This is a genomic window from Mesorhizobium sp. B2-8-9 (genome assembly GCF_006439475.1).
Taxonomy (GTDB): Bacteria; Pseudomonadota; Alphaproteobacteria; order Rhizobiales; family Rhizobiaceae; genus Mesorhizobium.
The window spans coordinates 56,444-97,808 of the sequence record NZ_VFTQ01000025.1 but is presented as its reverse complement, the minus strand read 5'-3'; the positions used below and the strand labels follow the sequence as shown (position 1 = coordinate 97,808).

Below are 41,365 nucleotides of genomic sequence, written 5' to 3'. Positions count from 1 at the left end.
GCATATGACGACGGTCGTGCTCGGCCTCATCGCGGTGCTCGCCTACGCCTATTTCGGCTTCAGGACGCGGCGCAAGCGCGAGCGTCACGGCTATGAGGCGGAGCCCTTCCCGCTGTTCGTCGTCAAGACGCTGGTCGGCAGCGCGCTGGCGCTGTTCCTGGTCTTCCAGTTCGCCAGCTACAGGGGCCTGCCGGTCGTGCTGCTGGTGATGGGCGTGCTGATCTCGCTGTTCGTCTTCGTCACCAAGCGCATGACCATCGGCCGCCGGATCTACGCCATGGGCGGCAACGCCAAGGCCGCGCAGCTTTCGGGCATCAACACCGAAAGGCTGACCCTGCTGGTCTTCATCAATATGGGCGTGCTGTCGGCACTGGGCGGCCTGATCATCGCGGCGCGCCTCGGCCAGGCCGTGCCGGCTGCCGGTCTCGGCAGCGAGCTCGACGTCATCGCGGCCGTCTTCATCGGCGGCGCCTCGGCAATGGGCGGCGTCGGACAGGTGATCGGCGCGGTCGTCGGCGGCTTCATCATGGGCGTGATGAACAACGGCATGTCGATCATGGGCGTCAATGTCGACTGGCAGCAGGTGGTGAAAGGCCTGGTGCTGCTCGGCGCCGTCATCTTCGACGTCTACAACAAGAACAAGGCCTGAAGACCTGAAGCGGACTTAAGGAGGCATACGGGTTTCAGATCGCGAAGCTGCCGGCAACCCGTCGGCGCCAAGAAGGCAAGGACCGGGCTCGCGAGCGCAATCCGGACGAAGAATTTCAACCGTGGCACGGATTTCTCCGCGCCGCGCCGGTCAAGGTTTGCCCGCGGGCAGCCAGGCAAGATGAGAGAGGGTTCAAACATGCTGATCTCCCAGATCCTCGACGACGCCGAGACGATCCGCGTCGTCGCCCGCAATGGCGGCGGCAAGACCAGAGTCATCAACGGCGCGCGCAGCGTCTATTCGCTGGCGATGGAGGCCGCGCGCACCGGCACAGGGCTCGAAGCGCTGATCGAGCGCAAGGGCTATGGCGAGACGGTCGATCTCGACGCCGCCTACAAGAGGGGCAGGCTGGTCTCGCCGATCAACCATCCGGACCCGGCGCATCTGCACCTCACCGGCACGGGGCTGACGCATCTCGGTTCCGCGGCGACGCGCGATTCCATGCACAAGAAGCTCAATGACGGCGAAGAACAGCTCACCGATTCCATGAAGATGTTCCGCATGGGCCTCGAAGGCGGCAAGCCGGCCAAAGGCCAGGTCGGCGTGCAGCCGGAATGGTTCTACAAGGGCAACGGCACGATGGCGGTGGCCCCCGGCGCGCCGCTGATGTCGCCGGCCTTCGCGCAGGATGGCGGCGAGGAGCCGGAGATCGCCGGCATCTATGTCATCGGCGATGACGGCGCGCCGTTCCGCGTCGGCTTCACGCTGTCGAACGAGTTCTCCGATCACGTCACCGAGCGGGTGAACTATCTGTTCCTCGCCCATTCCAAGCTGCGCAACGCCTCGTTTGGCCCTGAAATCCTGATCGGCGAGCTGCCCGCCGATATCCGCGGCGCCTCGCGTATCTGGCGCGACGGCAAGCTGCTCTGGGAAAAGCCGTTCCTGTCGGGCGAAGCGAACATGTCGCACACCATCGCCAATCTCGAGCACCACCATTTCAAATATTCGGCCTTCCGCCAGCCGGGCGACGTGCATGTGCATATGTTCGGCACCGCGACGCTCTCCTTCGCCGATGGCATCAGGACCGAGGCCGGCGATACGTTCGAGATCGAGGCGCCGGATTTCGGCTTGCCGCTGCGCAATCCGCTGGAGATCGAGAAGCCGGTCAAGGTGGCGGTGAAGGCGCTGTAGCGCCGATCTCCCGGTGACTGGCAGGCCAGAGGGGCGCGAAGGAAGCTGCCTCTTCCACCTCGTCATTCTAGGGCGGAGCAAGGAGCGAAGCGACGCGCGCAGACCCTAGAATCCATGCCGTGACATTGGGCGTAGACTGCTGCCGTCCAGAATAACCGTTGGCGCAGCGCCAGCTAAGATCGCAACATGACAGGCTATGTTTACATGACCGCGAGCCAGAAGGTGGCACGCTATTTCGGTGTCGCCAATGACCTTACCCACCGCATGCCCGGGCACAAGACCGGCCAAGGCTCCAGAAGATCATCCTGAATGGTTCGAGTTCTCTCGCGGAATTGGCTGGTGAGCGTTCGGCACCGTGGCGGCGCTCAGGCGTCACGGCATGGATTCTAGGGTCTGCGCGCGTCGCTTCGCTCCTTGCTCCGCCCTAGAATGACGAAGAACAGATGGGACGGCGCGTCCCCTTCCGGACATCTCCCCACTTGGACCTCACCGCGCTGCCCGAAAATGCTTGGAGAGCTTCAGGCCCTGCGCCTGATAGTTCGAGCCGAGTTCGGTGCCGTAAAGCGCCTGCGGGCGTTTCAGCATATGCTCGTAGACGAGACGGCCGACGATCTGGCCGTGGTCGAGGATAAAAGGCACCTCGTGGCTGCGCACTTCGAGCACGGCGCGGCTGCCGCTGCCGCCGGCGGCGGAGTGGCCGAAGCCCGGATCGAAGAACCCGGCATAATGGACGCGGAACTCGCCGACCAGTGGGTCGAAAGGAGTCATCTCGGCGGCATAGAGCGGCGGCACGTGCACGGCTTCTCGGCTGACCAAGATATAGAATTCGTCCGGATCGAGCACCAGTTCGCCGGCGCCGCTCTTGTAGATCGGCTCCCAGAAATCGACGACATCCTGGGCGGCGCGCTTGTCGACGTCGACCAGGCCAGTGTGGTGCTTGCCGCGGTAGCCGACAAGGCCATCCTTGTCGCCGTCGAGGTCGATGGAAAGCGCGATGCCGCCGCCTGAAATATTGGGCGGCTCGGTGGCGACCAGCATCTCGGCGCGGTGAAGGTCGCGCAGCTCTCTCTCCGAGAGCACCGCGTTGCCGGTGCGGAAGCGGATCTGCGACAGCCGCGAGCCGGCACGCACGACGATCGGGAAGGTGCGCGGACTGACCTCGAGATAGAGCGGTCCGCGATAGCCGGCGGCGATCTTGTCGAACTCGTGGCCACGATCGGTCATGACGCGCGTGAATATGTCGAGACGGCCGGTCGAGCTCTTCGGATTGGCCGAGGCGGATACGTTCGCCGGCAGCGCGAGGCTCTCGAGCAGCGGCACGATATAGACGCAGCCGGTTTCCAGCACCGCGCCCTCGGCAAGGCTGATCTCGTGCAGCTTCAGCCGCTCGAGCTTGTCGACGACCCGATGATCCGGACCCGGCAAGAACGAGGCACGCACGCGAAACGCCTTGTCGCCGAGCCTGAGATCGAGACTGGCCGGCTGGATCTGGTCGGCGTCCAGCGCGCGCGGCGACTTCAGCGCCTTCGCCTCGAACAGCGCTGCGATGTCCTGATCCGGAAGAATGCCTGTTTGCCGCAAAAGCTGGCTCCGTTCACAAGGCCGGGCGAGGATCTAAGCAGGCTCTTGCCGCCCGGCTGGTACAAACCTCTTAATGAAGCCGGCAATTGACGCAAGCGCGGCGCGGGTCTAAAGGGTCGTTATCCCGTGGTGATTTGGCCGGTCGGCTTGCAGCCACGTTAAACAAGTCGCTAAAGGACCGTCGAGCCGCAAGGCTATATGGACCGGTTGCGACTTCGCGGCCGGTTTTTTTGTGTCTGAAAGCAGGGCTATGAGCACCAAGAAGCGCAACTGGAAACCTCAGACGGCACTCGTGCATGGCGGAACGTTGCGTTCCGGTTTCGGCGAGACATCCGAGGCGATGTATCTCACCCAAGGCTATGTCTACGAGACGGCGCAAGCGGCGGAAGCCCGCTTCAAGGGCGAAGAGCCGGGCTTCATCTATTCGCGCTACGCCAATCCGACGGTCGACATGTTCGAAAAGCGCATGTGCGCGCTGGAAGGCGCCGAGGATGCCCGAGCCACCGCTTCCGGCATGGCCGCAGTAACCGCCGCGCTGCTCTGCAGCGCCAAGGCCGGAGATCATATCGTGGCGGCGCGCGCCCTGTTCGGCTCCTGCCGCTGGGTGGTCGAGACGCTGGCGCCGCGCTACGGCATCGAGGCGACGCTGGTCGACGGCACCGACATCGCCAATTGGGAAAAGGCGACAAGGCCGAACACCAAGCTGTTCTTCCTGGAAAGCCCGACCAACCCGACGCTGGAGGTGGTCGACATCGCCGCCGTCGCCAGGCTCGCCAATTCGATCGGCGCCAGGCTGATCGTCGACAATGTCTTCGCCACGCCGCTGCAGCAGAAGCCGCTGCAGCTCGGCGCCCATATCGTCGTCTATTCGGCGACCAAGCATATAGACGGCCAGGGCCGCTGCCTGGGCGGCGTCATCCTGTCGGACAAGAAGTGGATCGACGAGAACCTGCACGACTATTTTCGCCACACCGGCCCGAGCCTGTCGCCCTTCAACGCCTGGACGCTGCTCAAAGGCCTGGAGACGCTGCCGCTACGCGTGCGCCAGCAGACGGAGAGCGCCGGCAAGATCGCCGATTTCCTGGCCGAGCGGCCGGAGATCGCCCGTGTCATCTATCCGGGCCGCGCCGATCATCCGCAAGCGGATATCGTCAAGAAGCAAATGTCGGGAGGCTCGACGCTGATCTGCCTCGACGTCAAGGGCGGCAAGCAGGCGGCCTTTGCCTTCCAGAACGCGCTCGACATCGTGCTGATCTCGAACAATCTCGGTGACGCCAAGAGCCTGATCACCCATCCGGCGACGACGACGCACAAGAACCTGAGCGACGAGGCCCGCGCCGAGCTCGGCATCGGGCCAGGCACGCTGAGGCTCTCCGTTGGCCTGGAGGACACCGACGATCTGCTGGAAGACGTGGAACAGGCCCTGAAGGCGGCAAAATAGAAGGCTGAGAACGCCGCGGCCCGAGCCTTCCAGAGCCGCAATTCCGGACGGAAAACCGTTTCACACTTTTCCTGGAATTGCTCTAGGCGAGCTCCTCCAGTTCGGTCATCGCCTTGGTGCGGATGGTCATGGCGTTGCCGCGCCATTCGACGGCGCCGCCGAACCAGGCGCGCGCCCAGATGGCCGGTAGCAGGGCATCGCGCACAATCATCGCGGTGACGCTGCGTGGCGACAGGTACCAGCCCTTCGCAAAGGCCAGCAGCCATTCCGGCAGGTAGGCGATCGCCAGCACGCCCAAGGCCGTCGTGGGCAGGCTGACGCCGGCGCTTGCCGCTGCAATCAGCGCCAGCAGCAGCGGCACCGCAGCGCCAGTCAGGATCTCCGGCGCGAAGAACAGTGGGAAGGTAACCCGGCGCAGCCGCGCCCAGCGCGTCTGGCGCGACCAGATCTCGGCGAGCCTGCGCTGGCCGAGCGGCTGCTCGAATGGCGAGGCGACGAGGTTGACGTTGAACCCCAGGCCGTTGACCAGCTTGGTGGCCGCCGCGTCCTCGGCGATCTCGGCGGCCAAAGCCTGGATGCCGCCATTGGCATCGAGCATCGGCTTGTTCCACAGCATGCTCTTGCCCTGGGCGAAGCCAAGGCCAACCGCCTCGCCGGCATACTGCCAGCGCGCCTGCAGCGTGTTGAGGAAGGTGCATTCGACTTCGGCCCAAAACCCGTCCGGCCGCGAGCCGATCGGCGTCGAGCAGACGAGGCCGGTATCCGGCCGCCATGCCGCCATCAGGTGCTGGACATAGTCTCTCGGCATCAGCACGTTGGAATCGGCGAGGATCACCCAATCGTGTCGCGCCGCCTGCCAGCCCTTGACGCAGTTGTTGAGCTTGGGATTGGCGCTGACGCGATCGTCGCCGATCAGCAGCCGCGCGGGAATTTTGGGGTGGCGTGCGATCGCCGCATCGATCAGCTTGACCACCGGGTCTTCGGCATGCGCGACGCAGAAGATCAGCTCATAGCGCGGCCAATCGAGAGAGAAGGCGCGCTGCAAGGTCTCCGGCGTGAACGGCTCGACGCCACGCGACGGCACGATGATGGAGACCGGCGGTCGCGCGCTGGAGGGCGGCGCGATGACATGCCGCCGCTTCAGCCGCGACGAGGCGAGCAGGATGCTGGCGAGATTGAAGGAAAGAAGCGCTGACGAAGCCAGGCCGGCTGCGATAGTCAGTTCCATCGAGATCTGGTCACTCCCGATAGAGAGTTTCACCGTTTCACGCAAACGGCGACACACTCCATCTCCTTGTTTTCACGCAATTCCGGACGGAAGGCTACGGCGAAGGCGCCGAGCCTAACCGCTCGCGCTTTTCCTGGAATTGCTTTAGGCCGCACGCGGCCGTTTCAACTGTTTTCAGAGCGTCCGAGTCGCCCGGCACGGTTTGTGCACACCAACATTGTCATGTGTCACCTAAATGACATTGTTTTTCGGCACCTGCACTTACAAGGCTGGCAGGATGGTCGGCGCTGCGTTTATCAAGAGCGGAGCGTGACATATTTTCCGCGGCGGCAACCGGAGTGGCCCATGTATCGCGCAGTGACGCGCAACATCGAAGTGCTGGTCAGGCCCTTCTATCTGGAGGACCGCTCCGATCCGTCCGAGAACCGCTATGTCTGGGGCTATCAGGTGACGATCGACAACCGCTCCGACGAGTTCGTGCAGCTTGTGTCGCGCTACTGGCACATCACCGACGGTCAGGGCCGGGTCGAGGAGGTGCGCGGCGCCGGCGTCGTCGGCGACCAGCCGGAACTCAATCCCGGCGACAGTTACCAGTACACCTCGGGCTGCCCGCTCTCGACGCCGTCAGGCATCATGGTCGGCCACTACACGATGCGCAACGGCCGCGGCGAGACGTTCGATATCGCCATTCCGGCTTTCTCGCTCGACATGCCGGGGACAAGGCGCACGGTGAATTAGCCGTCGGCGACAGCCTCTTTCTCCCCGTTTCACGGGGAGAAATGCCCGGCAGGGCAATGAGGGGCGGCGCCGGGCTTCTGAGATTTTCCTGGAGCCGGACGACCGCGTCGCCAGCGTGTCGCTATGATCGCCAACGTTGGCGCCGCCCCTCATCCGCCCTTCGGGCACCTTCTCCCCGTGGAACGGGGAGAAGGAAGAGAGCTCACTTCGCGAATTCAGCTGGGTCGAAGTCGTATTGGGTCGAGCAGAACTCGCAGGCGACATGGATGCCGCCCTCCTCGGTCGATTCCTTGATCTCCTCAGCCGAAAAGCCTTCGAGAATGCCGCGGATCTTGTCGCGCGAGCAGGAGCACTGGTCGGCGACAGGGACGCCGCGGAAAACGCGCACGCCGTGTTCGTGGAACAACCGGTAGAGCAACCGCTCGGCGCCCACCGTCGGGTCGATCAACTCGGTCGGCTCGATCGTGCCGAGCAGCGCCAGCAACTCCTGCCAGGAATTGTCGGCCGGCTGGTCCGCAACGTCACGCGGATCGCCGTCGCCGCCAGAAATATCGGGAACGCGCATGCGTTCCGGCGACTGCGGCAGGAATTGCGCCAGGATACCGCCGGCGCGCCACTGCTCGCGCGCGCCGGCCGGGCCGGGCGTGACCAGCTTGGCGACCGACATCTTGATATCGGTCGGGATCTGCTCCGACTGCCGGAAATAGGTGCGCGCGGCGTCCTCGAGCGAGGTGCCGTCGAGCTGGACGATGCCTTGGTAGCGCTGCGTATGCGCACCCTGGTCGATCGTCAAGGCCAAGACGCCGTCGCCGAGCAGCGTCTGCTGCGAGGTCTCGCCGGCGGCGGTCAGCGCCTGCAGCCGGTCGGCATCGAAGCGCGCATAGGCGCGCAGCGCATGCGGCGTGGTGAAATCGGCCACCAGCATGTCGACCGGACCGTCGGTGCGGGTCTGCAGGATGAACTTGCCTTCGAACTTCAGCGAAGTGCCGAGCAGCACGGTGAGCACGCAGGCTTCCGCCAGCAGGCGGGCGACCGGCTCGGGGTAATCGTGGCGGCTCAGAATAGCGTCGAGCATCGGCCCGAGCTGCACGGTGCGGCCGCGCACATCGAGCGGCGCGACCTCGTAAGGCACGACGTGATCGTCGCCGGCGAAGCCGAATTCACCGAGTTGGGGTTTATGCTCAGCCAAGGTCTGGGTTTCCAACATGACAATACTCCGGGGCGCAGCCATGCCGCCCGGTGAGCCGCATGCGTCGAAGCGCGTTCGATTTACGTGATGGCCCGCAAATAGGCATCACATGTCCCCAGATCAAGTTGAGCCCGATCGGGCCGGAAGCGGTCAGGTCCAGCCCTTCTCACGCGCCCAGACACCAGGCCAGCACCGCCTTCTGGGCGTGCAGCCGGTTCTCGGCCTCGTCGAAGACCACCGAATGCGGGCCGTCGATCACCTCGTCGGTGACCTCCTCACCGCGATGCGCCGGCAGGCAGTGCATGAACAATGCATCGGGCTTGGCTTTCGCCATCAGCGCCGCATTGACCTGATAGGGCAGGAAGACGTTGTGGCCGCGGGCGCGATGCTCCTGGCCCATGGAGACCCAGCTGTCGGTAACGACGCAGTCGGCCTGGTCGACGGCTTCCTCGGCGGACCTGGAAAACCGGACCTTGCCGCCATTGGCTTTCGACCAGTCGACATATTTCTCGAAAGGCTCGCTGCCTTCCGGCACCGCGACATTGAGGTTGAAGCTAAACCGCGCCGAGGCCTCCAGGAGCGAATGCAGCACATTGTTGCCGTCGCCGGTCCAGGCGAAGGTCTTGCCGGACACCGGACCGCGATGCTCCTCAAAGGTCATGATGTCGGCCATGAGCTGGCAGGGATGCGTGTCGTCGGTCAGCCCGTTGATGACCGGAACGGTGGCGTTCTCGGTGAGCTCCAGCAGCCGGTCGTGCGAGGTGGTGCGGATCATGATGGCGTCGACATAGCGCGACAGCACTTTCGCCGTGTCGGCGATGGTCTCCGAACGGCCGAGCTGCATCTCGGTGCCGGTCAACATGATGGTCTCGCCGCCGAGCTGGCGCATGCCGACATCGAAGGACACGCGCGTGCGCGTCGACGGCTTGTCGAAGATCATGGCCAGCACCTTGCCATCGAGCGGTTTTGAACGCTCACCCGCCTTGAGCCTGGTCTTTCGCGCCACCGCGTCGTCAAGCATGATGCGCAGGTCGCCCGCGGAAACGGCGGACAGATCGGTGAAGTGGCGAACACTCATCGGCAGGTTCCAGAAATTATTTGGCGGCTTCGGCGGCAATCGCGTCGGTCAGGCGCTTGGCGCCGCCGCGAATGCGCTCCAGCGCCTCGCCGATCTCCTCGTCGGTGACGGTGAGCGGCGGCAGGAGGCGGATGACGTTGTCGCCCGCCGGCACGGCAAGCAGGTGCTGGTCGCGCAGCGCCATATTCACCTTGGCGTTGGGCATGGCGCATTTCAGGCCGAGCATAAGGCCGGTTCCCCTGATGCCCTCGATGACGTCGGGGAATTCATCGGCCACCGCCGCAAGGCCCTGCTTCAGAAGCAGCGCCTTGCGCTGCACGTCCTCGAGGAAGCCGCCGGCCAGCACCACGTCGAGCACGGCGTTGCCGACGGCCATCGCCAGCGGATTGCCGCCGAAGGTCGTGCCGTGCACGCCGGCCGTCATGCCGGTCGCCGCCTCGTCGGTGGCAAGGCAGGCGCCCATCGGGAAGCCGCCGCCGATGCCCTTGGCGATCGCCATCAGATCGGGCGTGACGCCTGACCATTCATGTGCGAACAGCTTGCCGGTGCGGCCGATGCCGCACTGGACCTCGTCGAAGATCAAAAGCAGGCCGTGCTTGTCGCAGAGTTGCCGCAGCCGCTTCAGCGATTGCGTCGGCACCGGGCGTATGCCGCCCTCGCCTTGCACCGGCTCGATCAGGATCGCCGCGGTCTCCGGCGTGATCGCCTTTTCAGCGGCGTCGATGTCGTCGAAAGCCACCTGGTCGAATCCCTCGACCTTCGGGCCGAAGCCTTCGAGGTATTTGTACTGGCCGCCGGCGGCGATCGTCGCCAGCGTGCGGCCGTGAAAGGCACCCTCGAAGGTGATGATGCGGAAGCGCTCGGGACGGCCCTTGACGAATTGATAGCGCCTGGCCGTCTTGATGGCGCATTCCAGTGCCTCGGCACCGGAATTGGTGAAGAACACCTTGTCTGCAAAGGTCGCCTCAGTCAGCCGCTCGCCCAGCCGGCGCTGTTCCGGGATCTCATAGAGGTTGGAGACGTGCCACAGCTTGGCGGCCTGCCCGGTGAGCGCCGCGACCAGATGCGGATGGCTGTGGCCCAGCGAATTCACCGCGATGCCGCCGGCGAAGTCGAGATATCGCTCGCCCTTGTCGGTGACCAGCCAGGTCCCCTCCCCACGGTCGAACGCCAGGGGTGCGCGGGCAAAGGTCTCGTAAAGCGCCGAACCGCTCATTATATGCGTCTCCGGAACCGGAAATCAAAAAAGCCGCCAATGCGGCGGCCTTTGCGGCTTATCATGTTTTTCGGCCATGAAGTCAACGAAAACGTCACGCAGAAGCGCGTGGCAAGCCCCTGACGCCACGCCGGTTCATAAGTAGGCCGGCAAGTTGGGGAAAACCGAAAAAACCGAATCGTGTTGCCCTGGGGACTCTTGTCACCGAGTCAGCGCATAAGGTATTTGTAGTCGAGAAATAACTAGATTTCGTGCGGCGGACCTAATCACCCGGTATATGTGGTGTTGTTTGCCCGGCGAGAGCCGGGGGCGGGAAAGGATTCTGACTGCCGTACGCCTCAGCAGGAGCGCGGTCTCATGAACTGGACTGACGAGCGGGTCGAACTTCTCAGGAAATTGTGGTCGGAGGGTCTGAGCGCCAGCCAGATCGCCGCACAGCTCGGCGGGGTGAGCCGCAACGCCGTCATCGGCAAGGTGCATCGCCTGAAGCTGTCGGGCCGCGGCCGCGCAACGGCCGCTCCGGCGCGCCAGAAGAAGGCGACGCAAGGCGCCTCGATGCAGAAATCGGTGACCCGCGCCGCGAGTGCCACGCGTCACGTGACCACCACCATCGGCGCCACCGCGCTGCAGGTGCAGTTCGACGCCGAGCCGGTCGCGCGCCACTACATCCGACCGGTCGAGAACGTGGTCGTGCCGATCTCGCGGCATCTGCAGCTCGTCGAGCTGACCGAACGCACCTGCAAATGGCCGAACGGCGATCCGCTGTCGGAAGACTTCAACTTCTGCGGCAACGACGCCGCCGAAACGGGACCCTATTGCAAGTATCATTCCCGGGTGGCGTTCCAGCCGGCAGGGGAGCGGCGCAGGGCGCGTTGAGCGAATAGAGAATAGCGAATAGCGAATAGCGAATAGCGAATAGAGCTGGATGGAGTTTCGCGAAGAGGGCAACTTATTTCCCCTACTCGCTACTCCCTATTCGCTACTCGCCCCCTACTCCCTTACTGCCTTACTCCCCTATTTCACAGCCATCCATTCTTCTTGAACCGCCAGTACAGGAACGCGCAGATGAGCGCGATCGCCACCAGGACGGCCGGATAGCCGTATTCCATCTTCAGTTCCGGCATGTCGGAGAAGTTCATGCCGTAGATGCCGGCGAAGGCCGTGGGCACCGCCAGGATGGCGGCCCATGAGGCGAGCTTCTTGGATATTGCGGTTTCCTGGCTCTGCCCGACCAGCAGACTGGCTTCGAAAGCGAAGGCCAGAACCTCGCGCAGCGAGTCGATCTTTTCCTGCACGGTGCGGATGTGGTCGGTCACGTCGCGAAACAGCGGATGCATGGCGGCATGTATCTGCGGCAGGTCGGCGCTTGTCAGCCGACGGCAGACCTCGACCAGCGGCAGCGCCGCATTGCGCAGCCGCAGCAGATCGCGGCGCAGCATGTAAAGCCGCTCGATATCGGAACCGGTCATCGGCTTCAGAAGCACCTTGTCCTCGATCGCCTCGACCTCGTCCTCGATCTGCTCCAGCACCGGCATGTAGTTGTCGACGATGAAGTCAAGGATAGCGTAGAGGACGAAATCCTCGCCTTTGGCGAGCGAATGCGGGCAGCTCTCCCAGTGCTGGCGCACGGCGGCGTAAGAGGTCGACGGGCCGTGCCGGACGCTGACAATATAGCCGGCGCCGACGAATAGATGCGTCTCGCCGAAAGTGACACGGCCGTCGATCAATTGCGCGGTACGGGCAACGATGAAGAGGGCGTCGCCATATTGCTCGATCTTCGGGCGCGCATGCGGATGCTCGGCATCCTCGATCGCCAAATCATGCAAGTGGAATTGCGCCTGCACCCGGAGCAGCAGGTTGCGATCGGGCTCGAGCAGGCCGATCCAGACGACATGACCGGGTTTTGCCGCCCATTCGCCGGCCTGTTCGATGGCGATGTCGGCGATGCGCTTGCCGCCCGAATAGACGCTGGAGGCAATGATGCCCGACATAGGGGCCGGGGTCAGGTTTCGAACTTGTTCCATCGCAAACCTCCCGAGACTGCGACTGACAAAATCGCTGTCCCTGGAGGAGCTTATCCTAAATCAGGAAGCCATTCGAGAGGCGGCGGTTCACTTAGCCGGCACCGGGCCGGGAAGCACGACCTTGTCGGTCTTGTCGCCTTTCGGCCGGTCGGCTGGCATCTGGTCGCCCGTGACGATGTAATAGATCGTCTCGGCGATATTGGTCGCGTGGTCGCCGATGCGCTCGATGTTCTTGGCGCAGAACAGAAGATGCGTGCAGGGCGTGATGTTGCGCGGATCTTCCATCATGTAGGTCAAGAGCTCGCGGAACAGCGAGGTGTACATGGCGTCGATCTGGTCATCCCGGTCGCGCACGAGACCAATCCTCTCGACCGAGCGCGAGGCGTAGACGTCGAGCACTTCCTTGAGCTGCGTCAGCGCCAGATTGGCAAGCGCCTCGATACCGCGGAAAAGACTATTCGGCTGGCGGCCGTCCACCGAGGCCACCCGCTTGGCGACGTTCTTGCCCAAGTCGCCGACACGCTCGATATCGGCCGAGATACGGATCGCGCCGACGATCTCGCGAAGATCCGTCGCCATCGGCTGGCGCCTGGCGATGATGATGATGGCCTTGTCGTCGATCTCGCGCTGTCCTTCGTCGAGGACGAGATCGTCCTGGATGACCTTTTGCGCGAGGCCATGGTCGACATTCACCAGGGCCGCGACCGCCTGTTCGACCATGCGCTCGGCATGGCCGCCCATCGCGGCGATGCGCTTCGACAGGAATTTCAGCTCTTCATCATAGGCACTGGCGATATGAACGGACTGCATGGATATGCCTTCCCGGCTTGTGCCGGCTGGTGCGTTCCCTCAATCCGTCGCTGATACGTGAACCGCATGACAGAAAGAAGAAAATCCCGGTTGGTAACCGATATACGATCAGCGAGCCGGCAAATGAACCGTGAACGCCGCGCCCTTGCCGACTTCCGACTTGATGGACAATCTTGCGTTATGACGGGTCAATATATGCTTGACGATCGAAAGGCCAAGCCCGGTGCCTTTCTGGGCGCGGCTGTTTTCGACATCGACGCGGTAGAAGCGCTCGGTGATGCGCGGGATGTGCTCTTCGGCAATGCCCGGACCATAATCCCTTATCGTGACGTCGAAGCCCGGCTGCTGGCCATCCTCGCCGCCGGTGACCGATACGGTGACGCGCCCGCCTGACTGGCCGTATTTGCAGGCATTCTCGAGGAGATTCTCGAAGACCTGGAACAGCTCGTCGCGATCGCCGGGGACGACTAGCGGCGCGTTGGCGAACTCCCGCTCGATGACGACGCCGTTCTCACTGGCCAGCGGCCCCAGCGAATCGATGACGCTGTCGATCGTCTGGCGAAGATCGACTTCCGTGCCCGGCCCCAGATAGGGTTTCATCTCCAACCGCGACAGTGAGAGCAGATCGTCGATCAGGCGGGCCATCCGGCCGGTCTGGTTCTGCATGATCTGCAGGAACTGGTCGCGCGCCGCCGGATCGTTGCGGGCCGGCCCGCGCAGCGTCTCGATGAAGCCGGCGATCGAGGCGAGCGGCGTGCGCAGCTCATGGCTGGCATTGGCGATGAAATCGGCCCGCATGCGGTCGATGCGGCGCGTCTCGCTTTGATCCTTGAACACCAGCACGTAAAGGCCTGTGGCATGGCCGACCGTGGACGCGCTGACCCGATATGTGCGTTCCACCGGCAGCTTTTCGGTGTAGTCGACCGCATCGGAAGCGACTTCCCCGGCAAGGATGCCGTCGAGCAGCGCCTGCATCTCCGGGGCGCGGAACTTGAGCGACAGCGACATACCGGGCGCCAGTCCGCCAAAGGCGGCGAAGGCGGCAGCGTTGGCGTGAACGATGGTGGCGGAATGGTCGAAGATGATCAGCGGGTCGGCGACCGCGGCGGCCAGATATTCGGCGGAGAGCCTCTGCAGCCCGCTGGCCTCGATCGCTGCCCCCGCATCGGCCGGCTGGCGTTCGGCATCTGCAGGCAGCATCGCCGCGGCCGCCAGCGCGGCCAGGGCTAGCAGCAGCACATAGGCGGATGCGCCGGCGAAAAAGTAAACGGCAAGGACTGCGAGAACGCCTGCGCCAAGCAGCCAACGGTTGCGCATCAGCCGCCCGGCCAAGGCTTGCCCCTTGTCGTCTTGTCCCGCGCCCGTCTCTGCCATAGGCCCGCGCCACCCCGCATCCCGTTCGACCGGTCAGCCGGCTCGCTGGACCGGCCTGACGCATGGGACCCTGGAAATCAGGATCGATTTTCGCGAAGGTTCATGCGCAAGATCAAAATGCTGCAGCGTCTTTGCGCTGCACAGGCTCCATAGCATGAGTCCGCAAACTGGAAAGGTTCGTCCGGATGAAAAAAGCCAAGGAAACGGCTGAAGCGGTGCCGGCCACGGCGCCGATCAAGATCAAGATCGGCGGCAAGGAGCGCGAGTTCGACATCGACAATCCGGTGCTGCCTGACTGGATCGAGGACAACAAGCTTACCGCCGGCGGCTATCCTTACGACAAGAAGATGAAAAGCGAGGACTACGAAAAGGAGCTCGAGGAGCTGCAGATCGAACTGGTCAAGGCGCAGGCCTGGCTACAGGCCACCGGCAAGCGGGTGATGGCGCTTTTCGAGGGCAGGGACGCGGCCGGCAAGGGCGGTACGATCTTCGTGCTGCGGCAATATATGAACCCGCGCACGGCCCGCAACGTCGCGCTGCCCAAGCCGACGCCGACCGAGGCGGGGCAATGGTATTACCAGCGCTATGTCGACCATTTCCCGGCCTCGGGCGAGTTCGTCACTTTTGACCGCTCCTGGTACAACCGCGCCGGCGTCGAGCCGGTCATGGGGTTCTGCACGCCGGAGCAGCACGAGAAATTCCTGGACGAGACGCCGCATTTCGAGCGGATGATCTGCAACGAAGGCATCCATTTCTTCAAATTCTGGCTGAATATCGGCCGCGAAACGCAGCTCGAACGGTTCCATGACCGCCGCTGGTCGCCGCTGAAGAACTGGAAGTTCTCGCCGATCGACATCGCCGGCGTCGGCAAGTGGGACGACTACACCAGGGCGCGCGACCAGATGATCGAGCGCACACATAAAGAGTTCTCGCCCTGGGTCGTCGTGCGGGCCAATGACAAGCGACGCGCCCGGCTTGCGGTGATCCAGCGTATCCTGCTTTCCCTGCCCTATGACGGAAGGGACCTCGACGCCGTCGGCAAGCCCGACAAGAAGATCATCGGCGAGGGGCCGGAATTCCTTAAAGACTAGTTGTTGTTCTTCGTCTGGAACCGCTGGCCTGCCCTACCCGCGGGGTAACGCGGTTCCGGACGAGTTACAGCGCCGCGCGCCTTTCGGCTCGCGCGGCGCTGAGGTTTCATGCCGGGCGCTCAGGCGGCCAGGCGAGCAATCCGCTGCAGCCGCTTCAGCGTGGTGTCATCCTGAAGCGCCTGCTGGAACAGCGTGATCTCGTGGTCGATGCGGTCGCACAACACGTCCGTATCTCCCTTGAGGAGGCTGCGCGTCTGCAGCAATGCCGCAACAGGCTTCTTGGCCAGCTGTTTCGCCCTCGCCAGCGTTGCTTCCTCGGCGCTGCCTTGCGTCACGATCTCGCCGACCAGGCCAAGCGCCTTGGCGTCTTCGACGCCCAGCGTATCGCCCAAGCAGAAGAAACGGAAGGCGCCGGCATAGCCGAGCTTCTGGGGCGCCAGAATGCTGGTCGCCGCGTCCGGCACCAGGCCAAAATCGACGAACGGCACCCTGAAGGTGCTGCCCCTGGAAGCGATCACCATGTCGCAATGGAACAGGATGGTGCAGCCGACGCCGACGGCATCGCCGTCGACGCAGGCAAGGACCGGCTTGGGGAAGGTCGCCAACATGCGGAACATGTCGGTGACGGCGGCGATCAGCTCTCGGTGCTTGGTGGCGTCGAGGAACTCCGAGAAGTCGCCGCCAAGGCAGAAGCACCCGGCAAGGCCGCGCAGCATGACGACGCGGACCTCGTCGTTGACCGCCGCATCGCGCAAGGTCCTGGCAAGGCTCGCATAGGCGTGCCTGTCGAGCACCGGCCGGCCGTCATGCGAGGACACGGTGACGACCAGCGTATGGCCGCGCAGTTCCGGTTCGGGATGGAAACTCATGACCGCCTCCATCACGAAGCCTGCTTGAGGCCGAGCAGACCGGGATAGCCCCGGTTCAGCACCGGCAGATGGTGGTTGCGGCGGGCCCGCACGACATCGAGCGTATGCTCGGTGAAGGTGAGCAGCGTCGCCACGACCTGCTGGTTGCCATAGGTGCGCTGGTAACCGAGCGGCGTCGCCAGGAAGTGCAGTTGCAGGGCGCGCAGCACCCACATCGGCTCGAACTCGATGATGACCTGGTTGACGTTGCGCTTCAGGCCCCATTCGACGAAGCCGGCGATCAGCTCGGTGCCGACCGTCGAGACGCCGCGTTTGCCGTCGCGAAAACCGGGAGCCACCGCGTAGCGGGTCAGTTCCCACACATTCGGCCCCGAAGGGGACGGTCCTTCGCAGAGATCCGACAGAACATCCGTCAGAAGATGCGGCCGTGTGGTCGGCAGCATGCGCTGGTAACCAGCCAGTTCGCCGTTGCGGATGACGAGGTGGTGTTCGGCCTCGTCATGATCGAACTGGTCGATCTCGAGCTGGTCCGGACGGTCGAGATCGGTCCAACCCATCTCCTCGACGAAGATCTTGTAGCGCAAGCGATGGACCGCCTCCCAAAGGTCGGGGCGTTCCATCAGTTCCTGAGTGGTAAGGGCAAAGAGCATTAGCCGTCTCCTGGGCTTAAGAGGAAGATACGGCCGTGATGTCCCTTAAAATATTGCGCGAAGGCGCAGGCAAGAATTTCCAGGTCGGCACGGCCGACCTAGCTAATATAACCGCGCCTAATCGCCTCCGCGACCGCCTGTACCCGGTTGGCTGCCCCGAGTTTGCTCTTGGCGTTAAGAAGGTGTTTCTCGGAAGTGTGTTCCGAGATGCCGAGGATTTGCGAGATCTCCCATTCGGACTTGCCGACGGCGGCCCATTGCAGGCACTCCCGCTCACGCGCCGTCAATTCTATGTGATCGATGACGCTGTCGGCCTTGGTGTGCAGTTGCATGGCGCGGCCGATCGCATAGGTCGACGCGAGCGAGACCATTCCGAATTCCGCATCCGACAGTTCAACGGATTCGCCGCCCAGCGAGACCATCACGATCTGGCCGTCGAGCGTGACCAGCGGAAACGCCAGGCCGTCGCGCAGCTTGAACTCGCGCGCGTCGCCCATGACTTCGTCGCTGTTCTTGTCGATCAGGGCGTTCTTGGAAGCGTCCCGCCATTGGAACGGCGCCTGAAGCTGCTTCATGTGGCTGACGACCGGGTCGTGGTCGACATAGTTGCGCGCCACATAGCGCTCCAGCCATTCGCCGGGCCAATCGCAAAGCATCACATGCTGTTTCTGCCGGCCGCGCGGCGTGCCCGGCTGCGGCACGGTTCCCGCCATCAGTGCGGTCAGGCCGAAGCTCGAGGTGATGCCGAGCAGCCTCTCGCAGACCGCGGCCGCGGTGCCAGCATGCTGCAACTGGTCTATGTATTCCAGCGTTCTGTCGAACAGGCCCATCGCAACATCTACCCCATGTTGCTTCTGCTTTTTCATTACCGACGGTAGATGCCCGAACCCCCCTTCGTCATCAACCCCCGCGTCGCAATCTCCTCAGCAAAACCGGCAGCTTCCCCCTTCCGGCACGCAAGGTCACTTGCACACGTGCTAAAGCATACGCTGAATTTGGCGGCTTGAAATCAAAAACCGTTGTGCCTGCCCCCCTTTTCATACGAAAAGCCAAGAAAGCTGTCTGGGCGGAGCCTTATCGTGAAATTGCGGTGGATATTTCTGGCCCTGATATCGGCACTGACCGGCGCGCTGCCCCTTGCCGGACCGACTCAGGCGGCGGAGCCGCAGGTGCCGGTGCTGTGGGACGCCAAGGAACGGCTGCCGAAGCCCGATCTTTCCGCGCTGCCGCGGCTCAGATTCCTCACCACCACCGATTTTCCGCCGTTCAACTTCCTCGACGGCGCCGGCCGCCTGTCGGGTTTCCACATCGATCTGGCGCGGGCGATCTGCGCGGAACTGGGCGTCGCCGAAAAATGCCAGGTCCAGGCTTTGCCGTGGAACGAATTGGACGATGCTCTCCAGAAAGGCGAAGGCGAGGCGATCATCGCCGGCATCGCCGCGACGCCGGACAGCCGCGAGAAATACGCCTTCTCGCGCTCCTACATGCAATTCCCGGCGCGCTTCATCATGCCCAAGGCGAAGGCCTTCGGCGAGCCGATCCTCGACAAGCTGCGCAGCAAGCGGGTCGGCGTCGTCGCCGGCTCGGCGCATGAGAAAATGCTGCGGGACTACTTTAACACCGTGCAGGTGGTGACCTTCGACACACCGGAAGACCTCTATGCCGACCTCAAGGCCGGCAAGGTCGACGCCGCCTTCGGCGATGGCATGCGCTTTGCTTTCTGGCTGGGCGGCTCGGACGCCGCCGGCTGCTGCCGCTTCGCCGGCGGTCCGTATCTGGCGCCGGAATATCTGGGCTCGGGCATGGCGATCGCCACCCGCAAGAACGACACAGCGCTTGCCGCCGCCTTCGACTACGCGCTGCAGGAAATCTCGATCAAGGGCACCTTCGCCGAGTTTTACCTGCGCTATTTCCCGGTGAGTTTTTTCTAACCGGTTATTCAGCAATTCCGAACAGAAGGCGCGGCGAAGTCGCCGAGCCTAACCGCTCAGACTTTTCCTGGATTGCTTCATGTCAGCGAGCGCAAGCGCGCCTTGGCCGCGCGGGCGATCGCGGCGACGGTCAGCGTGTCGAGGTCGAGCTTGAGGCGGATGAGCTGGAGGACGCGCACTTCCTCCATGCGCATTTCGAGATCGACGGCGGCAACCTCGAAAGCAGCCGCATAAGCGGTGTCGCGCAGCCGCTCCGGCAGCGCCTCGGCGACGCGCGCCAGCACGCCTTCCAGCCCGTCCTTCTCATGCAGCGCCTTCTGACACGCCTGCGCCACTGCAACCAGCCTGTCCTGGTTGAAGTCGACGAACACCGGCCAGGAGCGGACGACGTCGCCGATCCGCTGCAGCTCGACATCGGTCATGTCGCGATCGGAGGCCGATGTGATGACCATCAGGTGGATCAGGGCTTCGTGCGGCGTCAATGAAGGCATTCAAAACTCCTGAAGGCGGCGCGCATGTCATCTTTCCAAAACCGTGACACACTTTTGGATGACATGCACTGGATGATGGGCCCGAACGTAGGAGCGCTATCGCGGCGTCGCAAGGAAAAGCGCCGCAAATCGTTGACGCTCCAGCCTGTCACGCCTAGAGACCGGTCGACAAAACCTTATCCGCCGCGAAGACGGCCATGACTGGAACTTTGACATGACGGGATCAAACATCATCGATCTCACTCCCGAGATGCTTGCCGCGGCGGCCGAGAGCAAGGCCTGGCCGTTCGAGGAAGCGAAAAAAGTCATCGCCCGCTACAAGGGCAAGGACTTTCCCGAGACCGTCCTGTTCGAGACCGGCTATGGCCCGTCCGGCCTGCCGCATATCGGCACCTTCGGCGAGGTGGCGCGCACGACCATGGTGCGGCATGCCTTCCGGGTGCTGACGCAAGATAAGGTCAAGACCAAGCTTCTGTGCTTCTCCGACGACATGGACGGCATGCGCAAGATCCCGGAGAGCGTGCCGGACCGCGCCGCGCTTGAGCCCTATCTGCATATGCCGCTTACCTCGGTGCCCAATCCGTTCGGCGGCGACTATGCGAGCTTCGCCGACCACAATAATGCGATGCTGTGCCGCTTCCTCGATACGTTCGGCTTCGACTACGAGTTCGCCAGCGCGACGCAGTACTACAAGGCCGGCCGTTTCGACGAGGTGCTGCTGCGCGCCGCCGAACGCTATGACGAGATCATGGGCGTGATGCTGCCGACGCTCGGGCCGGAGCGCCAGGCGACCTATAGCCCGTTCCTGCCGATCTCGCCGAAGAGCGGCCGCGTGCTCTACGTGCCGATGATAAATGTCGACGCAAAGGCCGGCACCATCACCTTCGACGACGAAGGCACCGAGACGACGCTGCCTGTCACCGGCGGCCGTGTGAAGCTGCAATGGAAGCCGGATTTCGGCATGCGCTGGGCGGCGCTCGGCGTCGATTTCGAGATGTTCGGCAAGGACCACCAGACCAACGCGGCGATCTACGACCGCATCTGCAACATCCTCGGCGGACGCGCGCCGGAGCATTTCGTCTACGAGCTGTTCCTCGACGAGGAAGGCCAGAAGATCTCGAAGTCGAAGGGCAACGGCCTCACCATCGACGAATGGCTGACCTACGCGCCGACGGAGAGCCTCGGCCTCTACATGTATCAGCGGCCGCGGCAGGCGAAGAAGCTCTATTTCGACGTCATCCCGAAGGCGGTGGACGAGTATTACGCTTTCCTTGGCGCTTATCCGCGCCAGGACTGGAAGGAGCGGCTCGGCAACCCGGTCTGGCACATGCATGACGGCAATCCGCCGGCCATCGACCTGCCGGTGCCCTTCGCGCTGCTGCTCAACCTGGTCAGCGCCTCCAATGCGCATGACAAGGCGGTGCTGTGGGGCTTCATCTCGCGGCATGCGCCGGGCGTGACGCCGAAGACGCATCCGGAGCTCGACCGGCTGACCGGCTATGCGATCCGCTATTTCGACGACTTCGTGAAGCCGACCAAGGTCTACCGCGCCGCCGACGAGGTGGAGCGCGAGGCGCTGGCCAAGCTCTCCGACGCGCTCGGCGCGCTGCCGCAGGGCGCCGACGGCGAAGCGATCCAGAACGCCGCGCTCAATGTCGCGCGTAAGATCGAGCGCTACCAGGATCATTCCAAGCAGAGCCCGGAAGGCGGACCCGGCGTGTCGGTCGCCTTCTTCCAGATGATCTACCAGGTGCTGATCGGCCAGGAACGCGGGCCGCGCTTTGGTTCCTTCGCGGCGCTTTACGGCATCGCCGAAACACGCGCGCTCATTGAGCGGGCGCTGGCTGGTCAACTGGCGGCGTAACCGCGCCGCCATCGGCCGGCAGGATCGAATCCGGCGCGACCGGCGCCGGCCCTGACGCGGCCGGCAGCGCCGGTAGGCCGTCAAGCTTCGGCGCCGGGCCGAAAATACCTTTCCTTGCGGCGCGGGCCTTGTCCCCGGCCTCGACATAGGGACCGCCTTGCGCCGCGCGTGCCCAGCCATTCTCGACCAACCACTGGCCGATGTCCTGGTTGCCGATATGGCATTCGGCGGTAATGATGTCGCGACCGCCGTCCGGCGGCACCGTGCAGGCGACCGCACGGCCACGCAGGAAGGCGCGGAAGGCTGTTCTGGCGCGCGTGCCGCAGGCCCAGCTCTTGCCCGCGTCGCTACAGGTTTCGTCGGCTTTGACGACGTCCACGCCGGACACGGCGACCGCGTAGCCCTTCGACTCGATGAGCCCGGCGGCGGTGGCGACCGGCTGGAACAATTTTGTGCCGTTCCAATCGCCTGGCATCTTCGTTTTGGGCGGCTTGGGCGGCCCGGCCAGCGCCAGATCACTGAGCGGCGCGCGCGGTTCCACCCGTTCGAGTTCCTGGTCCGACAGGTCCGGCGGCGCCACGACGTCGGGATCGATGGCCCTCGAATGAGCGGCAGGCTTCAGTGGGCGCGGAGCGGCCGGCGCCGGGATGGCCGAGGTCGCGGGCTCTTGCGCGGCATCAGAAGCGGAAGGGGTGTCGCCGCCGGTGGGAAGCGCATCGGCGATGGGATCGATCTGATCGACCGTGATGCCGCTTTCGTGGCCCTTGACCGTGCGTCCGCCGGCAACAACGAGAGCCGCCATCACGGGAAGTGCCAGAATCGTCAGAGCTGTTTGAAGAAGCCGCACCGGCCCCTGCCCTACTGGCTCGCCCAGACGATGCGCGCCATCCATTCGATGTCGCGCGTCGGAATGTCACGGTCCGGATGGGCAGGGTTGAGCGAAACCAGCACGATCGATTTCACCGTTTGCCGGTCGAGCACCTTGGCCATCACCTCGCCGGCGGTGGTCTTGACGACGACACGGTCGCCCTTGCGCGTCGGCGCGCCCGGTTCGACGATCAGCACATCGCCATTGCGGTAGAGCGGCAGCATGGAATCGCCCTGCACCTGCAGCGCGTAGGACGTCTCGGTCGCCCGCGCCGGAAGCTCGACCAGATCCCAGCCCTGCCCTGCCGGATAGCCGGCATCGTCGAAGAAGCCTCCCGCGCCGGCCTGGGCGAAACCAAGCAACGGAACGGCGCTGCGCTGTTGGGCTATGGCGGCGCCGCCGCGCCCTTCGACCAGTCCGGTGAATTCCTCGAGCGACGCGCCGGTGGCCTCGATGATCTTGGCCAGCGATTCGGTCGAGGGCCAGCGCGGCCGGCCATCGGAAGACAGGCGCTTCGACTTGTTGAAGGCCGTCGAATCGAGGCCCGCGCGCCGGGCAAGACCGGAAGCCGATAGCGAATAGCGCTCGGCGAGAGCGTCAATGGCGGCCCATACGCGGTCGTGTGAGAGCACGCGCGCTCTCCTTCAAACAGGAAAAAATGCCTCAAGCCTGTCTAGCGCGCGACCACACCATTGTCCACCGGTAGCGGCGGACCGGGATGGAAAGTGATACGCAGTCGCGCAAATGGGCAAGGTCGATATCGGGCGTCCGGTTGACCCCGGCGACCGAATGAATTTATGGTTGACCTGCGGTGCAAGCCGTCTCCGGGTCCGCGGGAAGGGTTGAACCCACTTGCTTCGATGAGCTGACAGCTAAACCTTTGTGCAGCCGGATTTGCGGACCTTCGGCGAAGAACGCACGGAGGTTTTCATGAACCAACTCCCCAACCGCCCGAATCTCGACCTGTTGAAGAAACAAGCCAAGGACCTGCTCGCGGCCTACCGGCGCGGTGAGCCGGACGCGCTCGCCCGCTTTCGCGAAAGCTTGCCTTTGGCGCTGGGCAAGGATGATCCGGCAATCGCCGCGCTCGGCCTTCGCCTGCATGACGCCCAGTCCTGCCTGGCGCGCGAATATGGCTTCCCATCCTGGCGCGACCTCGGCAGCTTCGTCAGCGTGCAGCGTGCCTATGGCGCCGACCGCGCCTCCTCGTTCCGTAATTGGGCGGGGCTCGTCTATGCCGGAGACATCAGCGGCAGCACCGACCGCGCGAGCCCGGCGGCCGCAGCACGCATGTTCGAGGAACATCCCGGCCTCATACGGGGCGACGCATATCTGGCCTGCGCGGTTGGCGACGAAGCAGTCCTGCGGAAGGCGATGAAGCGGGACGCCGGCTGGGTCAACCGCCCCGGAGGCCCATTGAACCTGCCGCCGCTGGTGGCCGTGACCCATTCGAGCCTGGTACGGCTGCCACGCTTTCGCGACGCGCTTCACGCTGCCGCTAGGTTGCTGCTCGAAGCCGGCGCCGATCCGAACCAGGCAGTGGGCAGCCGCTGGCCACCGGCCTCGCTGGAGCAGCCTTCGGACGAATACAGGCTCTCGGCGCTGCATGGCGCGGCCGGGCAGAACCACGATCCTGAGATGACAAAGCTGCTGCTCGACGCTGGCGCCAATCCGAATGACGGCGAGTCGCTCTACCATTCGCTCGAGAATCCGGCCTGCACCCGGCTTCTGCTTGCGGCCGGCGGTCGTGTCACCGGCTCCAATGCGCTTTATCGCGTTCTGGATCTCGACAGCCTGGAGGCGTTGAACCTGCTGCTCGCCGCGCCGGACGCCGATCCGAACGAACCGGCTCGAAGCCAGCCGACCTCCGATTGGGGCAGGCCGTTGTTGTGGGCGATCCGGCGGCGGCGCTCGCCGGCGCATATTGAAGCGCTGCTTGCGGCGGGCGCCGACCCGTCGGCGCGAACGCCCGAAGGTGTGAGTGCCTATCAGCTTGCGCTGCGGTTCGGGTTGCCGGATGTCGCCGCGCGGCTGCGGCAATCAGGTGACGAAGGTCCATTTCTGGACGACGAGCAATTCATCGCCGCCTGCGCGACCGGCGACGAGACGGCGGCGCGGATAATCAAGGCCCGCCGGCCCGACCTGCCGGATTCGCTGTCGGACCAGCAATTGCGCCTCTTGCCCGAACTCGCCGCACAGGGCGGCCGCGACGCGGTGAAGGCGATGGTCAGGCTCGGCTGGCCGATCGCCCGGCGCGGCGGCGACTGGGACGCCTCGGCGCTGAACCATGCCGTCTTTCGCGGCGATGCCGACCTTACCCGTTTCCTGCTCGAACACGGCGCGGACTGGAAAGAACGGCATGGCTTCGGCGGCGATGTGCGTGGGACGCTCGGCTGGGCGTCGGTCAACGAGCCTGAACCCGGCGGCGACTGGCTGGGCTGCGCCGAGGTTCTGGTCCGACACGGGATGTCTTCCGGGCGACCGGATCCCCGAGGGACGCGGGCCGTCGCCTTCGAAGATGGGCCGATGGTCTTTTCGGATGAGGTGACCGACTTTCTGCTCGGCAGGGCGGGCTGATCGCTTCGAAGCGCGATCAGGCCGCCTTGGCCTGTTCGCGAAAATTCCGGTGCGAAAGCATGAAGGCCCGCTCGGATTCAGTCGACGGGCGTGGAGTGGCGGCGTGGCCGAGCGCCGCAACGACCTCGTCGATGTCAAGGAAGTGGCGGCGGCCGCGGTCATAGACGCCGCCGGCGGTCAGGATCAGCGCCGCGGTCTCGCCGCCATCGAGCACGAAACGGTGCCTGCCGATGACGGACGTGCCTTCCCAGGTCTCGATGGACGAGACCACCTCGAAGCGGCGCCACAGCCTGATCTCGCGCACATAGGCGACCTGCAGTCCGCCGATCATCGGCGCCCAGCCATTCCTGCGCGCAAGCGCGATCAACCCGATGCGCAGGAAAATGTCGATGCGGCCAAGATCGGCCAGCATCATGTAGCGGGCGTTGTTGAGATGCAGGTTGAAGTCGATGTCGGTCGGCAGACAGCGAAAGGCCAGCCGGTTTTCGTCGCCGACCCTGTAGGGGCCACGGCTCGACGCCGTGGCCATGGTGCGGGCCATTCGCCCCCAGACATACATCTTGGGTTGATCAGGCCGCCTCTCGGACCTCGCCCTTCCGGTAAGGGTCGAAGCGCTCGTAGAAGGTCTCGCCCTTCTCGGCCATGTCGAGCAGAAGCTTCGGCGCCTTGAACTCGGCGCCATACTTCTTCTGCAGCCCCTTGGCGATCTTGACGAAACGCTTGGCGCCGATGCTGTCGATGTAGGACAGCGCGCCGCCGGTAAAGGGAGCGAAGCCGAAGGCAAGGATCGAGCCGACATCGGCCTCGCGCGGATCGGTGACGATGCCTTCTTCCATCACCCGCGCCGCTTCCAGCGCGATGGTCACCAAGAGGCGCTGCTTCAGCTCCTCATAATCGACCTTTTCGGGCTTCAGCTGCGGATAGAGATCCTTCAGGCCCGGCCACAGCTTCTTCTTCGCCGGCTTCGCCGGATAATCGTAGAAACCCTTGCCGTTCTTACGGCCGAAGCGGCCATGCGTGTCGACCATGGTGTTGATCAGCGCCATCTGTCTGGGGTCGACGGCCTTGTCGCCCAGATCCCTGATGGTCTGTTTCATGATCTTCTGAGCGAGGTCGACGGCCGTCTCGTCGGTCAGCGCCAGCGGGCCAACAGGCATGCCGGCGGCCTTGGCGGCGTTCTCGATCATCGGCGCCGGAACGCCCTCGATCAGCATCTTGTAGGCTTCCGACATGTAGCGCAGCACGCAGCGGTTGACGTAGAAGCCGCGCGTGTCGTTGACGACGATCGGCGTCTTCTTGATGGCGCGCACGAAGTCGAAGGCGACCGCCAAGGCCTTGTCGCCCGTCTTCTTGCCGAGGATGATCTCGACCAGCATCATCTTGTCGACCGGCGAGAAGAAGTGGATGCCGATGAAGTTCTTGGGCCGCGCCGAATTCTTCGCCAGGGCGGTGATCGGTATGGTGGACGTGTTGGAAGCGAAGATTGCCGACGATTTCAGCACCGCTTCGGCCTTCTCCGTGGCTTCCTTTTTGACGCTCGAATCCTCGAAGACCGCTTCGACGACGAGATCGCAGCCGGCAAGGTCGGCATAGTCCGCCGTCGGGGTGATCAACGACAGAAGCTTGTCCTTGTCCTCGGGTTTGGCGCGGCCCTTCTTGACCTGATCGGCCATCAGGCCGTCGGAATGCGCCTTGCCCTTCTCGGCCGACGGCAGATCGCGGTCGAGCAGCACCACGGGAATGCCGGCTCGTGCGGTGACATAGGCGATGCCGGCACCCATGAAGCCGGCGCCGAGGACGCCGATCTTCTTGAACTTGGTCTCCGGTACGTTGGCCGGCCGGCGCGCGCCCTTGTTCAGCTCCTGCAGCGAGACGAACAGAGAGCGGATCATGGCCGCTGCTTCCTTCGACTGCATGATCTCGGTGAAATAGCGCTGCTCGATCCTGAGCGCCGTGTCGAAGGGCACCAGCAGGCCTTCATAGACGCATTTCAGGATCGCTGCCGCGGCAGGATAATTGCCGTAGGTCTCGCGACGCAGGATGGCGATCGCCGGCGGCCAGAGATTGGCGCCGGCCGCCGAATAGATCGGGCCGCCCGGCAGCTTGAAGCCCTTCTCGTCCCAGGGCGCCACCGGTTTCAGGCCGTTCCGGATCATCGCCTTGGCGGCCTCGATGAGTTTCGAGGGCTCGGCGATCTCGTGGATCAGGCCCATCGCCTTCGCCTTTTGCGGCGCCAGGTTCTGCCCGGTGGTCAGCATCTGTAGCGCCTGCTGCTGGTCGGTCAGCCGCGGCACGCGCTGGGTGCCGCCGGCACCGGGGAAGATGCCGATCTTCACCTCGGGCAGCGCCATCTTCACCTTGTCGGAATCGGCGGCGACGCGGCCGTGGCAGGCGAGCGACATCTCGAAGGCACCGCCCATGCAGGTGCCGTTGATCGCCGACACCCAAGGCTTGCCGCAGGTCTCGATCTTGCGGAAAAGACCGGTCATATAGCCGGCATTGTCGAACAGCGCCTTGGTCGCCTTCTCGAGATCATTCTCCTTGTCGGCGGCGAAAGTGGCCAGCATCTTCTGCAGCATGGTGATGTCGGCGCCGCCGGAGAAAGAGTCCTTGCCCGAGGTGATGACCGCGCCCTTGACGGCGGCATCGCCGGCCACATGATCGACGATGGCGTTCAGCTCGCGCATCACCTCCTCGGTGAAGACGTTCATCGAGCGGTCCGGCATGTCCCAGGTGATCAGCGCGATGCCGTCGGCGTCCACGTCGAGGGTGAAATTGGTGTAGCTCATCTCTTCTCTCCCTCAGACGCGTTCGATGATGGTGGCGGTGCCCATGCCGGCGCCGATGCAGAGCGTGACCAGCGCGGTGTTGAGGTCGCGGCGCTCCAGCTCGTCCAGCACCGTGCCCAGGATCATGGCGCCGGTGGCGCCGAGCGGATGGCCCATGGCGATCGCCCCGCCATTGACGTTAATCTGGTCGTGCGGGATGTCGAAAGCCTGCATGTAGCGCAGCACGACCGAAGCGAAGGCCTCATTGAGCTCGAACAGGTCGATGTCCGACTGCTTCATCTTGGCGCGCTTCAGGAGCTTCTCGGTGACGTCGACCGGACCGGTCAGCATCAGCACCGGTTCCGAGCCGATATTGGCGAAGGCGCGGATGCGCGCGCGCGGCTTCAGTCCCATCGCCTTGCCGGCCTTCTTGGAACCGAGCAGAACGGCGGCGGCGCCATCGACGATGCCCGAGGAATTGCCGGCATGGTGGACGTGGTTGACCTCCTCTACCTCGGGATGCTTCTGCACGGCGACCGCGTCGAAGCCGCCCATCTCGCCGGGCATGACGAAGGACGGGTTGAGCGAAGCCAGCGACTGCATGTCGGTCGTGGGCCGCATGTGCTCGTCATGATCGAGGATGGTGAGACCGTTCTGGTCCTTGATCGGGATCACCGAATTCTTGAAACGGCCCTCGCCCCAGGCCTTGGCCGCGCGCTTCTGACTCTCGACCGCATAGGCGTCGACGTCGTCGCGGGAAAAACCGTATTTGGTGGCGATCAGGTCGGCCGAGATGCCCTGCGGCACGAACCAGCCGGGCAGGCCGACGGAAGGGTCCATGAACCAGGCGCCGCCGGACATGCCCATGCCGACGCGGGACATGGATTCGACGCCGCCGGCGATGACGATCTCGTCCGCTCCTTGCGCGATCTTGGCGGCGCCGAAATTGATGGCGTCGAGGCCCGAGGCGCAGAAGCGCGATATCTGCATGCCGGGCGCCGAGGTCGCATAGCCGGCCTCGAAGGCGGCCGCGCGCGGAATGACGGAGCCCGCCTCGCCGACCGGATCGACACAGCCGAAGATGATGTCGTCGACATTGCCGGTGTCGAGCCCGTTGCGGTCGCGCAGCGCCTCGAGCGTCCTGGCGGCGAGCCGCACCGCCGGCACCTCGTGCAGCGAGCCATCCTTCTTGCCCTTGCCGCGCGGCGTGCGCACGGCGTCATAGACGTAAGCCTCAGTCATTTTCGTGCTCCTTGGCTTTGCCGGCCGCCGCGCTCAGAGAGAGCGCCCGATCAGCAATTTCATGATTTCGTTGGTGCCGCCGTAGATGCGCTGGACGCGGGCGTCGCGGTACATGCGGGCGATCGGATATTCATTCATGTAGCCATAGCCGCCGTGCAGCTGAAGGCACTCGTCGACGACCTTACCCTGCAGATCGCTGAGCCAGTATTTGGCCATCGAGGCGGTCACCGGGTCGAGACCGCCGTCGATATGGCGGGCGACGCAGTCATTGTAGAAGACGCGGCCGATCGTGGCCTCGGTCTTCAACTCGGCCAGCTTGAACTGGGTGTTCTGGAAATCGATGACCGCCTTGCCGAAGGCCTTGCGTTCCTTGACGTAGTCGATGGTCAGCGCCAGCGCCCGCTCGATCATGGCGATCGCCCCGGTGCCGATCTGCAGCCGCTCCTGCGGCAATTGCTGCATCAGCTGGACGAAGCCCTTGCCTTCCTCGTCGCCAAGCAGGTTGGAGGTCGGCACGCGCACGTCGTTGAAGAACAGCTCGGATGTGTCGTTCGACTTCAGCCCGATCTTGTCGAGGTTGCGGCCGCGCTCGAAGCCCTCCACCTCATCGGTCTCGACGACGATCAGCGACGTGCCCTTGGCGCCCTTGTCCGGATCTGTCTTGGTGACGACGATGATCAGGTTGGCGAGCTGGCCATTGGTGATGAAGGTCTTGGAGCCGCTGATCTTGTAATGGTTGCCGTCCTTCTCGGCGCGGGTCTTGACGCCCTGCAGGTCAGAGCCGGCGCCGGGCTCCGTCATGGCGATGGCGCCGATCAGCTCGCCGGTCGCGAGCTTGGGCAACCATTTCTGCTTCTGCTCTTCGGAACCGTAATGCAGGATGTAGGGTGCTACGATCGAATTGTGCAGGCCGATGCCGAAGCCGTCGACGCCGACATGGCCGATCGCCTCGATGATGGCGCTCTCATGCGCGAAGGTGCCGCCCGAGCCGCCGTATTGCTCCGGCATGGAAGCGCAGAGCAGGCCCGCTGCTCCCGCCTTCAGCCAGCTCTCGCGGTCGAACATCTCGTTCTTCTCGAACTCGTCGTAACGCGGCGCGATCTCCTCGGCCATGAAGCGCGAGGCCATATCGTAGAGCATGCCGACCTCGTCCGCCGCCCAGGCGGGCTTCGGAAGACCAAGAATTTCGGCTGGATTTGTCGCCACGATTTCCTCCGCGTTCCGACACTTGTGGGCCGGCGGTGCCGGCCCGCCGAACCTAGAACGCTTCCGCCGGCAGCGCCATCAGCGTGTCCGCGCCACTCGATATGCGGGCGAGACGCGCCGCCGTTTCCGGCATGACGCGCTCCATGAAGAAGCGCGCGGTCGTGAGCTTGGCGTCGTAGAACGCGCCAGCGCCGTTGGCGCCGTCCGCGAGCTTCGCCTCAGCGGATTTCGCCATCTGCGCCCACATGTAGCCCAGCGCCACCAGGCCGAAGAGATGCATGTAGTCGCTCGAGGCCGCACCGGCATTGTCGGGCTTGGCCATGGCGTTCTGCACCAGCCACATGGTGGCCGCCTGCAGGTCGTTGAGGCCCTTCTTCAGCGCCTTGGTGAAGGGCGCCATCTTCTCATCAGTGCGGTTTTCCTCGCAGAACTCGCCGACTTCCTTGAAGAAGGCCTGCACGGCGCGACCGCCATTCTGCGCCAGCTTGCGGCCGACGAGGTCGAGCGCCTGGATGCCGTTGGCGCCTTCATAGATCATGGCGATGCGGGCGTCGCGCACGAACTGGCTCATGCCGTGTTCTTCGATGTAGCCGTGGCCGCCGAACACCTGCTGCGCCATGACCGCGTGGTCGAAACCCTTGTCGGTGAGCACGCCCTTGACCACCGGGGTCATCAGGCCGGTGTAGTCGTCGGCCGCCTGGCGGTCCTTGTCGTCACCGGAACGGTGCGCGACGTCGGACTTGATCGCCGTCCACAGCGCCAGCGCGCGGCCGGCCTCGTTGAAGGCCTTCATGGTCATCAGCGAGCGGCGGATGTCGGGATGGACGATGATCGGGTCGGCCTTTTTGTCCGGCGCCTTGGCGCCCGACAGCGAGCGGCCTTGCAGGCGGTCCTTGGCGTAGGAGACGGCGTTCTGGTAGGCGATCTCGGCGACCGAGAGCCCCTGCAGGCCGACGCCGAGACGGGCCTCGTTCATCATCGTGAACATGGCCTTCAAGCCGCCGTTCAATTCGCCGAGCAGCGTCCCCTCCGCCTCGTCATAATTCATGACGCAGGTCGAGTTGCCGTGGATGCCCATCTTCTCCTCGATCGAGCCGCAGAAGACGGTGTTCCTCTCACCGGGATTGCCCGAGGCATCGAGCTTGAATTTCGGCACAATGAACAGCGAGATGCCCTTGACGCCTTCCGGCGCGCCCTCGGCGCGGGCAAGCACCAGGTGGACGATGTTGTCCGCCATGTCGTGCTCGCCGGCGGAGATGAAGATCTTCTGGCCGGAAATTCTGTAGGTGCCGTTGCCGTTGGGAACGGCCTTGGTGCGCAGCAGGCCGAGGTCGGTGCCGCAATGCGGTTCGGTCAGGTTCATGGTACCGGTCCAGGTGCCCTCGATCAGCCTGGGCAGCCATGTCGCCTTCTGCTCCTCCGTGCCGTGGGTGACGATCGCCGCGATCGCGCCTTGCGTCAGGCCGGGATACATCATCAGCGCCATGTTGGCGGAAACCATATATTCGGAAACAGCCTGGTGCACCGTGTAGGGCAGGCCTTGGCCGCCGAACTCGACGGGTGCCGCAAGCCCCATCCAGCCGCCTTCGCGATACTGGTCGTAGGCGTCCTTGAAACCCTTCGGCGTCGTTACCGAGCCGTCGTCATGGCGCACGCAGCCTTCCATGTCGCCGACGCGGTTCAGCGGATGCATGACGTTTTCGGCCAGCTTGGCGCCTTCGGCGAGGATCGCCTCGAGAACGTCGGGCGTTGCGTCCGAGAAGCCCGGAAGATTGGAATAGCGCTGATAACCCAGCACGTCGTTGAGCACGAACAGCGTGTCCTGGATCGGCGCCCTGTAGATCGTCATGCCTTCCTCCGCCCTTACGGTCCCGGCCCGACCAGCAAGTCGCCTGTCCACGTCCTGGACAGGAGGCCGGGCCAATGTCGATGCTGCGATAGCAAATATTGACGTTTGCGTAAACGTCAACTTCGTCGCAGTCAAAAATTTTGTGAGTGGTCAGGCATCCTGGCGACAAAAAAGCCGCGCGGCTATGGCCACGCGGCTTTCAGTTTTTGGATTGTCGCCGTTGAACGCGTGCGTTCACCCGGCGGCGCTGGCCTGCGGCGCCGCGGTGCGCTCGACGAGCATCTGGCGCACGACGGACATCGAGTTGCTCAACTCGCCGATGGCGTCGTCGATCAGCGCGCGCTGCTTCTGCAGGCGGGCGAGTTGCTTCTCCGACTTGTCGAGGGCCAGCCGCAACTGCCTGGTGTTGGTGCCGGTCGGATCGTAGAGATCCATCATCTGCTTGACATCGCGCAGCGAGAACCCGACCTTGCGGCCGAGCAGGATCAGCTTCAGGCGAGCCTTGTCGCGGCGCGTATAGAGACGGGTCGAGCCGTCGCGATGCGGATTGAGCAGGCCCTTGTCTTCATAGAAACGCAGCGTGCGCAGCGTCACACCGTATTTCTTGGCCATCTCGCCGATGCGGACGAATTCCTCGCCGGCTTCGACCGGGATGTCATTGGTATTGGCCGCGGCTTCGCCGGGCGAAACAAGTTTCATGGTCACTGGCTTTCCCCTGGCGGCGTCGCGGTCGCGGACCAAGCGTCGCCTGAATGGAAGCAGGGGCGTGCTTCCAATCGTGGTTGCAACAAATCAATCGCAAGAGGCACGGTTCGCACCTTTTACGTTTACGTCAATTCTATATCGATAGCCGCAAGGTGACGCAAGGGCGTTGTCGAAACGGAGCTTTATGCCGCACCCCGCCAGGCGGCTGACGATTATGCGCGGCTTCTTAAGCTTGGTTAACGCCTTGTTTACCACGTTGGGCGAAATGTGCGCATGTCGGTCACCCGTGTTTATCCTGTAGAGAATTTTTCACGGTTTTCGAAGCGTGGGTGAAAACCCGGGAAGCCCGTCTTCCTCCGCAGCAAAACCGCTCGGCTCGCTTCGTTTCCGGCAGGCTAATGGGAGACCGGCCTCCGGCCGGCCATTCTGAACACGGGCGCATCGATGAACAGCAAGCGGTCCTATCTCGATACACTCAATGCCGGCAGGCAACGCCGGCCGCACGCCTCGCTCGAAGAACTGAACCGCTCGCTCGAAACCCTGGAGCAGCGGCTGGACCGCACGCGCGCCGACATGCCCGATCGCCCCGACCTGCGGCGGCCGCCAGTCGAGCCGCGTTATCCAAGCACGCAGCCTTACGGCCAGCCGCGGTGGTACGAAGACACCTATGCCGCGCAAAGACCCCTGGACCGGCCGCAGCAGAACCCGGCGACGCAGAATCCTGGCTCACAGTATCAGCGGCCGCAACCGCGCGCGCCGCAAAATCCGGCGCCCGCCGCGCCCGCCTTCGACCAGGGCTATCAGGCGATCGCGCGTGACATCGACCGGGTGCGCGGCCAGGAAGACAGCGTCGCCATGGTCGGCAAGATCGCCGTCGAATTGCGCGGGCTGCGCGAGGAATTGCGCCACCAGATGACCGCCGGCCTGCAGCGCGAATTCGAGGCGTTTCGCCAGGACATCGACCGCGCTATGCAGCGCGGCGCCAACGGCCTGCCGGATAAGAGCAGCGCCGAGCTCGGTCTCGAATTCGAGCGGCTTTCGGGCGCCATCCAGACACTGGCCGAAAAGAGCGACGACCGCAGCGTCAACCTGCTGCGGCTAGAACTGGAACAGGTGAAGGGCGCGCTGGACACGCTGGCACGCGAGGAAAGCGTGCAGAAGGTCGACCGCCGCTGGGACGATTTCGACCGCCGCTGGAGCGCCTTCGAAGACCGCGTCGACGCCGATCAGCGCAAGCGCGCGGAAGGCCCGAGCCTTTCGGTGCTGACCGACCGGCTCGAACAGATCAGCAGCGCCGTCAACAACCTGCCGGAATCGCTTTCGCTGCGCTCGCTGGAGGAAAAGGTGCGCACGCTTGCCGGCGCGGTCGACCGTTTCGCCAGCCAGCAGACTATGCGCGGCGGCGAGACGCTGGCCATGATCGACGAGCGGCTGGACGAGATTTCCCGCGCCATCGTCGCCTCGACGGTGGCCGCGCAGGCCAATGCCTTCGACCCCGAGACCTTCGGCCGGATCGAGAAGCGCATGGCTTCGCTGGCGGCGCAGATCGAAGAGGTTGCGCAGTCGCGGCCCGGCGCGGAAGTCATTGATCACCTCAACCTTCTTACCAGCCGTGTGGATCAGTTGGCCGGCAGGGCAGACCTGCCCGAGCAGGCCATGGAGCGGCTCGGTAAGCAGATCGCCTTGATCACCGACAAGATGGACCGCGCGCAGGCCATGCCCGACGCCGATCATATCTTCCAAGGCCTGGAACAGCGCTTCGAGGCACTGTCCATGTTAATCGAGCGCCGCCAGGGCGATGCGATGGAACAGGGCAATATGCTGTTTCGCGATCTAGAGCGTCGGCTGGACGAGGTCGCGGACCGGCTCGACCAGCGCATGCGCCAGGATGAGAGCGCCGGCATCATGGAGGTGATCGACGCCCGCTTCACCGCTTTGGCCAAGCGCATCGAGACACGCACGCCGGATCCCGCCAACGACGCGGCGATCCGCGGGCTGGAGAGCCGGCTCGAGGATATTTCCAGCCGGCTGGAAATGTCCGCGCAGCAGGTCGCGGGCATCGATCCGGCGCTGATCCGCAGCCTGGAGGCGCAGGTCGCCGGCCTGTCGGCGCATCTTTCCAAGCCCGGCACGCCGCTGCCCGAATTCGAGGACATCAGCCCGCGCCTCAACGAGATTGAGAAGTCGCTGGCGGGCACGCGCGATTCCATCCTGACCGTGGCGCGCGAGGCGGCTGAGAGCGCCGTCAGATCGCTTGCCGACTCGACGTCCAGCACGGCCCAGAGCAACGCGACCGCCGTTGCCGGCCTCGCCCAGGACCTGAAGACGCTCGAAGCGCTCACCCGTCGCTCCGACGAGCGCAATTCGCGCACCTTCGAGGCGATCCACGACACGCTGCTCAAGATCGTCGACCGGCTCGGCTCGCTCGAAGCGGGCGAGACCAGCGAAGCGGTCAGCGAACTGGTGGATCCGCAGCCGGCCGGTAAGCGCGGCGGCCGCGGCGGTAAGATCGCGGTGCAGGACGCGCCTTCGATGGATATCGACCAGCCGCTGCCGCTCACGGGGGACATGGCCGGTCTCGAAGGCCGTACGGCTGCGATCATGCGCGATGAGCCAGACGCGCCGCGCACGCCTGCCGAGGCCGCGGCGGCAGCAGCCATGGCGGCCCTCGGGCCGGATGCGATCGGCGACAAGAGCGAGACGGCCGGCCGCAGGAGATCGATGTTCAGCGGCCTGGCGCGCGCTTTCAAGGGCAAGAAAGATGCGGACACGCAGCCGCTTGCCGGCTCTGCGCCGGTCGGTGACGTGCCAAGCGTCGACATCGACGAGCCGCTCGACCCCAAGGCCGCCAACCGGCCGTTGGAGCCCGGTTCCGGCGCGCCGGACCTCAACGCTATCATGAAACGCGTGCGCGACGAGCGCGGCGGCCAGCCGGTCAAGCGCAACGAGAGCGATGCCGCCAAGTCCGATTTCATCGCCGCGGCCCGCCGCGCGGCCCAGGCCGCAGCCGCGGAAGCCGACACGCTGAAGCGGCAATCGACCCTGACCGGCCCGGTGAAGGCGCTGAGGATAGGCGACCTGCTCAAGGCGCGGCGCAAGCCGATCCTGATGGCGGCGGCCGCGATCATGATGGCGCTGGCCGGCCTGCAGTTGGGCAAGGCCTTTTTGTCAGATCCGGTCGAGACGGCCAACAACCAGCCCGCACCGGTCGTCTCTCCGCAGACGGTCGACACGGAAACAGCACAGGACGAAAGCGGCGCGGCCCGGCCCGTCAGGCAGGCCGAGCCCGTCAAGGACGCGGCACTCGCCGCTTCTACATCTTCCAGTCCCGAAAATGCCGCAGCCATGCCCGCCGAACCGGCGCCCGCGCCAGTGGCGCTTGCTGCGCCTGCCGCGCCGGTGCCGGCTCCCATGGCTTCGGCAACGCCGCCCGAACCCGCCGCCGCAGCCGTCTCCGCGGCGGATACGGATGGCGACACGCAGCCGATGGCCAAGGACCCCATGACGGCCAGTCCGGCAGCCGAGGGCGCCGCCGCCAGCACACCGACGGCCACGTCCGTCGACACGACAGGCGCCGTGCCGCCGGCCGGGAGCCAGGCAGCCGCGGCCAAATTCGATATCCCTTCCGAAATCGGTCCGGTGGCGCTGCACGACGCGGCCGCCGGCGGCGACGCCAAGGCGCTGTTCGAGATCGGCTCGCGCTATGCGGAATCGCGCGGCGTGAAGGAAGACATGAAGGCGGCCGCCAAATGGTACGAGCAGTCGGCCGAGCTCGGCTTCGCGCCGGCCGAATACCGCATCGGCAATTTCTACGAAAAAGGCATCGGCGTCGCGCGCGACATCAAGAAGGCCAAGACCTACTACCAGCTCGCCGCAGAACAGGGCAATGCCAGCGCCATGCACAATCTGGCGGTGCTGTTCGCCATGGCGGCGGACGGCGTGACCGACAATGAATCGGCGACGCACTGGTTCCAGGAAGCCGCCGACCTCGGCGTCAAAGACAGCCAGTTCAACCTCGGCATCCTGGCTGCCAAGGGCGTCGGCATGAAGCAGAACCTGGAGGAATCCTACAAGTGGTTCGCGCTCGTCGCCAAGACCGGCGACAAAGACGCTGCGGCCAAGCGCGACGAGATCGCCAATGCGCTCAGGCCCGAACAGCTCGAGCGGGCGCGCGCCGCCACGGAATTGTGGAAGGCCAAGCCGCTCAACGCGGCCGCCAACTCGGCCGACGTTCCGGAGTCCTGGCAGGACAGCACTCCGCAGACGACCGCCGGCATCGATATGAAGAAGGCGGTGAAGAACATCCAGCTGATCCTCAACAAGAACGGCTATGATGCCGGCGGCGCCGACGGCGTTATGGGCGGCAAGACCAAGACCGCCATCATGGCCTTCCAGACCGACAACAAGATGAAGCCGACGGGCGAGATCGACGCGCCGCTCGTCAAGGCGCTCCTGGCGCACAAATAACGGCGGACGCGTCGCATATGCGACGCCCTGCCACACATTTGCCTGTTAACTGATTGAGATGGTTTTTGTTTCGGCGCGGCGGCGGGCTTGATCCCGCCGCCGCGCCGGCGCAAGAAAAAATTGGCTTTTCGGTGCTTTACTGTCCGGGGACGGCACTGTGCGCCGGCAGACAAACTGATCGAGACAGACGGGTGGGCATCTATCTCCCGATCGCGGAAATTTCCGTCAACATCTTCGTGCTGCTCGCGATGGGCGCCGCGGTGGGTTTCCTGTCGGGCATGTTCGGGGTCGGCGGCGGCTTCCTGATCACGCCGCTTCTGATTTTCTACAACATCCCGCCGGCAATCGCCGTCGCCACCGGCGCAAACCAGGTCATCGCCTCCTCCTTCTCCGGCGCGCTTTCACATTTCAAGCGCGGCACGCTCGACTTCAAGCTGGGCGGCGTGCTTTTGGCCGGCGGCATCGTCGGCTCGACGGCCGGTATCTTCGTCTTCGCGCTGTTGCGCCGGCTCGGCCAGCTGGACCTGTTCATCTCGCTGCTCTACGTCGTGCTGCTCGGCACGGTCGGCGGGCTGATGCTGTTCGAAAGCGTCAACGCGCTGCGAGCCAGCCGCAGCGGCGCCGCGCCCGTCCTCAAGAAATCCGGCCAGCACAACTGGATCCACCGGCTGCCGTTCAAGATGCGCTTCCGCGCTTCGAAGCTGTTCGTCAGTGTTATCCCTGTGCTCGGGCTCGGCGCCGGGATAGGTTTCCTGTCGTCGATCATGGGCGTCGGCGGCGGCTTCATCATGGTGCCGGCGCTGATCTACCTGCTCAAGGTGCCGACCAATGTCGTCATCGGCACCTCGCTGTTCCAGATCATCTTCACCTCGGCCTATACGACGCTGGTGCATGCCACGACCAACCAGACGGTGGACGTGATCCTGGCCTTCCTGCTGATGGCCGGCGGCGTCGCCGGCGCGCAATATGGCGCCAAGGCCGGCCAGAGGCTACGCGGCGAACAGCTGCGCGCGCTTTTGGCGATGCTGGTGCTGGCCGTCGCCATCCGCCTTGCCGCCGATCTCTTCGTGACGCCGCCAAATCTCTATTCTCTGTCCGCCGCGGGGCTCAACTGATGGCGGCGCGACGAGCATTTGCAGCCGCCGTCTCGTTGTCGATGCTCTTTGCCCTTTCCCCGGCGACGGCGCAGACGCCGCCCGCCGAAAGCATTCAGATCGGCCTGTCGACGGATGCCATTTCCATCACGGCGGGCTTCTCCGGCGCCGACCTGACGATCTTCGGATCGCTGGAGAATCCCGATCCGCTGATCGCGCGCCAGGGGCGCTACGACGTGATCGTCGTGCTCGAAGGGCCGCCAAGGCCGGTCGTCGTCCGGCGCAAGGATCGCGTGCTCGGCGTCTGGATCAATCTGGATTCGGAGACGTTCGAGAACGTGCCGGTTTCCTATTCCGTCGCGACGACGCGACCGCTGCAGGACATCGCCGAGCCCGCCAAATACAAGCAGCTCTCGCTGGGCGCGCAGAACCTCTACATGAAGCCCGCCGACGAGACCGACAGCCCGGCGACGATCGAGGAATTCACCGCCGCGCTCCGCGACCGCAAGGCAGCGACGGGCCTCTACAGCGAGAATGTCGGCGGCGTGCAATTCCTGTCGCAGAACCTGTTTCGCGCTACCGTGCGGCTCGCGCCCAACGTGCCGGTCGGAACCCATAAGGCCCGCGCGTTCCTGTTCAAGAGCGGCATGTTCGTCAAGGAAAGCTCGGCCCAGCTCGAAATCCGCAAATCTGGCTTCGAGCAATCGGTCTTCCGCGTCGCGCATGATGATTCGTTCCTCTACGGCGTGTTTGCGATATCGCTGGCCATGCTGACCGGCTGGCTGGGCCGGCTCATCTTCCGCAAGGACTGATGCTTCGGGAAGAATCGGAAGACCCATTTTCCGTTCGAAACAGGGTTTCCCTTTTCCCGGTTTTGCGATACATCGCCGCCTCCCAGCCCTAGGGATAAGCACACACATTTCGACTTCGGCAGAGCGGTCCGGCACTCGGATGACGGCGCGCAACGCGTCGCCGACGATCTGCCGCCATGAAGCAAAGACAGGAGGCTGCGATGCGATCGGCATTCGGCGGCATCGATTTCGGCACGTCCAATTCGACCGTGGGCGTGATCCGCGACGGCCGGGCGCGGCTGGTGGCGCTGGAGGGCGAGCAGCCCACTCTGCCGAGCGCCGTGTTCTTCAACTTCGAGGACGGCTACACCTATTTCGGCCGCCGTGCGATCAGCGACTATACCGACAGCATCGAAGGGCGGCTGATGCGCTCGCTGAAGAGCGTGCTTGGCAGTTCGCTTGCCAACGAGAAAACGCGCATCAAGGCACGCCAGATCGGCTTCATCGACATCGTCGGCCTGTTCATCGACCACCTCAAGAAGCGGCTGGAAGAAGATGCCGGCGGTCCGGTCGACAACGTCGTGCTGGGCAGGCCCGTGCAATTCGTCGACGACGACGCGGCTGCCGATGCGAAGGCGCAAGGCGAACTTGAAAAGGCCGCCCGCGCGCAGGGCTTCAAGCACATCGCCTTCCAGTTCGAGCCGATCGCGGCGGCGCTCGATTACGAGCAAAAGGTTTCCCGCGAGGAGCTGGCGCTGATCGTCGACATGGGCGGCGGCACCTCCGATTTCTCGATCGTACGAGTCTCGCCGGAGCGCGCCCGCTCGACCGACCGCAAGGCCGACATATTAGCCAACCGGGGCATCCATATCGGCGGCACCGATTTCGACCGGCTGCTCAGCATCGCCCATGTCATGCCCGAGCTCGGCTATCTGACGCGGACCAAGGACCACAAGCGGAACCTGCCCGCGGCCTATTTTATCGATCTGGCGACCTGGCAGCGCATCAACCTCGTCTACACCGCCAAGGCGATGAACGACCTGCGACAGATCCGCTACGAGGCCGAGCGGGCCGACCTCGTCGACCGCTTCATCCACGTCGTCGAGCATCGCTACGGCCATGCGATGGCGGGCCTAGTCGAGAGGGCCAAGATCGCGCTCACGGACCAGCCCTCGGCCGAAGTGAGGGTGTCGCTACCCGGCGCGCGCTTCGCGGCCGAGATCACGCGCGCCGGCCTCGAGGAGACCATCGCGAGCGATATCGAACGCGTGGCCGCGACGGTCAAACACACGATCGCCGACGCCGGCATCCCTGCTTCGGCCATCACCGCCGTGTTCCTCACCGGCGGTTCGACCGCCATCCCGCTGGCGAAACGGCAGATCCTGGCGCTGGTGCCGCAGGCCGCGGTCATCGAAGGCGATATGTTCGGCTCGGTCGGCCTGGGCCTCGCGCTCGACGCACAGCGCAAATACGCGTGAGCGTTTTGCCGCAACGTAGCTGCGGGGGTTGTCCATCGGGTAGCGACGGCATGCCCGGAAGGTTGGTCGAAACGCCCGTGACGTAGTCATCCACGGGCGGAGCAAGGAGCGAAGCGACGCGGCGCAGACCCGAGGATCCATTCCGTGAGTTTGAAGCGTTGCTCCGGTGCAGAATTCTGCTCCGCTGCATTCCACGTCGAAGGTCACGGAATGGATCCTCGGGTCTACGCTCCGCTTCGCGTCGCTCCGCCCGTGGATGACGAAGTTCGGAGGCTTTCGGCTAGTCGCGAGCGCTCGCAATGATCAGCATCCAAATGATACAGTTCGGATGCCGCCTGGGCTCAGCTGGCCCTTCCACCCAGATGCGCCTTCAGCGCCATCTGCGCGAGGCTCGCCTGGCGGTCGCGATGCGTGATCATGGCGAAATCGCGCTTCGGCAATTCGACCGGCACGGCCCTGAGGCTGCCCTCCGCCAAAGAGCGCGCGACCACCAGTTCCGAGATGATTGTCGCCCCTGCGCCGGCCTCGACCGCCTGACGCACGGCCTCATTGCTGGGCAGGACGAGGAAAATCTGCAACTCGGCCGGCGGGACTCCCTGGCTAAGCGCGAAATCCTCCAGCGCCTCGCGCGTGCCCGACCCGCCTTCCCGGATGATCCAGCGCAGCGCCCTGATGTCGAGGTTCCCCGCCCGCGTCGTCGGAATTTCGGGATGCGAGCGCGCCACCACTAGCATCGGACGGTCTTCGTCGACCGTGGCGCGGCGCAGGATGTCGGACTCGGTGCGGCCCTCGACCAGGCCGAAATCGGCCCTGCCGTCCAGCACATTGGTCTCGACCTGCCTGGTGTTGCCGATTGTCACGCTGAGCTTCACGGCAGGATAGGCCTCGTGGAAGGACGCCAGGCG

General features: G+C 64.5%; 34 protein-coding genes, 1 pseudogene and 1 riboswitch (1 of these 36 only partly in view). Of the genes and pseudogenes, 14 read left to right on the top strand and 21 right to left on the bottom strand.

What is annotated here, in order from left to right:
- From FJ423_RS25155 to FJ423_RS34660, 3 genes and pseudogenes are all read left to right on the top strand, one after another.
- Positions 1–649 (top strand): annotated as a pseudogene (locus FJ423_RS25155) (sugar ABC transporter permease); the annotation flags it as partial.
- A 198-nt stretch (positions 650–847) separates the two neighbouring features.
- On the top strand, positions 848–1,840 hold the full coding sequence (araD1, locus tag FJ423_RS25150; protein WP_140845704.1) for an AraD1 family protein: 993 nt from the start codon (positions 848–850) through the stop codon (positions 1,838–1,840).
- A gap of 186 nt (positions 1,841–2,026) precedes the next feature.
- Positions 2,027–2,149: a hypothetical protein gene (locus FJ423_RS34660; protein ID WP_263481479.1), complete on the top strand. Its 123-nt coding sequence runs from the start codon at positions 2,027–2,029 to the stop codon at positions 2,147–2,149.
- A gap of 177 nt (positions 2,150–2,326) precedes the next feature.
- Here FJ423_RS34660 and FJ423_RS25140 read toward each other — a convergent pair whose 3' ends face one another.
- Positions 2,327–3,421: a 2'-deoxycytidine 5'-triphosphate deaminase gene (locus tag FJ423_RS25140; RefSeq protein WP_140845703.1), complete on the bottom strand. Its 1,095-nt coding sequence runs from the start codon at positions 3,419–3,421 to the stop codon at positions 2,327–2,329.
- Positions 3,422–3,537: 116 nt separating this feature from the next.
- Positions 3,538–3,615, top strand: a riboswitch (SAM riboswitch).
- A 56-nt stretch (positions 3,616–3,671) separates the two neighbouring features.
- Between FJ423_RS25140 and FJ423_RS25135 the strand changes: the two genes are divergently transcribed.
- Positions 3,672–4,862, top strand: a complete 1,191-nt coding sequence (locus FJ423_RS25135; protein ID WP_140845702.1) for an O-succinylhomoserine sulfhydrylase — start codon at positions 3,672–3,674, stop codon at positions 4,860–4,862.
- An 82-nt stretch (positions 4,863–4,944) separates the two neighbouring features.
- On the opposite strand, the gene FJ423_RS25130 is transcribed toward FJ423_RS25135, so the two are convergent.
- A complete protein-coding gene (locus FJ423_RS25130; RefSeq protein ID WP_140845701.1) occupies positions 4,945–6,090 on the bottom strand; it encodes a ceramide glucosyltransferase in 1,146 nt (381 codons plus the stop codon).
- Between the two features lie 345 nt (positions 6,091–6,435).
- Here FJ423_RS25130 and apaG point away from each other — a divergent pair, with 345 nt between their 5' ends.
- Entirely contained in the window at positions 6,436–6,828 is a 393-nt protein-coding gene (gene apaG, locus FJ423_RS25125) for a Co2+/Mg2+ efflux protein ApaG (protein WP_095765893.1), read from the top strand.
- Between the two features lie 202 nt (positions 6,829–7,030).
- Here apaG and FJ423_RS25120 read toward each other — a convergent pair whose 3' ends face one another.
- The 3 genes from FJ423_RS25120 to FJ423_RS25110 all read right to left on the bottom strand — a co-directional run bounded on the left by FJ423_RS25120 (position 7,031) and on the right by FJ423_RS25110 (position 10,311).
- Complete coding sequence (locus FJ423_RS25120) at positions 7,031–8,059, bottom strand: Hsp33 family molecular chaperone (RefSeq protein ID WP_140845700.1); 1,029 nt, start codon at positions 8,057–8,059, stop codon at positions 7,031–7,033.
- A gap of 124 nt (positions 8,060–8,183) precedes the next feature.
- A complete protein-coding gene (argF, locus tag FJ423_RS25115) occupies positions 8,184–9,095 on the bottom strand; it encodes an ornithine carbamoyltransferase (protein ID WP_140845699.1) in 912 nt (303 codons plus the stop codon).
- Positions 9,096–9,111: 16 nt separating this feature from the next.
- The gene (locus FJ423_RS25110) at positions 9,112–10,311 is read right to left on the bottom strand and encodes an aspartate aminotransferase family protein (RefSeq protein WP_140845698.1); all 1,200 of its coding nucleotides are present in this window, start codon (positions 10,309–10,311) and stop codon (positions 9,112–9,114) included.
- Positions 10,312–10,668: 357 nt separating this feature from the next.
- On the opposite strand from FJ423_RS25110, the gene FJ423_RS25105 reads away from it, so the two are divergent.
- Positions 10,669–11,187 (top strand): GcrA family cell cycle regulator, encoded by a 519-nt coding sequence (locus tag FJ423_RS25105; protein WP_095765897.1) that lies wholly within the window; start codon positions 10,669–10,671, stop codon positions 11,185–11,187.
- 143 nt (positions 11,188–11,330) lie between these two features.
- Here the strand turns inward: FJ423_RS25105 and FJ423_RS25100 are convergent, their stop codons facing one another.
- The 3 genes from FJ423_RS25100 to FJ423_RS25090 form a co-directional block, all read right to left on the bottom strand.
- On the bottom strand, positions 11,331–12,335 hold the full coding sequence (locus tag FJ423_RS25100; RefSeq protein ID WP_095765898.1) for a magnesium and cobalt transport protein CorA: 1,005 nt from the start codon (positions 12,333–12,335) through the stop codon (positions 11,331–11,333).
- A gap of 87 nt (positions 12,336–12,422) precedes the next feature.
- Positions 12,423–13,145: a phosphate signaling complex protein PhoU gene (gene phoU / locus FJ423_RS25095; RefSeq protein ID WP_095765899.1), complete on the bottom strand. Its 723-nt coding sequence runs from the start codon at positions 13,143–13,145 to the stop codon at positions 12,423–12,425.
- A gap of 108 nt (positions 13,146–13,253) precedes the next feature.
- Positions 13,254–14,519 carry an ATP-binding protein gene (locus FJ423_RS25090; protein ID WP_140845697.1) on the bottom strand — a complete coding sequence of 422 codons (1,266 nt, stop codon included), beginning with the start codon at positions 14,517–14,519 and terminating at the stop codon, positions 13,254–13,256.
- Positions 14,520–14,704: 185 nt separating this feature from the next.
- On the opposite strand from FJ423_RS25090, the gene ppk2 reads away from it, so the two are divergent.
- On the top strand, positions 14,705–15,610 hold the full coding sequence (gene ppk2, locus FJ423_RS25085) for a polyphosphate kinase 2 (protein ID WP_140845696.1): 906 nt from the start codon (positions 14,705–14,707) through the stop codon (positions 15,608–15,610).
- 119 nt (positions 15,611–15,729) lie between these two features.
- Here the strand turns inward: ppk2 and FJ423_RS25080 are convergent, their stop codons facing one another.
- From FJ423_RS25080 to FJ423_RS25070, 3 genes are all read right to left on the bottom strand, one after another.
- Positions 15,730–16,479 (bottom strand): enoyl-CoA hydratase-related protein, encoded by a 750-nt coding sequence (locus FJ423_RS25080; protein ID WP_140845695.1) that lies wholly within the window; start codon positions 16,477–16,479, stop codon positions 15,730–15,732.
- An 11-nt stretch (positions 16,480–16,490) separates the two neighbouring features.
- Positions 16,491–17,129, bottom strand: coding sequence for an acyl-homoserine-lactone synthase (locus FJ423_RS25075; protein WP_095765902.1), 639 nt, complete (start codon positions 17,127–17,129; stop codon positions 16,491–16,493).
- 98 nt (positions 17,130–17,227) lie between these two features.
- Positions 17,228–17,959: a LuxR family transcriptional regulator gene (locus FJ423_RS25070; protein ID WP_095765903.1), complete on the bottom strand. Its 732-nt coding sequence runs from the start codon at positions 17,957–17,959 to the stop codon at positions 17,228–17,230.
- 264 nt (positions 17,960–18,223) lie between these two features.
- Between FJ423_RS25070 and FJ423_RS25065 the strand changes: the two genes are divergently transcribed.
- Entirely contained in the window at positions 18,224–19,060 is an 837-nt protein-coding gene (locus tag FJ423_RS25065) for a transporter substrate-binding domain-containing protein (protein WP_224603205.1), read from the top strand.
- A 77-nt stretch (positions 19,061–19,137) separates the two neighbouring features.
- Here the strand turns inward: FJ423_RS25065 and FJ423_RS25060 are convergent, their stop codons facing one another.
- Positions 19,138–19,551, bottom strand: coding sequence for a tellurite resistance TerB family protein (locus FJ423_RS25060; protein WP_140845694.1), 414 nt, complete (start codon positions 19,549–19,551; stop codon positions 19,138–19,140).
- Between the two features lie 214 nt (positions 19,552–19,765).
- Between FJ423_RS25060 and FJ423_RS25055 the strand changes: the two genes are divergently transcribed.
- Positions 19,766–21,415, top strand: coding sequence for a lysine--tRNA ligase (locus tag FJ423_RS25055; protein WP_140845693.1), 1,650 nt, complete (start codon positions 19,766–19,768; stop codon positions 21,413–21,415).
- Here the strand turns inward: FJ423_RS25055 and FJ423_RS25050 are convergent.
- Positions 21,378–22,262, bottom strand: coding sequence for a thermonuclease family protein (locus FJ423_RS25050; RefSeq protein WP_348642927.1), 885 nt, complete (start codon positions 22,260–22,262; stop codon positions 21,378–21,380). The two genes, FJ423_RS25055 and FJ423_RS25050, sit on opposite strands and share 38 nt — an antisense overlap.
- Before the next feature lie 11 nt (positions 22,263–22,273).
- The gene (locus FJ423_RS25045) at positions 22,274–22,915 is read right to left on the bottom strand and encodes a helix-turn-helix transcriptional regulator (RefSeq protein WP_140845691.1); all 642 of its coding nucleotides are present in this window, start codon (positions 22,913–22,915) and stop codon (positions 22,274–22,276) included.
- Positions 22,916–23,213: 298 nt separating this feature from the next.
- Between FJ423_RS25045 and FJ423_RS25040 the strand changes: the two genes are divergently transcribed.
- Complete coding sequence (locus FJ423_RS25040; RefSeq protein WP_140845690.1) at positions 23,214–24,860, top strand: hypothetical protein; 1,647 nt, start codon at positions 23,214–23,216, stop codon at positions 24,858–24,860.
- Positions 24,861–24,876: 16 nt separating this feature from the next.
- On the opposite strand, the gene FJ423_RS25035 is transcribed toward FJ423_RS25040, so the two are convergent.
- The 6 genes from FJ423_RS25035 to FJ423_RS25010 all read right to left on the bottom strand — a co-directional run bounded on the left by FJ423_RS25035 (position 24,877) and on the right by FJ423_RS25010 (position 32,624).
- On the bottom strand, positions 24,877–25,419 hold the full coding sequence (locus FJ423_RS25035; RefSeq protein ID WP_140845689.1) for a thioesterase family protein: 543 nt from the start codon (positions 25,417–25,419) through the stop codon (positions 24,877–24,879).
- A 10-nt stretch (positions 25,420–25,429) separates the two neighbouring features.
- Positions 25,430–27,649 carry a 3-hydroxyacyl-CoA dehydrogenase NAD-binding domain-containing protein gene (locus tag FJ423_RS25030; protein ID WP_140845688.1) on the bottom strand — a complete coding sequence of 740 codons (2,220 nt, stop codon included), beginning with the start codon at positions 27,647–27,649 and terminating at the stop codon, positions 25,430–25,432.
- Between the two features lie 12 nt (positions 27,650–27,661).
- Positions 27,662–28,870: an acetyl-CoA C-acetyltransferase gene (locus tag FJ423_RS25025; RefSeq protein WP_140845687.1), complete on the bottom strand. Its 1,209-nt coding sequence runs from the start codon at positions 28,868–28,870 to the stop codon at positions 27,662–27,664.
- 33 nt (positions 28,871–28,903) lie between these two features.
- Entirely contained in the window at positions 28,904–30,076 is a 1,173-nt protein-coding gene (locus tag FJ423_RS25020; RefSeq protein WP_140845686.1) for an acyl-CoA dehydrogenase family protein, read from the bottom strand.
- A 52-nt stretch (positions 30,077–30,128) separates the two neighbouring features.
- On the bottom strand, positions 30,129–31,925 hold the full coding sequence (locus FJ423_RS25015; RefSeq protein WP_140845685.1) for an acyl-CoA dehydrogenase: 1,797 nt from the start codon (positions 31,923–31,925) through the stop codon (positions 30,129–30,131).
- Positions 31,926–32,159: 234 nt separating this feature from the next.
- Entirely contained in the window at positions 32,160–32,624 is a 465-nt protein-coding gene (locus tag FJ423_RS25010; RefSeq protein ID WP_140845707.1) for a MerR family DNA-binding transcriptional regulator, read from the bottom strand.
- A gap of 450 nt (positions 32,625–33,074) precedes the next feature.
- Between FJ423_RS25010 and FJ423_RS25005 the strand changes: the two genes are divergently transcribed.
- From FJ423_RS25005 to FJ423_RS24990, 4 genes are all read left to right on the top strand, one after another.
- Positions 33,075–37,097: an SEL1-like repeat protein gene (locus tag FJ423_RS25005; RefSeq protein WP_140845684.1), complete on the top strand. Its 4,023-nt coding sequence runs from the start codon at positions 33,075–33,077 to the stop codon at positions 37,095–37,097.
- 191 nt (positions 37,098–37,288) lie between these two features.
- Positions 37,289–38,212, top strand: coding sequence for a sulfite exporter TauE/SafE family protein (locus FJ423_RS25000; RefSeq protein ID WP_095765915.1), 924 nt, complete (start codon positions 37,289–37,291; stop codon positions 38,210–38,212).
- A complete protein-coding gene (locus tag FJ423_RS24995) occupies positions 38,212–39,003 on the top strand; it encodes a TIGR02186 family protein (protein WP_095765916.1) in 792 nt (263 codons plus the stop codon). The genes FJ423_RS25000 and FJ423_RS24995 overlap by 1 nt, the downstream gene beginning before the upstream one ends.
- 200 nt (positions 39,004–39,203) lie before the next feature.
- Complete coding sequence (locus tag FJ423_RS24990; protein WP_140845683.1) at positions 39,204–40,460, top strand: Hsp70 family protein; 1,257 nt, start codon at positions 39,204–39,206, stop codon at positions 40,458–40,460.
- A 341-nt stretch (positions 40,461–40,801) separates the two neighbouring features.
- On the opposite strand, the gene FJ423_RS24985 is transcribed toward FJ423_RS24990, so the two are convergent.
- Positions 40,802–41,365, bottom strand: the 3' portion of a protein-coding gene (locus FJ423_RS24985; RefSeq protein WP_140845682.1) for a LysR substrate-binding domain-containing protein. The gene runs 324 nt beyond the window's last position; the window shows 564 of its 888 coding nt (coding positions 325–888); its start codon lies off the right edge, out of view; the stop codon is at positions 40,802–40,804.

Excerpts from the sequence above, each read along its gene's own strand:
- araD1 (WP_140845704.1), top strand. The coding sequence starts at position 848 with ATGCTGATCTCCCAGATCCTCGACGACGCCGAGACGATCCGCGTCGTC.
- FJ423_RS34660 (WP_263481479.1), top strand. The coding sequence starts at position 2,027 with ATGACAGGCTATGTTTACATGACCGCGAGCCAGAAGGTGGCACGCTAT.
- FJ423_RS25135 (WP_140845702.1), top strand. The coding sequence starts at position 3,672 with ATGAGCACCAAGAAGCGCAACTGGAAACCTCAGACGGCACTCGTGCAT.
- FJ423_RS25130 (WP_140845701.1), bottom strand. The coding sequence starts at position 6,090 with ATGGAACTGACTATCGCAGCCGGCCTGGCTTCGTCAGCGCTTCTTTCC.
- apaG (WP_095765893.1), top strand. The coding sequence starts at position 6,436 with ATGTATCGCGCAGTGACGCGCAACATCGAAGTGCTGGTCAGGCCCTTC.
- FJ423_RS25120 (WP_140845700.1), bottom strand. The coding sequence starts at position 8,059 with ATGGCTGCGCCCCGGAGTATTGTCATGTTGGAAACCCAGACCTTGGCT.
- argF (WP_140845699.1), bottom strand. The coding sequence starts at position 9,095 with ATGAGTGTTCGCCACTTCACCGATCTGTCCGCCGTTTCCGCGGGCGAC.
- FJ423_RS25110 (WP_140845698.1), bottom strand. The coding sequence starts at position 10,311 with ATGAGCGGTTCGGCGCTTTACGAGACCTTTGCCCGCGCACCCCTGGCG.
- FJ423_RS25105 (WP_095765897.1), top strand. The coding sequence starts at position 10,669 with ATGAACTGGACTGACGAGCGGGTCGAACTTCTCAGGAAATTGTGGTCG.
- FJ423_RS25100 (WP_095765898.1), bottom strand. The coding sequence starts at position 12,335 with ATGGAACAAGTTCGAAACCTGACCCCGGCCCCTATGTCGGGCATCATT.
- phoU (WP_095765899.1), bottom strand. The coding sequence starts at position 13,145 with ATGCAGTCCGTTCATATCGCCAGTGCCTATGATGAAGAGCTGAAATTC.
- FJ423_RS25090 (WP_140845697.1), bottom strand. The coding sequence starts at position 14,519 with ATGGCAGAGACGGGCGCGGGACAAGACGACAAGGGGCAAGCCTTGGCC.
- ppk2 (WP_140845696.1), top strand. The coding sequence starts at position 14,705 with ATGAAAAAAGCCAAGGAAACGGCTGAAGCGGTGCCGGCCACGGCGCCG.
- FJ423_RS25080 (WP_140845695.1), bottom strand. The coding sequence starts at position 16,479 with ATGAGTTTCCATCCCGAACCGGAACTGCGCGGCCATACGCTGGTCGTC.
- FJ423_RS25075 (WP_095765902.1), bottom strand. The coding sequence starts at position 17,129 with ATGCTCTTTGCCCTTACCACTCAGGAACTGATGGAACGCCCCGACCTT.
- FJ423_RS25070 (WP_095765903.1), bottom strand. The coding sequence starts at position 17,959 with ATGGGCCTGTTCGACAGAACGCTGGAATACATAGACCAGTTGCAGCAT.
- FJ423_RS25060 (WP_140845694.1), bottom strand. The coding sequence starts at position 19,551 with ATGCCTTCATTGACGCCGCACGAAGCCCTGATCCACCTGATGGTCATC.
- FJ423_RS25055 (WP_140845693.1), top strand. The coding sequence starts at position 19,766 with ATGACGGGATCAAACATCATCGATCTCACTCCCGAGATGCTTGCCGCG.
- FJ423_RS25040 (WP_140845690.1), top strand. The coding sequence starts at position 23,214 with ATGAACCAACTCCCCAACCGCCCGAATCTCGACCTGTTGAAGAAACAA.
- FJ423_RS25035 (WP_140845689.1), bottom strand. The coding sequence starts at position 25,419 with ATGTATGTCTGGGGGCGAATGGCCCGCACCATGGCCACGGCGTCGAGC.
- FJ423_RS25030 (WP_140845688.1), bottom strand. The coding sequence starts at position 27,649 with ATGAGCTACACCAATTTCACCCTCGACGTGGACGCCGACGGCATCGCG.
- FJ423_RS25025 (WP_140845687.1), bottom strand. The coding sequence starts at position 28,870 with ATGACTGAGGCTTACGTCTATGACGCCGTGCGCACGCCGCGCGGCAAG.
- FJ423_RS25015 (WP_140845685.1), bottom strand. The coding sequence starts at position 31,925 with ATGACGATCTACAGGGCGCCGATCCAGGACACGCTGTTCGTGCTCAAC.
- FJ423_RS25010 (WP_140845707.1), bottom strand. The coding sequence starts at position 32,624 with ATGAAACTTGTTTCGCCCGGCGAAGCCGCGGCCAATACCAATGACATC.
- FJ423_RS25005 (WP_140845684.1), top strand. The coding sequence starts at position 33,075 with ATGAACAGCAAGCGGTCCTATCTCGATACACTCAATGCCGGCAGGCAA.
- FJ423_RS24995 (WP_095765916.1), top strand. The coding sequence starts at position 38,212 with ATGGCGGCGCGACGAGCATTTGCAGCCGCCGTCTCGTTGTCGATGCTC.
- FJ423_RS24990 (WP_140845683.1), top strand. The coding sequence starts at position 39,204 with ATGCGATCGGCATTCGGCGGCATCGATTTCGGCACGTCCAATTCGACC.